This window comes from Pseudoalteromonas 'SMAR' (assembly GCF_048515945.1).
Lineage (GTDB): Bacteria > Pseudomonadota > Gammaproteobacteria > Enterobacterales > Alteromonadaceae > Pseudoalteromonas.
On the sequence record NZ_JBLWMW010000024.1, the window covers coordinates 1 to 57671 of the forward strand.

At 44.8% G+C, this 57671-nt stretch carries 46 protein-coding genes (1 of these 46 running past the window's edge); 28 read left to right on the plus strand and 18 right to left on the minus strand.

Annotation, left to right across the window (positions count from 1 at the left end; genetic code table 11):
• Positions 1-329 precede the first annotated feature (329 nt).
• Positions 330-1586: a hypothetical protein gene (locus ACNKW2_RS11295; protein ID WP_419148705.1), complete on the minus strand. Its 1257-nt coding sequence runs from the start codon at positions 1584-1586 to the stop codon at positions 330-332.
• A 137-nt stretch (positions 1587-1723) separates the two neighbouring features.
• Positions 1724-2077 carry a hypothetical protein gene (locus tag ACNKW2_RS11300; protein ID WP_419148653.1) on the minus strand — a complete coding sequence of 118 codons (354 nt, stop codon included), beginning with the start codon at positions 2075-2077 and terminating at the stop codon, positions 1724-1726.
• 54 nt (positions 2078-2131) lie between these two features.
• On the opposite strand from ACNKW2_RS11300, the gene ACNKW2_RS11305 reads away from it, so the two are divergent.
• A complete protein-coding gene (locus tag ACNKW2_RS11305; protein ID WP_419148654.1) occupies positions 2132-2734 on the plus strand; it encodes a class I SAM-dependent methyltransferase in 603 nt (200 codons plus the stop codon).
• A 91-nt stretch (positions 2735-2825) separates the two neighbouring features.
• Entirely contained in the window at positions 2826-3191 is a 366-nt protein-coding gene (locus ACNKW2_RS11310; RefSeq protein ID WP_419148655.1) for a bleomycin resistance protein, read from the plus strand.
• A 690-nt stretch (positions 3192-3881) separates the two neighbouring features.
• Here the strand turns inward: ACNKW2_RS11310 and ACNKW2_RS11315 are convergent.
• Positions 3882-6821 (minus strand): DEAD/DEAH box helicase family protein, encoded by a 2940-nt coding sequence (locus ACNKW2_RS11315; RefSeq protein WP_419148656.1) that lies wholly within the window; start codon positions 6819-6821, stop codon positions 3882-3884.
• A gap of 9 nt (positions 6822-6830) precedes the next feature.
• Positions 6831-7421, minus strand: a complete 591-nt coding sequence (locus tag ACNKW2_RS11320; RefSeq protein ID WP_419148657.1) for a class I SAM-dependent methyltransferase — start codon at positions 7419-7421, stop codon at positions 6831-6833.
• A gap of 162 nt (positions 7422-7583) precedes the next feature.
• Between ACNKW2_RS11320 and dgt the strand changes: the two genes are divergently transcribed.
• Entirely contained in the window at positions 7584-9107 is a 1524-nt protein-coding gene (gene dgt / locus ACNKW2_RS11325; RefSeq protein WP_419148658.1) for a dGTPase, read from the plus strand.
• A gap of 531 nt (positions 9108-9638) precedes the next feature.
• On the opposite strand, the gene hepT is transcribed toward dgt, so the two are convergent.
• Both hepT and mntA read right to left on the minus strand, forming a co-directional pair.
• The gene (hepT, locus tag ACNKW2_RS11330) at positions 9639-10049 is read right to left on the minus strand and encodes a type VII toxin-antitoxin system HepT family RNase toxin (protein WP_419148659.1); all 411 of its coding nucleotides are present in this window, start codon (positions 10047-10049) and stop codon (positions 9639-9641) included.
• Entirely contained in the window at positions 10042-10437 is a 396-nt protein-coding gene (gene mntA, locus ACNKW2_RS11335; protein WP_419148660.1) for a type VII toxin-antitoxin system MntA family adenylyltransferase antitoxin, read from the minus strand. The genes hepT and mntA overlap by 8 nt, the downstream gene beginning before the upstream one ends.
• A gap of 967 nt (positions 10438-11404) precedes the next feature.
• On the opposite strand from mntA, the gene ACNKW2_RS11340 reads away from it, so the two are divergent.
• The gene (locus ACNKW2_RS11340; RefSeq protein WP_419148661.1) at positions 11405-12295 is read left to right on the plus strand and encodes a prenyltransferase; all 891 of its coding nucleotides are present in this window, start codon (positions 11405-11407) and stop codon (positions 12293-12295) included.
• A 28-nt stretch (positions 12296-12323) separates the two neighbouring features.
• On the opposite strand, the gene ACNKW2_RS11345 is transcribed toward ACNKW2_RS11340, so the two are convergent.
• The 4 genes from ACNKW2_RS11345 to tmpT form a co-directional block, all read right to left on the minus strand.
• Positions 12324-14069, minus strand: coding sequence for a methyl-accepting chemotaxis protein (locus ACNKW2_RS11345; RefSeq protein WP_419148662.1), 1746 nt, complete (start codon positions 14067-14069; stop codon positions 12324-12326).
• A gap of 101 nt (positions 14070-14170) precedes the next feature.
• Positions 14171-15547 (minus strand): glycerophosphodiester phosphodiesterase family protein, encoded by a 1377-nt coding sequence (locus ACNKW2_RS11350; RefSeq protein WP_419148663.1) that lies wholly within the window; start codon positions 15545-15547, stop codon positions 14171-14173.
• Between the two features lie 152 nt (positions 15548-15699).
• Positions 15700-17256 carry a CHRD domain-containing protein gene (locus ACNKW2_RS11355; protein ID WP_419148664.1) on the minus strand — a complete coding sequence of 519 codons (1557 nt, stop codon included), beginning with the start codon at positions 17254-17256 and terminating at the stop codon, positions 15700-15702.
• Between the two features lie 118 nt (positions 17257-17374).
• Positions 17375-18019: a thiopurine S-methyltransferase gene (gene tmpT, locus ACNKW2_RS11360; RefSeq protein WP_419148665.1), complete on the minus strand. Its 645-nt coding sequence runs from the start codon at positions 18017-18019 to the stop codon at positions 17375-17377.
• A 168-nt stretch (positions 18020-18187) separates the two neighbouring features.
• Between tmpT and ACNKW2_RS11365 the strand changes: the two genes are divergently transcribed.
• Entirely contained in the window at positions 18188-20044 is a 1857-nt protein-coding gene (locus ACNKW2_RS11365; RefSeq protein WP_419148666.1) for a choice-of-anchor I family protein, read from the plus strand.
• 76 nt (positions 20045-20120) lie between these two features.
• On the opposite strand, the gene ACNKW2_RS11370 is transcribed toward ACNKW2_RS11365, so the two are convergent.
• Positions 20121-21422 carry a methyl-accepting chemotaxis protein gene (locus ACNKW2_RS11370; RefSeq protein ID WP_419148667.1) on the minus strand — a complete coding sequence of 434 codons (1302 nt, stop codon included), beginning with the start codon at positions 21420-21422 and terminating at the stop codon, positions 20121-20123.
• 601 nt (positions 21423-22023) lie between these two features.
• Between ACNKW2_RS11370 and nudB the strand changes: the two genes are divergently transcribed.
• Together nudB and ACNKW2_RS11380 are read left to right on the plus strand one after the other, a co-directional pair.
• On the plus strand, positions 22024-22482 hold the full coding sequence (gene nudB / locus ACNKW2_RS11375) for a dihydroneopterin triphosphate diphosphatase (RefSeq protein ID WP_419148668.1): 459 nt from the start codon (positions 22024-22026) through the stop codon (positions 22480-22482).
• Positions 22483-22512: 30 nt separating this feature from the next.
• On the plus strand, positions 22513-23631 hold the full coding sequence (locus ACNKW2_RS11380) for an alanine racemase (protein ID WP_419148669.1): 1119 nt from the start codon (positions 22513-22515) through the stop codon (positions 23629-23631).
• 34 nt (positions 23632-23665) lie between these two features.
• On the opposite strand, the gene ACNKW2_RS11385 is transcribed toward ACNKW2_RS11380, so the two are convergent.
• Positions 23666-24562: a hypothetical protein gene (locus ACNKW2_RS11385; RefSeq protein ID WP_419148670.1), complete on the minus strand. Its 897-nt coding sequence runs from the start codon at positions 24560-24562 to the stop codon at positions 23666-23668.
• Positions 24563-24811: 249 nt separating this feature from the next.
• Here ACNKW2_RS11385 and ACNKW2_RS11390 point away from each other — a divergent pair, with 249 nt between their 5' ends.
• The 10 genes from ACNKW2_RS11390 (at position 24812) to ACNKW2_RS11435 (ending at position 34821) form a co-directional block, all read left to right on the plus strand.
• On the plus strand, positions 24812-25762 hold the full coding sequence (locus tag ACNKW2_RS11390) for an SPFH domain-containing protein (RefSeq protein ID WP_419148671.1): 951 nt from the start codon (positions 24812-24814) through the stop codon (positions 25760-25762).
• Between the two features lie 5 nt (positions 25763-25767).
• Positions 25768-26220: an NfeD family protein gene (locus ACNKW2_RS11395; RefSeq protein ID WP_419148672.1), complete on the plus strand. Its 453-nt coding sequence runs from the start codon at positions 25768-25770 to the stop codon at positions 26218-26220.
• A gap of 515 nt (positions 26221-26735) precedes the next feature.
• Positions 26736-27446, plus strand: a complete 711-nt coding sequence (locus tag ACNKW2_RS11400; RefSeq protein ID WP_419148673.1) for a hypothetical protein — start codon at positions 26736-26738, stop codon at positions 27444-27446.
• On the plus strand, positions 27446-28354 hold the full coding sequence (locus tag ACNKW2_RS11405; protein ID WP_419148674.1) for an LPP20 family lipoprotein: 909 nt from the start codon (positions 27446-27448) through the stop codon (positions 28352-28354). Before ACNKW2_RS11400 ends, ACNKW2_RS11405 begins: the two co-directional genes overlap by 1 nt.
• A 2-nt stretch (positions 28355-28356) precedes the next feature.
• Positions 28357-29487: a hypothetical protein gene (locus ACNKW2_RS11410; RefSeq protein ID WP_419148675.1), complete on the plus strand. Its 1131-nt coding sequence runs from the start codon at positions 28357-28359 to the stop codon at positions 29485-29487.
• On the plus strand, positions 29484-30851 hold the full coding sequence (locus ACNKW2_RS11415) for a hypothetical protein (protein WP_419148676.1): 1368 nt from the start codon (positions 29484-29486) through the stop codon (positions 30849-30851). The genes ACNKW2_RS11410 and ACNKW2_RS11415 overlap by 4 nt, the downstream gene beginning before the upstream one ends.
• A gap of 9 nt (positions 30852-30860) precedes the next feature.
• Positions 30861-32156 (plus strand): hypothetical protein, encoded by a 1296-nt coding sequence (locus tag ACNKW2_RS11420; RefSeq protein WP_419148677.1) that lies wholly within the window; start codon positions 30861-30863, stop codon positions 32154-32156.
• Positions 32156-32869 (plus strand): hypothetical protein, encoded by a 714-nt coding sequence (locus ACNKW2_RS11425; protein ID WP_419148678.1) that lies wholly within the window; start codon positions 32156-32158, stop codon positions 32867-32869. Before ACNKW2_RS11420 ends, ACNKW2_RS11425 begins: the two co-directional genes overlap by 1 nt.
• Positions 32870-33043: 174 nt before the next feature.
• The gene (locus ACNKW2_RS11430; RefSeq protein WP_419148679.1) at positions 33044-34249 is read left to right on the plus strand and encodes a murein transglycosylase domain-containing protein; all 1206 of its coding nucleotides are present in this window, start codon (positions 33044-33046) and stop codon (positions 34247-34249) included.
• A 2-nt stretch (positions 34250-34251) separates the two neighbouring features.
• Positions 34252-34821 (plus strand): hypothetical protein, encoded by a 570-nt coding sequence (locus ACNKW2_RS11435; protein ID WP_419148680.1) that lies wholly within the window; start codon positions 34252-34254, stop codon positions 34819-34821.
• 135 nt (positions 34822-34956) lie between these two features.
• Here ACNKW2_RS11435 and ahpF read toward each other — a convergent pair whose 3' ends face one another.
• Both ahpF and ahpC read right to left on the minus strand, forming a co-directional pair.
• Positions 34957-36525: an alkyl hydroperoxide reductase subunit F gene (ahpF, locus tag ACNKW2_RS11440; RefSeq protein WP_419148681.1), complete on the minus strand. Its 1569-nt coding sequence runs from the start codon at positions 36523-36525 to the stop codon at positions 34957-34959.
• 79 nt (positions 36526-36604) lie between these two features.
• Positions 36605-37174, minus strand: coding sequence for an alkyl hydroperoxide reductase subunit C (ahpC, locus tag ACNKW2_RS11445; protein ID WP_336565190.1), 570 nt, complete (start codon positions 37172-37174; stop codon positions 36605-36607).
• A gap of 239 nt (positions 37175-37413) precedes the next feature.
• Between ahpC and ACNKW2_RS11450 the strand changes: the two genes are divergently transcribed.
• From ACNKW2_RS11450 to ACNKW2_RS11470, 5 genes are all read left to right on the plus strand, one after another.
• Entirely contained in the window at positions 37414-37833 is a 420-nt protein-coding gene (locus tag ACNKW2_RS11450; protein ID WP_419148682.1) for a DUF3429 domain-containing protein, read from the plus strand.
• Between the two features lie 92 nt (positions 37834-37925).
• On the plus strand, positions 37926-38774 hold the full coding sequence (locus ACNKW2_RS11455) for a GGDEF domain-containing protein (RefSeq protein WP_419148683.1): 849 nt from the start codon (positions 37926-37928) through the stop codon (positions 38772-38774).
• 103 nt (positions 38775-38877) lie between these two features.
• On the plus strand, positions 38878-39960 hold the full coding sequence (locus ACNKW2_RS11460; protein WP_419148684.1) for a methyl-accepting chemotaxis protein: 1083 nt from the start codon (positions 38878-38880) through the stop codon (positions 39958-39960).
• Between the two features lie 207 nt (positions 39961-40167).
• Positions 40168-40962: a class I SAM-dependent methyltransferase gene (locus tag ACNKW2_RS11465; protein WP_419148685.1), complete on the plus strand. Its 795-nt coding sequence runs from the start codon at positions 40168-40170 to the stop codon at positions 40960-40962.
• A 188-nt stretch (positions 40963-41150) separates the two neighbouring features.
• Positions 41151-41999 (plus strand): EamA family transporter, encoded by an 849-nt coding sequence (locus ACNKW2_RS11470; RefSeq protein WP_419148686.1) that lies wholly within the window; start codon positions 41151-41153, stop codon positions 41997-41999.
• 49 nt (positions 42000-42048) lie between these two features.
• Here the strand turns inward: ACNKW2_RS11470 and ACNKW2_RS11475 are convergent, their stop codons facing one another.
• Positions 42049-44532, minus strand: a complete 2484-nt coding sequence (locus ACNKW2_RS11475; protein ID WP_419148687.1) for a S9 family peptidase — start codon at positions 44530-44532, stop codon at positions 42049-42051.
• A 136-nt stretch (positions 44533-44668) separates the two neighbouring features.
• Here ACNKW2_RS11475 and ACNKW2_RS11480 point away from each other — a divergent pair, with 136 nt between their 5' ends.
• The 4 genes from ACNKW2_RS11480 to ACNKW2_RS11495 all read left to right on the plus strand — a co-directional run bounded on the left by ACNKW2_RS11480 (position 44669) and on the right by ACNKW2_RS11495 (position 52004).
• Positions 44669-45673: a LacI family DNA-binding transcriptional regulator gene (locus ACNKW2_RS11480; protein ID WP_419148688.1), complete on the plus strand. Its 1005-nt coding sequence runs from the start codon at positions 44669-44671 to the stop codon at positions 45671-45673.
• Between the two features lie 310 nt (positions 45674-45983).
• Positions 45984-47210 (plus strand): threonine/serine exporter family protein, encoded by a 1227-nt coding sequence (locus tag ACNKW2_RS11485; protein ID WP_336565198.1) that lies wholly within the window; start codon positions 45984-45986, stop codon positions 47208-47210.
• A 177-nt stretch (positions 47211-47387) separates the two neighbouring features.
• On the plus strand, positions 47388-49442 hold the full coding sequence (locus ACNKW2_RS11490; RefSeq protein WP_419148689.1) for a S9 family peptidase: 2055 nt from the start codon (positions 47388-47390) through the stop codon (positions 49440-49442).
• Between the two features lie 390 nt (positions 49443-49832).
• Positions 49833-52004, plus strand: a complete 2172-nt coding sequence (locus ACNKW2_RS11495; protein ID WP_419148690.1) for a S9 family peptidase — start codon at positions 49833-49835, stop codon at positions 52002-52004.
• 187 nt (positions 52005-52191) lie between these two features.
• On the opposite strand, the gene ACNKW2_RS11500 is transcribed toward ACNKW2_RS11495, so the two are convergent.
• Positions 52192-52443: a TIGR03643 family protein gene (locus ACNKW2_RS11500; RefSeq protein ID WP_419148691.1), complete on the minus strand. Its 252-nt coding sequence runs from the start codon at positions 52441-52443 to the stop codon at positions 52192-52194.
• Between the two features lie 510 nt (positions 52444-52953).
• Here ACNKW2_RS11500 and ACNKW2_RS11505 point away from each other — a divergent pair.
• Positions 52954-53400, plus strand: coding sequence for an Hsp20 family protein (locus ACNKW2_RS11505; protein WP_336565206.1), 447 nt, complete (start codon positions 52954-52956; stop codon positions 53398-53400).
• Between the two features lie 71 nt (positions 53401-53471).
• Here the strand turns inward: ACNKW2_RS11505 and ACNKW2_RS11510 are convergent, their stop codons facing one another.
• The gene (locus ACNKW2_RS11510) at positions 53472-54419 is read right to left on the minus strand and encodes a tetratricopeptide repeat protein (RefSeq protein WP_419148692.1); all 948 of its coding nucleotides are present in this window, start codon (positions 54417-54419) and stop codon (positions 53472-53474) included.
• Positions 54420-54861: 442 nt separating this feature from the next.
• On the opposite strand from ACNKW2_RS11510, the gene ACNKW2_RS11515 reads away from it, so the two are divergent.
• Complete coding sequence (locus ACNKW2_RS11515) at positions 54862-56505, plus strand: methyl-accepting chemotaxis protein (protein WP_419148693.1); 1644 nt, start codon at positions 54862-54864, stop codon at positions 56503-56505.
• Between the two features lie 100 nt (positions 56506-56605).
• Here ACNKW2_RS11515 and feoB read toward each other — a convergent pair whose 3' ends face one another.
• Positions 56606-57671, minus strand: partial view of a ferrous iron transport protein B gene (gene feoB / locus ACNKW2_RS11520; protein ID WP_419148694.1) — the 3' portion only. The gene runs 1019 nt beyond the window's last position; 1066 of the gene's 2085 nt are visible here — the last part of the coding sequence; the start codon falls outside the window, past its right edge; it ends in the stop codon at positions 56606-56608.

Consider the following 57671-nt stretch of genomic DNA (forward strand, 5'->3'; position numbering starts at 1 on the left):
GACACGGCTTTGCCTTTGGGTCGCGGAATCAATCCGCGCCTACAGGATTGGTAGTGTTATTCAACTGGGAGCTTCAAAACATCCCCCTTTTGTAGGCGCGATTTTATATCGCGCTTATTTTACGACGACACGGCTTTATCTTTTGGGTCGCGGAATAAATCCGCGCCTACAGAATTTGTGTTATTTGAATCTGTGACTCCAAAAAAACACGCCATTTTCGTAGCAACGACTTTATATCGCGATGTTTTTAATACGGTACGATTTCGTATCTTCTGTAGGCACGATTTTACATCACGATGGTGTTATTTCTTATCGAGGCTGGCTGGTAACTACCCCTTTTTACGCAACCAGAACAAACTGCCCTCAACACTGAGCCAGGCTTTTTTTCCGCCGTTAGTAATATACATAATCACTTCTTCTTTAGAGCCTCGAGAATACATGTACACGGGCCCTTCTTTGTATTTTTCTTGGCCTGTCAGTACTCTAATAAAATGCTTGTTACTTTGCTTTAATTCACTTTTGAGCGCTTTTAACTCTTCACTGGATCTTTGCTGGGCATAAAACATCAAGGCTTTTGCACCAAGCATAGACAAACTCGGCTCATCAAACTCTTCTAATAACGCTTCTAGTTTTTGCCACTGCTGCAAAATAACCAAACAGTTCGCATACATATAACGGCAACCCTGGTTATCGCTGGGATTTAATCGCAATAATTCTTCAAGTTCCTTGCTGGCCATTTCTATTTTATCGGCGTTGAAATAAATCATGGCTTTATGATGCCGTACCAACATGTATGGCCGGGTTTCGTGCATCAACCAAAATACTCCCTCGTTCTCACTTTTAAAAGCTGGGGTGACAATATTTTGTTCTTCCTCGGCAATAAACGCATCTAACCTTGGGATTACCCCTAACCCTTCAAGCATCAGCAGTTCATCAACCAACTCTTCTCTTTGCGCTTGTTCAAACTCACTGAGACCGTCAACGTAATCGTTAACAAGTAAATCGGCATCTAGCAGCGCTTCGTCGTCCTCTTCTCCCCAGCTTAACGCGTCTTTCAAAGCAAATAGCTCCACTTTCAAAGAACGCTTTAATTGCTGCATATGCTGTTCAAAACTATAAACTGGCTCCATGCCTTGGTAGCTTTCGCGCGCAGCAACCAAGCTAGTAAAGCTATGGAATAGATCTCTGACGTTGTTCACATTATGCATGGTTAAGGTAGGAAGATCAGTGGTATCGGCTATATCAAATGCCGCCACGACCCCCTGGCAAAAGCTCGGTAAGGGTTGCTCTTTCGAGAGCACTGGCTCTATTTCTTTTTTCGGTAAAACACACGCTTTGGGTAGCTGATACTCTTCTTCTGTGACTAGGGTATAAGCCTCTTCACACATAAAAAGAAGTGTTTCTAGTTGAATTTTATGAATGGATTGATAATTACCAAACAAGGTTTGCAGGAGATAATCTGCCCGCAGTACGTTTTGAGTGGCAGCCAAGCCTACCAAAAAACCTTCGATAACATATTGATTTGGCTGTTTTTCGGTGGTTTCAGAAAAAGCAACAAGCGCCTTTTTCATTGCAGCCGGGACCATAAAACTCCTTTTACTTCAAAGTGGTTACAAGATACAAATTGACAAGGTATACCTCGAGGGTAACTCATTACTCCAGCTGTGTTAAATATTTATAAATATAGCAAGAGAAAACAGGGCAAGTTAGAGCAACTAGGCGATTACTGCACACGCCATTTATGCCAAGCCGCACACATCCCTAAACTAAAGACCCCGCTGGCATAAGTAATGTACAAAGGCACCGAGCTGCCTTCGTCTTCAGCATACATAAACACGCTCGACATAATGCCCGCCGCCACCGCGCCAATTAGCAACCACACCGCGGCGCTAAATAACTTGTAATTAGGGGCACTGACATAGCCCGCAAACACCACACAGGCCGCAGCCACCGAGCCAATCACTGGCTTTTTCCACCAGCCAATGTAGTCTGCCAACATCCCCGCCGCCGTTGCCGACACCACAAAGGCAACCACCACAATAACAGCCGAAAGCGCAAAACCAAGAACCTGCTGCATAGTAACCTCATCTAAAAAAAGCCAAACAAAGCACGACTACTTTTCTGCGCCCCTTTGTATATAAACCCATTTTTAGTTAACTTTACAAGTATTGCTTTACAAATTCATGGTGCAGCTATCCCTTTTGCAATTGAAATCACCTTTGTCGTCATCGCCTTGCTGATTGCCAGCTCTATTGTGTGGAGCACGATCCGCGTGGGGATCTCCCCTATGCCTAGCTCAAACAAAGCACGCAATGCCATCGTAAAACTCACAGAAAATACCGGAACAGGTCCTATTTACGACTTAGGCAGTGGCTGGGGAGGCTTGGCCGTGCGACTCGCCAAACAATATCCGCAGCGCCAAATAGTAGGGTACGAAGCTTCATTACTACCTTGGCTGGTATCGCTGTGTTATAAACACCTCGCAGGTCTTAACAACCTCACCTTAAAAAAACAAAACTTTCTTGAGGTTGAATTTGCCAGCGCCGATCTGCTTGTTTGCTATTTACACACCCAAGGCATGGCTGAAATTGCACAAAAACTGAGCCACCAAGGCAACTTCGCTGGTTACTTAATCAGCCATAACTTTGCCCTACCCAGCACACCACCCGAAGAAACACTCACAGTTGCAGACTTTTATCGCTCACCGGTGTATCGCTATCGGTTAACTAATTAGCTAGAGCAATTACCACGCCCAAGCAAATTACTCTGGTAATGCCACTGCGTTTAATGCAAAGTAATAAAAACCTTAAAAAGGAACAACGCAGATGCATTTAGGCAAAGCTATTCCGCAACTCCCTTCTGGCAACCTTGAAGTGACCGCTGAATTTATGGCTAAACGACTTGGCTTTAACATTGAATTAATTTTGCCAGAACATGGCCATTTGATTGTGGTAAGAGACGACGCTGAAATTCACTTTTGGCAAACCCAAAGCGAAGACCAAGCCAAAACACTTGGCAGTTGCAGTAGCTGCTATATCCGAGTTAACAACATCGAAGCCTTATACACGCAGCTACAAGCCTTAAACGCACCATTTAGATACGAGCTGACCACACAACCTTGGGGGATGAAAGAAATGCAAATCGACGACCCCTATGGCAACGCCATTCGCTTTGGCCAGCCTGCGAGGTAGCAGCATAACCATTAAAAAGTTGGCCAGAAGCTATTAAGCTTTTTAAGCTAAGTAAAAGATAAAAAAGTAGGAGCCGCTTTACGCGGCGAGTTGTTTCAACCTGCAACACCAAATTGAGCGCCTATAAACCACACCCACCTTACAGCAACCAACCAGCTTCTTTTGAAATAAAACACCTTCTTATTATAAAAGCCCTCACCCTTTATAAAAGCCGTCACCCTGAACTGGATTCAGGGTCCATGCCATCCATTCAACAGTGCACGAGCCGTTATGAAAGTAGACGCCGGCTCAAGTCCAAGCGACAAGGCGATAAACAATGGTAGGAGCCGCTTTACGCGGCGAGCTGTTTAAACCAATAACACCAAGTTGAGCGCCTCTAAACCACAGCCAACTTACAGCAATCAACTACCTTCTTTTAAAATAAGATGCCTTCTTATTATAAAAGCCGTCACCCTTTATAAAAGCCGTTACCCTGAACTGGATTCAAGGTCCATGTCGTCCATTCAACAGTGCACGAGCCGTTATGCAAGTAGACGCCGGCTCAAGTCCAGAGCGACAAGGCGATAAACAATGGTAGGAGCCGCTTTACGCGGCGAGCTGTTTGGGTTAAGCACAATTGAGTACTGCAAAGTCATATCCTTAGCCTGCCAAACCAATAGTGAAAAAGAGCTCACTAGACGCTAAATCCACTTACGGTTGACCCACAATATTTTTCAATCGTGCAAACGTCACAAACTCATCACTGGCTTCCATTACTGCATAATCAGGATTCCTTGCCACAAGCAAGTAAGTGACTTCACCTTGCTCATTAACCTGCTTTTTTACATCTCGTAATAGAAACTGTTCGTCGCCAGCTGTATCAAATTGCTCAATAGCAATAGTCGTATCAGTAATTGAGCCGGCATTATTAGCAGTGATCCGCTCTAGCAAAAGCAAATCCCCATCAAGAATTGGGTGCTTCCCACCGTTCATGGAATTGCCACTCGCATGAGCTAAGAAATGCTTTTCCGGGTCAACTTTACCGCAGCCAAATGGAGCAGGAACGTACGTCATATCGCTACTATCACCGGTTTTAAAATGACCACAGGCAACTTTTAGGTTTGGAAAGTATGGGAGCTTCTGAGTTTCTTCGTTTTCTTCGCTGTAAAGAGGAGTAACAGTGCCATTAGTTTGTTCTTCTTGTGTAATATTATGCATTTGCGCTTGCACCGATGGCCGCTGGCTGTACTTTGCCAATGCATAATCCACTAATTCCAATACCGCAGAATTTAAGCTTTCAACTTGCCCAGTTGGCACATCAAAATTCGCTTTGAAGTTGTCCCCTTCAAGTAAAAACCACTGGCTGCCATCTTTGTTTTTACTACTAAAGTGGTGAATTGGATTTCGAGACCAGTAGGCAATCCAAGCTTTTGAATCTGGCTGCAGTGACTGTTCTTTTTGCCCAAGGTCGTGCTGTTTTAAATTTGGGTAGCGCGATAGTATTTTTGCACTGAGCACTGCTAAGTCAGTAGTTTTCGGCGGCTTTATAAAACCATCCAATTGCACAAACGCTTGTAATAGAATTGCCTTGAAGCACTTGGTCATCGAAGTCGTTTGCACACCCTTATTTAAGAAGTCATAAAATGGCCTGAGCTGTTTTGCAGCTTTTTGTTTGTCGTCATCTAAGCCTGAAGTATGCGCTACTAAATCAAACCAGCCATTATGCTGTTTATTCACCTTAGTTAAATCACCGAAATGACGGTAGAACTCATTTGGTGTAGGCAAGTGCCCTAACTGCTCAGCCAGCTCAGTTAAATCTTCAAGTGCTGTAGTGCGCTGGGCTTTTGCGAGTTTTTGCCAAAAATCAGTGACCGCCAAATCGATGTTTAAGTAGCAGCCATCTGGTAAGTTTGGCTTGCGTAACTTTCTTACAACACCGGTTGCCGAGTTTTCTTGCAATAGAGCAAAAGGCTTGTTTAAAAAGCTATGGTGATTACCGATAAAATCCAATACCACTAAATGTTCTTTGCCTTCATGGCGTCGCAGGCCACGACCCAATTGTTGCAAAAAGAGAATTTTAGACTCGCTGGGGCGCAGCATTAAGATAGTGTCGATGCTGGGTAAATCCGTCCCCTCATTAAATAAGTCGACGGTAAATAATACTTCAACACTCTGATTGTCGAGCATTCTTAGTGCTTCGTTTCTTCTTACTTTTGACTGGCTGTGCACAGCCAAAGCTTTAACCCCAGCTTTTTCAAAAGCCTTGGCCATGTAGTCGGCATGTTTTGTCGACACACAAAATGCCAATGTGCGAGATTGCTTGTGTTTGCGCCACTGCGTTAGTGCATGTGTGGCGCGCTTATTAGTGGCAAAGGTGTATTCAAGTGCATGTGGATCAAAACGACCATTGCGCCACGGGATCTCTTTATAGTTTACGTTTTCGTCCCAAATCCCGTAATAATGAAACGGCACTAAAGTGTTACTATCAATGCCTTGAGTTAAGTTGCGCTCAAAAACTAAGTTATGATCACAAAGCCCTAAAATATCAGCCTGATCGGTTCGTTCTGGCGTTGCTGTCAACCCCAGTAGAAACTCGGGTTCGAAGTAATCTAGTAACAGCCGATAGCCAGGTGCACTGGCATGATGAAACTCATCCACAATAATATAATCAAAAGCATCTATGCTAAATTGCTGGATGTGCTCAGGCCGTCCAATCGTTTGAATGGACGCAAATAAACACTCGGCATCGTATTCTTTTTGATTACCGTTAAAAAACCCTGTTGAATGGTTGAGTAACGTGGCAAACGTGCGCTGCGCTTGCAATAGTATTTCTTCGCGGTGCGCGACAAACAGTACGCGCTTGGCTCTAAATTGCTTGATATCAAACGCACTTAACCAGGTTTTACCCATGCCAGTAGCCAACACTACTAAACCACGCTTAAAGCCTGCTTCTCGTGTTTTGTTCAGAGCTTCTAATGCCTGTATTTGCTCTGGCCGAGGTGACGGAGTTTCAGTTTGCTCATCCGTAAGCTCTGGTGCCATTGCAATAAACTTTTGTTGCTTGCGTCTTTTTATGTATTGGGTGATCCATTCGTGAGTAAGTGTGACTACATTGGGGTGCTTAAACACCTCATCAAACGCTATTCGAATGTTGTTGAACTCTTTTGCTGCTGAGCTCGTTTTTGGGGCGCCATAATCGTGCCTGAAGTTCCACTCAAAGCCACTGGTTAAGGCACTTTTACTGATATTGCTAGAACCGACAAATGCACACCCCGATACCAGCTCACCTTGCTTGCTATTCTTTACGAAGATATATGACTTCATATGAAAGCTTTGATTTGACTGAGTTTGATAAATGCGAATATCAGCGCCCCGATCGACCAATGCCATTAGCTCTCGCAGCGCACTTGGGTGACTAATATCTAAATAATCAGAAGTCAGTAGCTTTAATTGTGCACCATTTGCCAGCGCCTCAGAAAAAGAGTCAAACAACAATGCCAAACCACTCGGCTGAATAAATGAAACTGTTACTTCAATCTCGTCAGCATGGTTAATTGCATGCAGTAAATGAGGCAATAACGGATCTTCGCCGCCACACGTTAGCTGTTTAGCTTCTAACTGTAATTGCGTTTCTTTTTGTTTTGTCGCCATTGGTTACTCTTAACGCCTCTTTAGCAGCGCATTTAACCACAGCTCATGTTCTCTGCCGGGCCGTTGATCGCAAGTTTGCCAAACATCGAAGACCTCAAGCCATTGCTGCTTAGCCACAAGTTCGGCTAAACCATCTTCGTTTAGATCCGTAAAATGCCTGCCTTGTGCATTACGCTCGGCATCACCGTATTTAAAGCTGACATAAAGGCTACCGCCGGATTTTAATGCTGTTGCTAAGTTTTGTAAGGCGCTGGGTAGCTCCCCTTGCTTAACATGCAACAAACTGGCACAGCACCAGATCCCATCGTATTGCTGATTTTCAGACAACTCTGCAAAGGTTTTAACCTCTACTTTTTCGCCTAGTAAGTCACTGGCAAAAGCAGCCAACTCAGGGCAAGCATCAAAAGCGCTTACCGTAAAGCCCTCTTTTTTAAAATGCAGCGCGTCCCGCCCTGAGCCGCAGCCAGCATCTAAAATATGACCGCCAGCCGGAATATTCGGGAGAAAGCGCTGATATAAGGGGCTCATGTCAACATTTAAAGTCGACTCAGTAAAAGATTGACTGTTCTTACGATAGAACTCAACAGTTGCGTTTGGCATGCTTTACCTTTGTTTTTTCGGCAAATTTTAATTCCTTTCTAAGTTAATATTAAACCTGAAAATGACATGATTTCATAGTAAACATGCTCAGTTACCTTGGTTTACATCAATGAAACAATCACATACATTGGATGCTAGGCATTGACGAAGCGAGGAAGCGCCATGCATTTCAAACATAAAATCACCAATGAGCGGCCTTATAACACAGGTGGTAATGAGGCCAGTAGTTTGGAGAGTGATCGGGGTCGTATCATTAACAGTGCGGCGCTTCGGCGGTTGCAGCAAAAAACCCAGGTGTTTCCGCTGGAGCGCAATGCGGCGGTGCGCTCGCGATTAACCCACTCCCTTGAGGTGCAGCAAAATGGTCGCTTTATTGCCAAGAAAATTGTCGCTGAGCTGCAAAAGCAAGGCCGCGCGGAGATGCTGCAGTATCAAGATAAGAATGGCTGTTTGGTCAATTTAGGCGAATGTTTGGTGACGCTGTCGGAAATGGCGTGTTTGCTGCACGACATTGGCAATCCGGCCTTTGGCCATTTTGGCGAAGCGGCGATAAATGATTGGTTTAAGCGCTACCTAAGTGCTGACCCTCGTTTTGCAAAAAGCACTAAAACAGCGCTTGGTTTTGGTCAACACACACCGCAAGAGTCTGATTTAGCAGTATTAACCCCAGAAATGGAGTTGCTGCTGGATATTTGTAGTTTTGAGGGCAATGCGCAAGCCATTCGGGTTATTCATACCTTGTCTGAGCTTAATCTCACTTATGCGCAAACCGCCACTATTTTAAAATATACCCGCGCGGCGACAACACCAAAGTCTACGGTGGCCGATGCCTTTAGTACGCTGCAAAAGAAAGTAGGATATTACTACAGTGAGAGCGAGTTTATTACGGAGCTGTGCGACAAGCTGCAAATGCCGTTGGGTCATCGCCACCCTGTTGCCTACATTATGGAAGCGGCCGATGATATTGCCTATTGCCTGGCCGACATGGAAGATGCGGTAGAGAAAGGTATTTTAGGAGTCGATGAGCTCACCGCCCTGTTAATTGAGGAATATCAGGCCATTGCCAGCCGTTTTGGGATCAGTGAAGACAAGCACTTGGAGCTGATGAGTAAAAAACTCCATTACGCTAACGATAAGGCCAGTAAGCACCCAGATAACTTTGAAAACGAGTTCTTTATTTGGTTGCGGGTGGGGTTGTTGCATCCTTTGGTTGAGCATGCCAAAGACCGTTTTATAAATAATCTTGAGGCCGTGTACGATGGCAGCTTTAATGCAGCGTTGCTAGAAGACAACAGTCACCTGCACGCCATTGCTAAAGCGTTAAAGGTGGTGGCGGCCAAACGGGTGTTTTCTGATAAGGAAGTTGAGCAGCTAGAGCTACAAGGGTACAAGATCACCAGTGGTATTTTAAATGAGTACCAACGGGTGTTGGATTTGGATGAGTCTGCCTTTCAAGCTGCGCTTGCTGGTGATAATGGTTTTGCTGTGGAGTCGCGGTTATTAAATCGGATTTCGAAAAAGTATGTTGCCGTGTATCGGGCTGCGGTTGCCGAGTTGAGCGAGTCACAGCGTGAGCAGGCTGTTTATGAGTTTTATTATCGCTGTCGCTTATTGCAAGACTTTATTAGCGGAATGACTGACCAATTTGCTTACGATACCTATCGGGTGTTGACTGCGATTGATTAGATTTATATCGCCGCGTAAAGCGGCGCCTACGTTGGGCTTGGGTACTTAGCTTATATGGGTGTTTAGAGAGTTAATTCTCAAGCTGCCACCTACAGTGGGTGTCTTGATAACGCTTTGCTCTGTAAAAAAGCGCCGCGTAAAGCGGCTCCTACCCTCTTCTGTTGCCCTCGTTATTTTGGGGTGCTCTGGAGTCACTCTTTTCGCTTACGCTTATGAACCCTGAATCAAGTTCAGGGTGACGGTGGTGGTTTTTGGTTTAAAGTGGGTGTCTTGATAAAACATTGATATAACATCGCTGGCTATAAGAACTCGCCGCGTAAAGCGGCTCCTACCCTCTTCTGTGGCTTTCATTATTGTGGGTTTGCTGCGGAGTCACTCTTTCGCTTACGCTTGTGGACCCTGAATCAAGTTCAGGGTGACGGTGTTTTTTCTGGTTTTAGTTGGTTTATTTAAGGTGATGGTTGTTAATACGGAATGGTCTTGCAGGCTATAAAGATCGCCGTGTTAAGCGTCTCCTACCCTGCTTTATTATTAATTGCTTTGTGAATTGAGAATTTGCTTTATATAAAGCTCAAAATCACTCAAGTGATGTTTAACCACAGCAATAACAATGTCGATGTTGAGTGCCTGATAATTATGGACGGCAATGTTTCTTAGGCCGACCATTTTTTGTAAATTTTGGGCCACTGTAGCATCGATAAAGTTACCTGCCTCTATGAGTTCGAAGCAGTGCCTTGAAGATTGTGGAATGCCAAGCTGATGCTGCTTGATTAATACATTTGCAATATCGATTGCCGCCTCACAGGCGCGCTGCAGGTTTAGAATAACAGAGTCTTGCTTGGTAAAGTTGGTTTTAAACTCAGCCTCATCGCTAAACTCTTCGTTTATGCGTGTTAAACAGCGTTTAATGTTGGCTATTTTATTGAGGATCACATCATTCATCTTTTACACCTTGAATGTATGCATTAACCACATCGCGACGCTGCTCTTGCAAATGCGCATACATTGAATAAGCTGCGGCACTGAATGTATCGTCTTCGATTTTCTCGCCAAATAGTAGCCTTCCTGTACTTGCAACCTGCATTTTTAGCACCGTACTTGCCTGGCGTAAATCGACCAAATCAACATCGCAGTCTAGTTTAATGGCGAGCTCTTGAGCAATTGTGAACCTTTGATAGTTATCAAGGGGTTGGCTGGTTAATATTGCCACGTCGTAATCGCTTTTAATGGTGTTAGAGCCATCAGCGCGAGAGCCAAATAAATACACCAAAGTCAGTGTGGGGATCTTTTCGTGTAAGCACTGAACAATGATTTTTTCTTTTTCTATCATAGCCTTCACTTTTGCTCGTTTACTTTGGTAAGTATACCGCTTTTTGTTAAAAAGATAAGCCTTGTTAGGAGTTCGGTCGGATAGTGATTTTGTGGCTTTTAGTTTTTGAAAGCGATTTATGAAGCGATGCAGCATTGGGGCTTTTAATATTTGGTTTAAAGTGGGTGTCTTGTTAGAAACAGTGTCTTGTTAGAAACATCACTAGCTGTAAGAGAGCGCCGCGTAAAGCGGCGCCTACCAACAACTGTTGCCTTCATTATTTTGGGTTTGCTGCGGAGTCACTCTTTCGCTTTCGCTTGTGGACCCTGAATCAAGTTCAGGGTGACGGTGGTTTTTAGTTTAAAGTGGGTGTCTTGATAAAACATCGCTGGCTATAAGAGATCGCCGCGTAAAGCGGCTCCTACCATCACCTGTAGTTTTCGTTATTTTGGTCTTGCTATGAGAGCTATCTTATCGCTTTCGCTTGTGGACCCTGAATCAAGTTCAGGGTGACGGTGTTTTTTTGGTTTGAAGTGGGTGTCTTGATAAAGACATCGCTGGCTATAGAGAGCGCCGCGTAAAGCGGCGCCTACGTTGCAGTTTGGTGCTTAGCTTTTAGTGGGTGTCCTTACAATTAATTCTAAAGCCGCCCACCTCAAGTGGGTGTCTTGATAAAGACATCGCTGGCTATAGAGAGCGCCGCGTAAAGCGGCGCCTACGTTGCAGTTTGGTGCTTAGCTTTTAATGGGTGTTCTTACAATTAATTCTAAAGCCACCCACCTCAAGTGGGTGTCTTGATAACGCTTTGCTCTATAAAAGATCGCCGCATAAAGCGGCTCCTACCCTTTTGTTTTGTGTCTTATGTTTTGGTTTTTGATTTGTGTGTGTTAATTGCAAGGGGTTGTTGGTTTAACGCTAAATGTCTGTGCTAAATCAATGCAATGCTGGTGAGGTTTGCTATATTTTTGGGTAAAAAATAAGGGATTGTATGGCTTCTATTGTTGCGGCATTGCCAAGTACACGTCCGCCTTTTTTGGTTTTGGCGCCACTTTGCGTTTGTTTGGGTACGGCGGTGGCTTATCATCATGGCTTAAGTTTTAACCTGCTGCATTTTGTGTTGGCTATGGTGGGGGCTACGCTGTCGGCAGTGGCGGTGAATACGTTGAATGAATACCAAGATTTTCATAGCGGCTTAGACTTAGTGACTCAGCGCACGCCTTTTAGTGGCGGCAGTGGGCTGTTAAAAGAGCAAGGGCAGCTGTCGCAGGCGGTGCTGCGTTTATTTCAAGGCTCGTTGGTTGGTGTGATAGCCATTGGCCTCTATTTTGTCAGCCAATACGGTGTTGTTATGGCGGCCATTGGTTTGCTCGGCTTAGCGGTTGTGATCAGCTACACCCAGTACCTAAATCGCAGGCCCTGGATCTGTTATATTTCACCAGGCCTTGGTTTTGGCTTACTCATGGTGATAGGAAGTTATTTAGTGCAAGGAGGTGAGCTTAACGGCGCGGTGTTTCTGATTGCCCTGATCCCTTTTTTCACTATCAACAACTTACTGTTGGTGAACCAATTTCCCGATATTCACGCCGATAAGCAAGTTGGTCGTAATCATCTTGCAATCGCTTATGGCGTCAATACTGCGGTGATCACCTTTGTTGTCAGTGCAGTTTTGGCCATTAATGCGTTGCTTGGGGCTGTGGTGGTTAAGGTATTGCCTTTCACCGCGTTGATGGTGTTTCCGGTATTGTTGCTAAGCTTTGCGGCCATACCTAAGCTCCGCTACCTGGGCGCGAATATTGCCGAGCATCCACCGAGCATGGCAATTAATGCCGTTGTTGCCAATGTCGCGCCGCTGTTGTTAGCCATCAGCTTACTGCTTTAATACCAAACCATTTCGTCTTGCGGGCAGGTTAAACGGTAAACTCTCTGGCGTTTTCGTTTAGTCGCTCGCTGGTCTGCTCCAGTTGCTCAACAATGGCCATAAACTCGTTCATGCGTTTTACCACCTCTTTTGAAATATCACTGAGCCCGGTAATGTTGGCATTAATGTCCTCGGTCACCGAGAGTTGCTGCTGTGAGGCGGTGGCAATGCCTTGGGTGAGATCTTTAATTTTGCTCACCGCTTCAAAAATGCTGTCTAACACCTCTGCCGATACCATTACTTGCTCTTTGGTGGCTTCAACCTGTTGCTGGCTCTGTTGAATAGCAGTATTGGCATTACCAGCCTTGGTTTGCAGCAACTGGATAATGTCGCGGATTTCTTCGGTCGATTGCTGGGTTCGCTGTGCTAATGTTCTTACTTCATCGGCAACCACCGCAAAGCCACGGCCTTGCTCGCCTGCCCTGGCCGCCTCAATCGCTGCGTTTAACGCCAACAAGTTGGTTTGCTCGGCAATGGCTTGAATCACACTCACCACATTAGAGACTTGATCGCTTTGCTCGGTGAGTTCAGAAATAATAGTGGCGGTGTTATCAAAGCGCTCCGACAAGTCATTAAACTGCTCGCTGGTTTGCGCCATAACCTCCATGCCACGCTGTGCTTCTTGCTCTACCTGATTGGCATAGTCCGCCGTGCTCACGGTGTTTTCAGTCACTTCGTTGAGGGTAACGGTCATCTGCTCCGCGGCGGTGGCAATGGTATCTAAGCGGGTATTTTGCTCTTCGCTGATCTCTTTATTACTGCGAATAAAGTGCGCCACTTCTTGAGATGATTGCGACATCTGCCCACCTGCGGCACCAATGTTGGTAACGGTGTTTTTAAAGCTTCCCAGCATGCGGTTCACTATGCTGGCTACGCTTTTAATTTCAATGGCACCGCTTTCATCCACGGTTTTTCGTAAATCGTTGCTGTTGCCAATTTCTTCAAATGTGTGCCCTAGTACTTCAATGGGCTTAACAATGCGGCGGCGCACCAAATACACCCCAAATAAACTAAAACAAACAGTGGCCACCAGCATGATCACCACCCAAGTTAAGTTGCTTTCTACTGCTTTGTGAGCATTTAACACGTTTTGCTGAGTACGCTTTTCAAGCTCAGAGAAAAAAGCATCCACAGGCTTCATAATATTGGCTTTATAACGGTGGTAAGCCTCACTGTGTGTCAGCTCGATGGCTTTGTTGAGGTCGGGTTGTCCTTGCACTGTGTAGTTGCCGGCGCTGTCTTTAAATTTGCCTTTTACCGCGTTCATGGCTTCTACTTCTAGTGCCACAAGGCCATCTGAGTTGGCTTGCGCTTTGGCTAATAGCTGTAACTCTTTTTGGCTAAAACCTGCGGCTTTCATGGCCTCGAGCAGCTCAACCTTACGGCCATTGGGTTTCGGTTGGTCACCATATTCCAATACCAGATCCCAGTACACTTTGTGATAGCCCTCTGGCCGTGGCTTTTCACCATTGCGAATGGCTAATACATCCATGTACATTTTTTCGTATTTGTCTTTGCCAGTCACCGCGTAGGTTCTGCCTAAACGGGTAAGGTCGTCTGAGCTTTGTCTTAGCTCATCAGCAAGTTGATAGGCTTGATAGCGATTATCGGCCATTTTCTCTACTTGCAGCAGTGCGTTATACATATTAATAACGAGTATGGTGACAATCACCACAAACACGATAATGCCACCAAACACGGCGGTCATTAGAGCACGGATGGAGTTTAGCTTCATTGTTAACGCCTTTTTTCAGCATTTCACAATAAAGGTTAGTGCACAAATGACCATTGAGCTACCAAATATCTCGCCGCAGCCAAATGGTCATAGGGAAAGGCTTAAATACTTGCGGGCAGCCCCATACAGCTGGCGTAGTAAGTGGTGGTGGCCGGCCAATCGGAGAACACACCAATCACCCCAACATCCTGCGCGAGCACATGCAATAGCTCAAAGGCATCGCCCTCTTTGCTTATCACGTTGTCGCCATCCAGGGTGCCGTTTAGGCTTTGATAATACCAGCCACCGCCATCCACTAAATGACCTGAGCGCTCTAATGTCCAAGTAATAATATCCAGCCCAGCGGCCTTTGCCGCGGTGGCATAAGGCGATGGAATTATTTTGTTATTTTCAACAATAACCAACATCCATAAAGGGGGTGCAATAATATTAACGCCAGCCGCTTTTAACTCGGCCATGGTGGGCTTTAGGAGCTCGGGGTTATGAACAATTTGCCCCGCTGCTAAGGCGTTCTCAGTGCTGGCTGATTGGGTGCTGTATCTGTCATCGAGATAAACCGCTTGCTTTGCAAACTCTGGCGCTTGGTTTATCCAATACTTCACATCGGCCAAGTTAAACGACTGCGGCCATACCTGCGACGGCGAGACGCCCGCGGCTTTATATTCGTCTATCATTTTTTGCGCGTAGTCTTGCTGGCTAAAACCATCAAATGGCATGCTAACCGCGGGGGTTTTTAGCTCCGGCGTCATTTTTACACCGAGCTGTTTAAATAATTCGATGCTCTCGCTGTGGGTCATTAAGGTACCACGGCTGGCGTACAGATCGGTGCGCCAATCTGCGGTGCCTTGCATGTATTCAGCCACCGTCGTGGCATTAGGGTTTGCGGCATCCATTTTTCCTTGCAAAGTTTTAAACTCGGCCAGGGTAATATCGCTGGTGCAACACTGCGCCTGCGCTGCTATGCCATTTTCAGGGTCGGCCGGCACAAAGGGAGTGCTGCATTTTTCTGCTAAGTCAGTGGCCAATATGTTGGTGGTGGTATGAAGGTCGCATTGCGAATGACGACACACCAGCTCTTTGTCTTTGGTGAAGGCAACATCGCACTCCACAATGCCCGCGCCCATTTGGGCTGCCGCCACATACGACTCTTTGGTGTGTTCAGGAAATTGTAATGGCGCGCCGCGGTGACCAATGGAAAAATCGCTTTTATAAAGCTTACCGTTACTGCATTGGGCTAAGGTATTTTTTAGCTCGCTGTCTGCCATGTCGGCAATTAAGAACTGCGGTCGCGCGCCAACTTGCATGGCGCTTGCGCTGCCAGCGGGCACTTCTACAATTACAGGCACTTCAACTACTTGTGTCTTGGTTTCAGTGATCACCAGTGGTTTTTCAACGCTCACCAGTTCGACGCTATCATCATCACAGCCCATCAATAGTATGGTTGCACTTAGGGCCGTTGCAATACTTACTTTATTCATCTTGATAACCATGCTCCTTGCATTGGATGGTTAAGGTTGCTGAGTTTTCATCAGTATAGGGGTCGTGGATGATAACTTGGTGACAAAGGGGTAATTAATATTAACTCAGGAGTGAATTCAGGCCTACATTGCGCAGGCCTGAATAAGGTGTTTTATTGAATTTGCCCGCGCAGCTCACCGCTTGGGTTGGCTGGGGTGTGAACGTTAACGTAATGACCGCCACTGGCAAGTAAAGCAAAAATTTCTGCCGTTAAAGCCGCATCGGCAGGTGCCATCCAGCGGTTAACATCACTTTGGCTTTGCTCTAGTCCTATTAATACCGGGCCATTTTCCCCGGCAAAGCCGGTATGAATATGTGCCATGGTAGCGTCTTCTACTCCTGACGTGAGTACCTGTAACTCTAGGGCAAAGTCGTTACGATTAACTAATGCATAGCCACTGCCCATGGCGGTAGTGGTTACCGCAGGCACTTCTTGTTCGCCACTTAAAGGAAACGCCACCAGGGTGTAGTTGTCGGTTAAAATCTGCCCACGCAGTTCACCACCGGTGTGTGCAGGAGTATGGACATTAACATAGTGGCCACCGGATGCCAGCACCGCAAAGGTTTCAGCGTCAATGGTTAAGTTCTCTGGACTCATCCAGACATTCATGTCGTCACTGCTTTGCTCTAAACCCACCAGTACATCACCGTTCATGCCAATACGACCGGTGTGTATGTGTGCTGCCGTGGCATCTTCCACACCCGAGGTCACTACGCGGAGCTCAACACCGTAGTTGCTTGTATTCACCAAGGCATAGCCATCACCCGAACCCATGGTAGACACTGCAGGCACTTCTTGTTGGCCCGACAGCTTAAAGGTTGCTATGGCATAGTTATCGGTAACAATTTGGCCGCGTATTTCACCGTCTGGAAATTCTGGAGAATGAACGTTGACATAATGCCCTCCTGAAAGCAGCACGTTTAATGTCTCTTCATCAATCATGGTGCCTTCTGGTGTTACCCAGTCCGACATGACTTGGTCGTCTTGCTCTAACACCACCAGCACATCACCGTTGGCGCCAATACGGCCAGTGTGAATGTGCGCTGCGCTGGCATCGTCCACTCCTGAAGTGACCGCACGAAGATATAACTCGCCGTTAGTGCTGTCGTAGGCGGCATAGCCATCCCCCATGGCACTGGATTGGTTCATCGGCACTTGCTGCGCGGCGTTTAATTTAAAGGTAATGATGCTTGTGGTGTCTGGCACAATTTGTGCGCGTAGCTCACCATTTGGGAAGCTCTCGGTGTGTAGATTAATGTACCAATCACCGTCTAACATATCCGCCATTAGTGCTTCAGAAAGCTCAGTTTCAGGAATGCTCACTTGGTTCTCACTGGCCGCTTCAAAAGCGAACGCCACTTCGCCATTTTCGCCTAGGTCGCCATCGTGAATGTGTGCAGCACTAAAACCTTCCACACCATCGTAATCCAAAGTGGCGCGGAACTGCATTAAGTTCTCGTCCAGCTCAACGCTGGCAGTGGCCGTTTGCATGGAATCGTTCATGGGTACTTCTTGCTTGCCGCTTAGGGTTAGCTCGAAGGTTTTAGTCGCTGAAAACTCAGGGGCCGGTGGCGGCGTTGGAGTTGGTGGGGTTACGGTTACGTCGTCATCGCTATCACTGCATGCTACTAACAGCATCAGGCTAGCACTTACTATATACTTTTTCATTATACTCATCCTGTAGATTCGATTAAAAAGGATGACTTTTTAGACATCCTCTCAAACCCTACGGGGGGTAATGAACAAAAGTTCACCGAAATAATAATAAATTTTATTTCGGCTTTAATTAATTTGTTGTTGGGGTGAGCAGCCAAATCGTTTCATCGGCTTCTTGTAACCCTTTAAGACCTCCGGCTACCGGAGCTCGAGCTAATAAATCGAGCTGATAATGAGGGTGATAATACTCCGTCACCATGGCCGGCATAATGGCAAAAGGAGGACCCGACATGGCACTTTGCTCATATTCAAAGCAAATCAGCAGTTGCTTTGCGTTATTGCTTAACCGCATTAACTGTTTGCTGTAAGCCACTCTCATGGTGCCGGGTAATGCCACCAGCGCCGCCCTATCGTAAATCGCGTCTATGGGCTGAATTTGCTCGGGGGTTAAGGTAAAGAGATCGCCCACAAAAACACACAGGTTGCCGTATTGGTATTTTTTATGTTCTTTGCAGGTGGTGACGTGGGGATTAAGTCCTAATTCTTGAAATAATGCCACCACAGCCGACTCGTTCAGCTCGACGCCCACAACCTCATGACCACGAGATAAGAACCAGCTTATATCAAGGCTTTTACCACATAATGGCACCAATACTCTGCTATTTGCTGCTAAATTTAACTGGTCACCGAAACTAGCCAGCATTCGATTTACTTGCCCTTCGTGGAAACCTATGTCGCCTTTTTCCCACATTTGATGCCAAAACTCTGCTTCCATCTTTTTCTCCTTTACTGTTTCTGGGCCTGCACTGTAAAACCTAAAGCAAGCTTGAGGTCAAGTGGGTATTTTCAAATTCTCGCAATAATTTTGACAACTTGCTGCCATATCAAAGTCATCTCAATGTGATTAAGTACCAGCAACGATAATAATATGCAGGAAAACACAATGTTTAAACACTCAGTTATTGCCTTAGCGCTGTCTTCTTTATTAGTGGGTTGTTCACTGGACGGAGACGATGGCGCTCCTGGACCGCAAGGACCACAAGGTAGTGCCGGCGTCGATGGTAGCAATGGTCAAAATGGGCTGGATGGCCAAAATGGCAGCGATGGTGCCGACGGTCAAGATGGTCAGGACGGTGTGGATGGTAAAGATGCCAACAGCAGGCTAGAGATAAGCTTAGTTGGCCGCGCTGTATTGAACGCACAAAGCCCTGAAGGCGCTGCAGAAATTGTGGCTTATCAGGCTGCAAAACAGTGGATATATGCAATTAATAGCTCTGGCGATGCCGCGGTGGTGGATATTATCCCAGCAACAAGCTTTGATAGCACCGCCTTGGTGAAGAACAATCAAGGGGTGATCACAGCCACCAACCTCAACTCAGCCATCACCCTTGAGCTCAACGCCAACACGGCCGGAGACGCCAACAGCATCGCCATTGATGAAAATAACCAATTATTAGCAGTGGCTATGGCGGCAAAAACCACAGGAGAAAATGGCCAGATTGCGTTTTACGACATCTCTGGCGAAACGCCTAGCTTTATTAAAAACGTTACGGTTGGCGCTTTGCCAGACATGGTGACCTTTAGCCACGATGGCAACAAGGTGGTCGTGGCTAACGAGGGCGAGCCTGCAGGGGATTACAGTGTTGACCCCGAAGGCAGTATCAGTGTTATTGATATCAATAATGGTGTTATTAGCAATACTGCCACCCAAATCGATTTTACCGCTTTTAATGGCCAACAAGCTGAACTAGAAGCAAAAGGCATGGTGTTTGCCAATCCGACTGGCCGCACCATCAATGGCAAGCTTATCAATACCACAGTGGCGATGGACCTTGAACCTGAGTACGTCAGTATTTCTAAAGATAACCGCTACGCTTATGTTTCTATTCAAGAAAACAATGGCCTAGCAGTAGTTGATTTAAGTGATAACAGCCTCTCTTTAATGGGCCTTGGCTTTAAAGATTGGTCCAACTTGGTGATGGATGCGTCTGACAAAGACGGTAAAATAAACCTCAAACAATACCCTGGCCTGTACGGCATGTATCAGCCCGACACTATATCTAGTTACACCTGGAAAGGTGCAAACTTTATTGTGACGGCAAACGAAGGGGACGGTCGCGAGTACTTTTTCGACGCCACAGATGCAGCTGATTGTACAGCCAAAGGCGGCCTTGACTATGATGCAGACGATGGCTGCCTTGCTTATATTGATGAGTCACGCACTGAAGATTTAACTCTTGCCAGCAATTTCGCTTATTTGAACAATGATGACGACGACATTGGTCGCTTAAAAGTCACCACTGTAAAGGGGGATGACAATAATGATGGCCAATATGAAGAGCTATACACCTATGGCGCACGCTCATTCACCATTTGGGACAGCAACGGCTTAGTGGTATTTGACTCGGGTGATGACATGGAACGCATCACGGCATCAGTGCACGGTGCCAGCTTCAATAACGACGAAGATGAAAACGAAGGCGATACTCGCTCAGACGCGAAAGGCCCAGAGCCTGAAGCATTAGCAATTGGCGAAGTGGGCGACCGCACGTTTGCCTTTATTGGACTCGAGCGAATGGGCGGCATCATGGTGTATGACATCACTAACCCATATGACGTGCAGTTTGAAGACTATTTTTATAACCGCGGTGTGATTGAGGGCGAAGAGATCAGCGGAGACTTAGCCCCAGAAGGCATGCGCTTTATTCCCGCGACACAAAGTGCAACCGGCGAAGCCTTATTGGTGATCGGAAATGAAATTTCCGGCTCTGTTGCCGTGTGGCAAATCGCAGAAAAATAATCAGTATCGAACCCTATGTGGCGCGAAGTAATTTGCGCCACACTTTTATCAAGCCACACCTTAATCAATTGATGATTTAGCGCTCTAGTAAGGTCCGTATCGTATCTGAAAGCTGTTCAGAGCTGGCTCTGATCTCGGTCATCACATCACTTACTGCGTGAATATTTTCTAAGCCGTGCTCTGTACTTTCCGATACCAACTTCATCATGTCATTCACTTGGTTGGTAAGTGCTTCGTTGTTCTTAACGACTTCATTAATCTCATCGGTTGAAGTTGTTGTTCTAGCCGCAAGATTTCTAACCTCATCTGCTACCACCGCAAATCCGCGACCTTGCTCTCCTGCTCTTGCCGCTTCAATTGCAGCATTAAGCGCTAACAAATTGGTTTGCTCAGCGATAGCACTAATGGTAGATACGATTGCGGAGATCTCTTTTGATTGCTCATTCAGCTGCATTATCAGATTAGAGGCATCGATCACTTTTTTACTGGTGGTGCTTGCTTCATCCACAGCATCAGCTAGTTGTTTTACCGCTGCTTTTGCAGTCTCTTCTGTCTTTTCTGATGTTTCTTGAGCAATCAATGTTGCCTCTTTGATTTGCTCGGCATTTTCAACTCGTGAGGTAATATCGGTTGCAAACTTGATGACTTTTTCCACTCGCCCCTCACTGTCAAAAATGGGGTTGTAAGTGGCTTCTATCCAAGCGTCACTGCCATTTTTACATACTCTTTGAAAGCGACCAGACTTATGCTCACCACGCGCTAGTTCTTGCCAAAAGTTGGGATGTTGCTGATAAAAGGATTCTGTGCAGAATATTTTATGATGCTGCCCTTTGATTTCTTGCTCGCTGTAACCCATCAAGTTAAGAAAGTTTTGGTTTGCCGATACTATGGTACCATCTGGCATAAACTCAATAGTGGCCATGGACCTATCTAACGCTTTTGCCAGTGCTTGTTGTGCTGCCAACTGCTGCTTTTCTTTAGTAATATCAGAAGCTATCTTTACTACTTTGGTAACAATGCCATTTTCTGCTATTGGGAAATAGGTAGCGTCAAGCCATATGACCTCGCCATCCTGTTTTATACGCTCAAAATGACCAAACTTCGCAGTGCCTTTTTTCAGGTCTTGCCAAAAGGCACGATACTCTGCCGACTTGGCATAACTGGGTAGGCAAAACATACGATGATGTTGACCGACCACTTGCTCTTGACGATAGCCCACCGCAGCTAAAAATAAGTCATTCACGGCGATGATTTCACCATCTGGCGTAAACTCTATCTTCGCCACACAATTTTCAACAGCATTAATAAATGCTTTTGCATCATTTAACTCTTTCACTAGCGCCTGTGTTTCAAGGGGCTGCTTTCTAAATATGTTCACACGCTATTCCAGCATAAAATTAAGAAAAAAGTATTACATACTAACTAGCCATCAGCAACTAATTATAGATAAAACCCAGAATTAAAGCGTTATTTTTCACAAGTAGTTAGGTCAATTCCGAGCCATTTTGAATAAGTTTGATAGAAGAGATAAAAGACACCCACTTTAGCCTCAAAATATAAGACAAATAAAAGGAGACCCGTTTTAACTTTTGAAAGTTAAAAAGACACACCCACTTTAAAGGTTAAGAAGACACCCACTTTAACCGCCTAGTTATTGAATAAAAAAACTGCAATTAAGACAAATATTAAAAATAAATGTTTACAACTGATAAACATTAAATTAGCATTGTTTTTATTCCATTGAGACACCCCACCCGATTGGGTATTTAAACGTCACAATTGGACTCCCGAGAAGTAGAGCTTGCTGACTAGGATGTTGGCATTATTGGGATTTCCTTGGCACGGCTTGTTGCTATTGGAGTTTTTATGCAGGCCAGGTTGGCCTGCTTTTTTTCGTTGTTGATGACATTGGATAAGGCTTGCTCAGCACTAGCGACCTAGTTACACTTGTACCTGCGTTTCTTAAACTTAAGTGAATAATGTCTGTACTAAGAAAACCTTTTTCAGTCCTTGTTGTTATTTATAATGACGCAGGACAATTTCTATTGCTGCAGCGGGCCGATGATCCAAACTTTTGGCAATCGGTAACAGGAGGAATAGACGAAGGAGAAACACCGTTACAAACCGCTTATCGAGAGCTCAAGGAAGAAACAGGTATTGATTGTCATGCTCAGAACCTATCGCTCACGGATCATCAAAGAACGCACCAATATGAAATTCGTCCCCAATGGCGACATCGTTATCAACCAGGGAGTTTGATAAACACCGAACATGTTTTTAGCGTTAAGGTGCCCAATTCAATCACCATCACGCTAGCAGCTGATGAACACCTCCAATTTGAATGGCTAAGTGCCGCTGAAGCTCATCAACGCGCATGGTCTGACAGTAATAAAAAGGAAATTATGCAGTTATCTTCTGGCTTATGTTTGGCTAAGTAGATATCAATTTATCATGATAGGAGAACAACAATGCTCCCCACGATTCAAACACTTGAGACGCCCTGTTTACTGGTAGATAAAGTCGCTTTTTTACATAACATATCAATGCTGGAGTCACACTTAAGCCACTTTGAGGTTGCCTTTCGCCCACACCTTAAAACCGTCAAATCCATCGATGCCGCCAGCTTCATCACCCAGCCTTACGGTGGCTGTACCGTCTCTACCTTAAAAGAAGCAGAAGTATTTGCCGCAGCTGGATATAAGGATTTCACTTATGCAGTTGGTATTACTGAAGATAAATTACCTCGAGTTCTCGACCTCATTAATCAAGGTAGCAAAGTAACCGTTTTGCTCGATAGCCTTGCACAAGCTCAATTTGTTCATCACTTTTGTGAGAAGCAAGACTGTAAAATCCCTTGCTTAATAGAAATAGACTGTGATGGTCAACGTGCAGGACTTACTGCTAATGATAAAAGCCTAATCACTATCGCCACAATACTTGCGAATAAAGGGTTATACCAAGGGTTACTAACGCACGCAGGTGGCGCTTATAGTTGCACCAGCAAAGAACAAGTAGCGCAGTTTGCAGAGCGCGAACGCAGTGCTGTGGTGTCTGCGGCAAAACTGCTGAAAGATGCCGGTATAGCGACCACAGTTACTAGTATCGGCTCCACCCCAACCGCCCTTTGCACACAAAATCTCAATGGTATCTCTGAGGTTCGAGCGGGTGTCTATCCGTTTTTTGATTTGGTGATGGCTGGAGTGGGTGTCTGCGATATTGAAGACATTGCACTATCAGTGTTAACTCGTGTAACTGGGGTGCATAGCCAAGATAAGCGTGTGTTTATCGATGCCGGTTGGATGGCTCTTTCTCGTGACCGTGGCACGGCGTCACAACAATACGACTGTGGTTATGGCTTGGTATGTAACGCGCAAGGCACGCTTATTCCAGGTTTAAAGGTAATTAGTGCGAGTCAAGAGCATGGCATTATAGAGTGCGAGCCTGGTTTTCCATTACCCGATATTCAACACGGAGAGCTGCTGCGGATATTGCCAAACCACGCCTGTGCAACCGCTGCTCAGCACCAAGGTTACCATGTTTTCAGTCATGATGAGGTGGCTTATTGGCCACGCTTTACCGGTTGGTAATAGGCCGTTTGGCTGAAAAAACTTTTTGCTGGAATTAAGGTCTCTGGGACAGCCGTGAGCTAAACGAGTTAATCTCAGTTACCTGCTGGATTAACTCGTTAATTTCTTCATGATCTTGCTTAGGTAAAAAGTGTAGATGAGCCTTATAAAACGCCTCTTCAGTGTATAAGGATTTCAGTGCCTGATCTATTTTAGCTAATAGTGCCTTACTTGCTTTATGCTGGTTACACATCACGAAACCGATATTTGCTTTGGGCGAATTAGCCACTACATATGGCCGATATAAGCTTTGATCCTTACTGCCGTATTGCAACACCTCAACGGGAAAGCCAAGCAAAAAGTCGACACGTCGCGATTCAAAAAGTCGATGAACCGTCTGATAGTAGCTTCTACCTGCTAGGTAAGTTTTGTGCTGTGCAGGCAGCTGGGCAAGCTCATGGTCGAAGAAACTTCCATATGAGATAGTATCTGAGAGAAGCAGCGGCTTATCTGGGTATACTTCAAACAATTTTTTTAATGAAATTATTTCTCCAGCTGAGTTCAAAACTTCAGCCGCTAACGGAGCTGCATCACTATGGTGATAGAGTCGCCTACTTATATAAATGTTCACCGGCAAGCTAAAAGAAAACTCAGCGAGCCGTTGCCTGTTTTTTACCTTGTTTAGCGCACATACCGCGTTAGATTGGCTGCGCATGGTGTGCAAAGCTTTTTTGTGACTGGCACCAACAAACTCTACTTTGGCATTTTTAATTTTTGCAAACAGTAACTGATTGGTGGCGGCAGCAATATTATGCGGCTGACTATTGCTGATCAGTGCGTTTAGCTCTTTTTCGTCTTCAACAAAAACACGCACCACTTCGGTTTCAGTAGCCACCGCACAGTTTTTAATAAGTAGCCACAACAAGTAGCCAAATAAGACAATACACTTCATAGTAAAACTCAATCGGGCCGACCAAGAACAGCCAAGCATTACTTAAACTTAGTTGAGCATAACGCCGTTGTAAAAGGTTTTGCTACCCATGTCGAACGGTGGGTGTCTGTTTATGAAGCCTAAATTAAATTGGAGAGGTCTACTGTTTGGCGGTGCCACTTAGAGCGTTATCGCAATAGCTATTTTGATTTGATTATTCTATATTAGGAACGGGCAAAAATTATGCCTTGTATTTTTAGGAGTTTTAACATGGATCCAGTCACACTCATTTTTCAATACTTGCTCACTATTGAAGCCTTCTTGTTGGTTTTGGTTATTGTCACATTAAAAGGCAGTATCAAGTTTGTGCCGCAAAACCGCGCATGGCTAATAGAGCGCTTTGGCAAATATCAATCGACCAAAGAAGCAGGTTTAAACTTTATTGTTCCTTTTATCGATCGCGTAGCAGCTGATCGCAGCCTTAAAGAGCAGGCGGTAGATGTGCCATCGCAATCGGCCATCACCAAAGATAACATTTCCCTGATAGTCGATGGCGTATTGTATTTTCGTGTTATGGACCCGTACAAGGCCACTTATGGCGTCGACGATTACATCTTTGCCGTAACACAGTTGGCGCAAACCACCATGCGTAGTGAACTTGGCAAGATGGAGCTCGACAAGACCTTTGAAGAGCGTGACTTGCTTAACACCAACATTGTGACGGCCATTAATGCCGCTTCTGATCCCTGGGGGATCCAGGTACTGCGTTATGAGATCAAAGACATAGTGCCTCCTAATTCTGTAATGGAAGCCATGGAAGCGCAAATGAAAGCCGAGCGGGTAAAACGTGCACAAATTCTTGAGTCTGAAGGTGATCGCCAGGCCGCAATTAATGTTGCCGAAGGTAAAAAGCAAGCGCAAGTGCTTGCCGCTGAAGCAGAGAAAGCAGAACAAATCTTAAGCGCTGAAGGGGAAGCGAAAGCCATTTTAGCGGTTGCAGAGGCTCAAGCAGATGCCTTACGAAAAGTCGGTGAAGCGGCCAATACCGAAGAAGGTCAAAAAGCCATTCAGTTAGACTTGGCCACCAAAGCAATCACAGCCAAAGAAGCCATCGCCAAAGAGTCTTCGGTAGTATTATTACCAGAAAATGGTACCGACCCAAGCTCCATCGTAGCCCAAGGTATGTCGATTATTAATTCACTAAATAAAAAACAAGGCTAGTGACCATGGAACTGCTACTAGAGTACTTACCCCAAACCTTAGTGGTGCTGGGTATTGCCTGCTTAATTGTCGAGGTGGTGGTTCTAGGCTTTGCCACCTTTGTGTTATTTTTCTTAGGAATGTCTCTGGTGATCAGTGGCGGACTGATGTACGCAGATGTGCTCGAGGCCTCATGGCTAACCGCTCTATGGTTTAATGCGCTGGTCACCACTTTATTGGCCGTATTTCTTTGGAAGCCCTTAAAACGCATGCAAGAAACCTCCGATAACAAAGAAGTGCACAGTGACTTTGCCGAACTGACGTTTACCCTTGAAAAAGACCTCAATGCTGATAGCCGCACCTTTCATAGTTACTCTGGTGTTGCTTGGCAACTAAAAAGTAAACAGCCAATTGCCGCAGGAACAGAGGTCAAAGTAGTAAAAAAAGAAGTCGGAGCCTTTTGGGTAGAGCCTGTATGAGGTAATAACACTGTTGCAGGGATTAGTTAACGACTTCCTAAAAAAGGTGCCATACCTTCCCACTAGTTGCTAAGAACTAATACCAATCCGCATTAATACTTGCTCAATTTGAGGGAGCAAATTCGACGCTAACTGCGTTAAAAATTTCTCATTTAGAACAACTAAATAGCAAAATTTTCGCCTGGTTATCGCCAGAATTCTCTCGCCTCAAATAGACCACTTAATTAAGCGAATTGGTATAACCCCTTGTGCACTTGTCGTTTATGTGAATACCAGTCGTTTTAAGTTAGCTCTAACGGTCAACCAAGATGTCAGTTAGACAAAAGTATTAATTCGGTTTTAGGCTATGCTATCCCTTAACTCGCCGTGAGTTTATGGATTGTAATTATTTTTTTCTATTTTATTTATTGCAATTCAGTTTAAATTCAGTAACTCTATTAACATATTCAAGGAAGAATAAGTCAGTTTGTACACTTTTACTTTCTTGCCTTATTTTATTTACATGGAGTTACCTTATGAAAAAATCACTAATCTCTGCTCTTGTTTTTGCCCCACTTTTTGCCGGTTGTGTATCAACCAGTGACACAAACACATCTGCTAACCTAGATCGAAATGCCGCTGTTGCAGAACTTACTACCCGTATGGATACTCTTGGTTATCAACACCCCGTGGATGTTGTACCTGGTATTAATGAGTTTTTAAATGCAGCAGCTATTGTGCTTGAACGCCAATACAAGGTGATTGGCCAATACCGTACCCAAACTGATCATTACCGTGATGTACAAGCTTTTTTATATAGCCATCAAAACTCAACACCTGAACAGTTAGAGGCGGCTATTATTGAGTTTGATAAGGGTGCACAAAGTAAAGAACAAGAGATTGGTTACAAAATTGCCGCATACAATCTGGCAAATGAAAGCATTTATGAGCAAAACGTTGAACTGGCAACGGATCTTGCAATTGAAGTTGCTAAATCAGCGTATATTTTGTCTCAGTACAAAAATGAAGTAGCCACTGCAGTAACAATGAGTGCAGGAAGCAGCTTAATGTCGATGTTTTCTGAAAAAGAAGAGCAAGCTGAAGATCCACAAGACATTGGTACAGCTTTACTTAAAGCAAAAGATCAACTGTCCTTAGCCCTAGAGGCCAACGAACTCATAGAGCTAGAGCAAGCCACCATTACAGCGATTAACGAATTGCAGTTAGAGCAAGAAGCGAAAGGCTAATGAAATTTAGCATTTTTGCTATTTTACTGGTACTTGCTTTTAACTGCTCTGCTCAAAATTGGCCTAATTGGGTGACACAACCGCAACTAAGTAATGATTATATTACGGCTGTTGGTATTGGCGAAAGCCGCTTAGCTGCAAAGCAAGCGGCTATAACCGAGATTACAAATCAATTAAGTATCAATGTCTCTTCTACACAAGTCCAAAAACTTGTAAAAGAGAATAACCGAGTAGAAAGTTACTTTGAGCAAGAAACAGCATTAACTAGCTTACCTTTTACATTGACGGGCTTGGTGGAACTTAAGTCGATGGAACTTAATGACCTTTTTGCTTTGCAAGTTGGTGTTAAGAAAGTGGCTTTAGTGAAAACCCTCCAAGATGACTTGGCCGCGCTTTCTCGACTGTCAGCACCACAAAGTGATGCTGAGCAGCGCTTTCTTTGGGCTCTGCAGAATAGTGGCCGGCTTGAGGTTGCAGCTAAAAAGTTGGCAGTTTTAGAACACCTTTCTAACGCAGACTCACCGTTTAGACCAAGGTTAAATAATTTACTAGATGAGCGGTCTCGGGCTTTTCAAGCGATAAGCTGTAAAGTCGTTGGGGCAAATAACATAAGCACAATTAAATCGGCATTACACTCTGCTCTTCCTCAAAGTGGCAGCATTGAGTTATGGATGCGTCCACAAGTTCAGTGGCATTATGCTCAGTCTAATCAAAACCACTTTGTTAGAGCAAAGCTAACCCTCGCCCTCACTCGCAGCCAAAGTCCTTTTAAAGTGTTATTGCAACATGACTTATTGGCGGAGGAGAGTGATAGCTCACAACACAAAGCAAAACAAAAAGTAATTAATAATTTAGTACAACAGCTAAAAGCGCCAGCTAGTGATTGGTTGTTTGATATTAAGGACTAAAAATGAAACTAATCAAAAATACAGTATTATCAGCACTAACCTTCTCCATGTTGGTAGGTTGTAACACTTCCCCGCAAAAAGGGAGCTCCACACAATTAGGTAAAGTCAGTAATAAAGCGTCAAATGCCGTTATAGCAAAAAGTGCCTATGCGTTTAGTGATGCTGATATAACCATGCCAGCTTACTTTGACACCCAAGGCTTAGAGCGTTGTACTTTTGATGTCAATAATGAATCACAAAGTTGTCCTCTAAAGAAACCCATAGTCCGGATGTATTTTGATTTAGCAAGTGTCAGCGGTAATGGTATTGGTGTTGATGCAATGCGTGAGTTTGATAACAAAAACTTGTTACTTATGCTGGAAAATCAGTTCGCAGGTATTAACCGCTTTAGAATCATCACCCGAGATGACAATACTATCTCCGAAGAGCAACAAATTTTTCTAGAACAACAAGGGGCTAAAGCAGCAGCTAAACGAGCTGAAGTGAAAGCCTTAATGCCTGATTTTATCGTTAAAATAGATTCATTGAGAACCTTAAAAACAGAAGGTGCTATTACAGATTGGGCTGACTACACCCTCGAGCTGACGACAGGTGTTATTAACCCACAGACTCGAGAAAAGCTATCTTACCCTAACCTTGGTAAAATTAGAGTTAAATCAGAGGATGTTCGCGACCGTTCTGAGCTTAAGTTTACCACGGTCAGTGGCCGATATGCTGCAGGGTTTCGTTATGATCAAAGTGCCCACGTAAATGCCGTTCTAAGTGATATGGGCTCCCGCGGCATTGATATTTTGCTTACCCGTATGTTGACTGAAATGCCAGCTACTGCACAGGTGTTAGGTATTAAAGGAAATAAAATAAGCCTTGATAGAGGGCAAAATGCTGGCATTTTACCTAATGAAACCATGATTATTTTTAGTTATGAAGCCGGATTCGTAGAGCCATTAGGTGTCGCCAATGTCAACCCTTCTCGCAGTAGTGCCAATGGTGAAATTATTCGCTGGAAAGACTCCAGTAGCGCCGCTGCTGTTAAAAGTAAAGCTATAAATAGCATTTACAGACCAGCCAACGGAGTAAAGATATTTGCGGTTTCGGTTGGCACTCCTGCGGACTTTTTGGAGAATCGTACATGATAAGCAGGCTTGCCTTATTGGCACTTTGTTCATTGAGCGCGCAAGCGCAAGTGGATGTGCTTGCTGACGGAACATTGCAAACTCAGGCCTGTGCATATGGCCGTGGAAGTAACGCAGTATCCTATGCAAAGACAAAAGCCAGTGCTGCTCTTATCAAATTTATTAAAGGTAACAAAAGCCTGACCTTGCAAACTGCACAGCAACATGTATCAACTAGTTTAAATGATGAGGCAGCCTCTTTATATGAGCAGCAACGCACTTCTATGATAGAGGGCTTAGATGCGGGAGCAGTACCATTGAGTCATTCATCCCCTATTATCAGTGGTAATGACACTTGCGTAACCGTCAGCCTTAATCCCCAGAACCTTGGAGAGTCACAACCGCAAGATTGGCAACAAGCAGTCCAAGATATTAGCGTTACGGTTATTGGTCAAGGCTGGGATAAAGCAGGTAAGACTGCCTTAGCTGTTGCCGAGCAAGACGCTCTTCAACGTGCAGTCTCACAAGTTGTTGGTGTATGGCTTACTCAACAGCATACACAATCATCAAGCTCAAGTATGAATATTACCGATGGCTTAGAATCAACCAATATGCAAGAGCTTATCAGCGAGCATTTATCCAGCCACAGCGAAGGTTTAGTCAAAGAATGGCAAACGCTGCAAAGCAAAGCATTAGATAACGGTGGTGTAGAAGTAACCATAATGGCAGTCGTCGAAAAGACGCCTTTGATTCAAAAAGCATCGAAATTACTTAGCATGATTGGCTCCCCAAGGGTAAAAGTTATTGCCCCTACTCCCTTACAAGCAGAGCTCAAGCTTTGGTTAAATCAGCAAGGAATTGAAGTAGGCAAAGCAGCCAGTTTAGTGATCAATGCAAAGTCTGATTTAATTAAGCGTGACGACAATATGCAGCTTTCTTTGAGTGTCAATGTTCGCGATTTAGCTGGAAACGTTTATGGTCAATGGCGTAACGACCCTTCACTACTCTCTCTGCCCATTGCCAATAACGTAGAGAAAGATTTAATGTCAGTGCATTTAGCCAGTGAGTCACAGTCAAAAGCACTGCACTCAAACCTCAGAAATGCATTTGCGCAAGTTGTTTCTATGGGAGGACTTGCACGTCAAGTGCTTATACCTAGCAATGTGCTTACCCAACCAGAAAAGCTGCATGACCTGATAAGTACTTTGGCAGGTGTGAGTGATGTGTCTATACATAAACAGCAAAACAATGTCGTCGCAAGCTTACGGTTTAAGGGGAACGTCGGTGAGCTCGCACACATTCTTGATCAGGCTTTAGTAACAGTAACGGCTGACAACCTTTCAAAAATTACAATAGAAGATGAGTTTACACTCAGCTACAAATAAGGATAGATGATGAAATTTAACGTATTAACATTAGCAATGGTTTTAACTATGCCTGCCATTGCAGCTGAAGAATTTAGCTTAACAGATATGATCCCAGCGCGACCGGGTTCCAGCGTAGCTAATGCAGAACAAGCTAAATTAACAGGAGATGTGGTTGTTGCTAAAGATAGTAATGTTGGCGTTGCGGTTGCTCACCAAGCACTGATCGATGATGATGAAGATGGTATTAAAATGATTCAGGTGGGCAGTGGTACTGGTATCTTATCAATTGGTAGCGCCAGCTATAACACCTACAACAATATCAATGCGACATTACTATCAAAGCGCGGAGCATATAACCAAGCCTACTTAATTGCTAAAAAGCAACTGATAGAAAATATGAAAGGCGTAGATCATACCTGTGACAATTTGGTCAATGCATCAATGGATGTCATTGATACTGGCGCCGAGGGAGTTGCCAATGAAAAGACCAGTATGATGGAGGCATGTAAAGAGTCTGTCTCAGGCTCACTAGCAGGCTTTGTCACATATGATGTTTATGACAATAACGATGAAAAATCAGTTCGTGTTAGCTTAATTTCTACTCCTAAAACTCGCTCGCAAATTCAAGTCAACCGCGGTGCTGTGGCAGTCACTAGCGAACCCAATGCCATTTTTCAACAAGTAATCAGTGATGTGAAGTCTGGTGTACTGCCTCCTGTTGGCGCAAAAGTACTAACCCATGCTGATAGCGGAGAAATCATCGTCTTGGGGTATGGCTCAGCAATCATTCGCAACAATAAAAATAGTAAAGTAGCACGTAAATTAAAAAGTGTGGCTAAATCTCAGTCTCAAACACGTGCACGTTCAGCACTGTTAGCAACAATGCAAGGCGAAAAGGTTTATTGGCAAGGTAGCTTTGACGAAAAGCAAATGGAAGGCTCGCAACAGTTTGAATACGATGATCCTAACTTAAATGATCCACAACAAGTAAAAGTACTCGAAGAAGATCGCAATATATTTTTAAACCAATTAAAAACTTCCGATGAGTACAGCACTCTTACTAAAGGCAAATTACCACAAGGTGTAAGTGTTAAGAGCTTTGCCAGTGATGATGGTTTATGGCAGTACAGTGTCGCAGTTTATGCACCAAGCTTAGAGGCCGCGGCTCGACAAGCTGCAAATGAAATGTCAGGTGTTCAAAGTAGTACCATCAATGGCATGAACCGCTTTGGAAGAAAGATACGAGCAGTGGGTGGCCTAAATGAAAAAGCGGCTAACCCAAAAGGGGCATCGGGTAAAGTAGCAAGCGAAGAGGAGCTTTAATGCTAGCACCCATTGTAAGCCTTGCATTGGTGGCTATGGCCACCTTTGATTCAGAGCAAACTCTTAAGGAGCAGAGTGGCTTTTTTATAAGTCAGGTCAATGGCGAATATGCAAGGGTGATGGCAACAAAACCTAATGCCAAACATGCACTTGAAAAAGCATGCCGACATGCGCTGACATTACCATATCGAAATCAAGTTAGAGAAGATTTAGCCAAACAACTGAGTATTAAACTACCTGAAAAGGTTAGTTTTATTCAGGCAACCATCTCTGATTACCAGCAAGAAAAGCAAGATCAATGGTTAACCTGTACCGGCAAAGTTGTAACTGCTGATGACGACACAAACCTAGCAGGGTTAGCACTTAGGGCTGCTTGGAAAGTAAGTAGCGAAGAAAGTAAGCTAAGTTTAAGACCTTTGCTTAGAGTAGCAATGAACCACCATTCCTCAACATCTGATGCGGTAGCCCTGATTGCACAGCAGTCACCAAAAAACGAGCGCTTACCTTACCTTGATAAATACTTAATTGCCAGTGAGCTACAATTAGACCAAGCAAAGGCTGCTGTGGCTCAAATATGGTTTAACAACCAACGTTTTCAACAAACAATGGAACTCGCGCAAAGGTGCGAAAGCATTGCTTGCAGAAAGTTGTTTTTAGCTGCTCAGACTGAGTATGAGCAACGAACCGCAGATGATTTAAGTAGTTACTTTTAATTCTTGTTTCGCTGTCAGCGATACTTGATTTTTAAACTGTACCAAAGAGCTTAACACACACTTGGTGAGCAGCAGGTTATAAAACCCGCCATTCGATTTTTATCACGCCTGCTAAGTGTAAGATAACTTTCAATCTGCGGTGGTCAAAAGAACGAAATTAAATGGAAATTAACGATGCATATAAACGCAAAGTATTTGGGCATAATTTGTTGTATCTACTTAAATGTAGTAAACGCCGCCACAGAAAATGACAAGGATGAATTTGCCGCATTTTTAAAACAACAACAAAGTGAATTCAATCAATTCGAACAACAACAAAACCAAGAGTTTGATGCCTTTGTAAACGCATGGCGTGAGGCGCAGAGCAACTTTCTTAAAAAAGTGAATAAAAAATGGCAAGACCCGAGTTTACCAAGCTCCAAAGTATGGGTGGAATATAGTGAAGATTTAAATGCGCGCACCAGTGTAAACTTTGAACAAGGTGAGGTTATTATTGAGCTCTTAAACAGCAATAATAATGAGCAAGCAGTGAAGTATGCCAATCAGCAATTAACGGCATTATCGCAAACTTCGGTAGCACAAACGTTGGCAAAGGATCCAATATACACAGCGGCAAGTGACATTATAAACCGTAACTCCAAATTATCCTCAAATGCATCTCAAGGTGAGCCCTCTCCTTTACATACAAGTAAGCCAAGCAAAGCTGAAGCAACGACTGAGGAAGCGGTTTTATCGGTTGATACAGTTCAAGAAACGCTCGCTTCAACTACTCCAGTTATAACTAAACAAAAAGATCGAGTAAAAGTGAGCTATAAGCTTCCTGCTAATAATTTATCAAAGCGAGCCAAAAAATATCTACCTGAAGTATATACTCAGGCGGCTCGTTACAAGCTAGATCCAGCGCTCTTGCTTGCTATTATTCATACAGAATCTAGTTTTAATCCATTAGCTCGTTCCCCAATCCCTGCTTTTGGTTTAATGCAAATAGTGCCGACATCAGCAGGTAAAGATGTGAGTAACTATTTACAAGGAAAGCCATTGTTATTGAGCCCAGAATATCTTTTTCAGGCTGCGAATAATGTTGAAGCAGGAAGCACATATATTCACCTACTGACGAGTCGCTATTTTAAAAATATTCGCAACCCTCAGTCTCGGCTATTTTTAAGTATTGCCGCTTATAACACAGGCCCTGGCAATGTTGCCAAAACGCTCAGTGGCTCTAAGTCTCTCAACCAGGCAAGTATTGCAGCTAATAGTATATCAGCAGAGGGAATATATCAGTTAATGCTCAATAAATTACCCGCACAAGAAACCCGTAGTTATGTAAAAAAAGTGGTAAAACGCACCGCTTACTACCAAGAACAATTGCAAGGACTTTAATAATGAAAAAATTATTACCTATTATCGCCGCGCTGACATTAAGTGCATGCTCAAGCACTGAAAAAAGTCAATCAGAGCCATTAGCAAAAGATGACTCAGTACCAAGCTGGGTGTTACTACCAGTTTCAGACAACGGGTTGGCCTCTTCATCATGTGTACCATGGTCTGGAAATATGTCTATTGATAGAGCGCAAGCACTTGCGGCTGCAAGAGCAGACTTAGCACAACAAATTCAGATAAAAGCTAGCGTAATGGATAAACTGTACCTGCGAAAAACGCAAAGTAATACTGAGTTCAACTCCGGTGGTACATTTGAACAAGTCAGCAAGCAAGTTGCTCAACAAAGCTTAGTCGGTGCGATCCCGCAAGAGGTTGCTTTTGCAAAGTTAGATGGTGCAAAACAACTATGTACCTTTGTTGTTATGACCAACACCAAGGAAACCTTCAGTAACCTTATCGAACAGTCAGGAAAACGTTTAGACCCAAGTTCACGCGCTGCACTCTATGAAGAGTTTAAGACGCAAAAAGCAGTTAAAGAGCTTGAACAAGAGTTAGAAAAGCTGAGTAATTAACATTGTTGCTAATTTCAACTTAACGCTAAACATAAGAAATAAAAAAAGCCACGCGATTGCGTGGCTTTGGAGCATTGCATGGGTGTATTATCAAATGGCTCGCATTTGATGTTGCAATGATTCTTTCCGTTTTAGTTAAGCAGCTTGCTCGTCTTCTTGTCCTGAGCGGATCAAGTGGTCAAAAGCACCTAGGCTTGCCGTTGCACCTGCCCCCATGGCAATAATAATTTGCTTAAATGGTGTGGTGGTGGCATCTCCGGCGGCAAACACGCCTGGAACATTGGTGGCGCCTTTGTCATCAATTTCTATTTCACCAAAGCGGTTTAATGCCACAGCGCTTTCTTTTAACCACTCTGTGTTTGGTACTAAGCCAATTTGAACAAAAATGCCAGCAAGCGTTAGTGACTTTGCCTCACCTGTCACACGGTCAGTGTAATTAAGGCCGGTGACTTTATTGCCATCCCCTACCACTTCTGTGGTTTGGGCATTTTTGATGATCGTCACATTAGCAAGGCTCTTGGCCTTTTTGATTAACACCTCATCGGCTCTTAAGCTATCAGCGAACTCTAATACCGTAACGTGCTCAACAATATTCGCTAAGTCTATGGCAGCTTCAATTCCTGAGTTACCACCGCCAATCACGGCAACTGGCTTGCCTTTAAATAACGGGCCATCGCAATGCGGGCAATAAGCAACGCCACGACCTTTGTATTCGGCCTCGCCAGGCACATTCATGCTTCTCCAGCGAGCACCGGTAGCTAACACCACTGATTTGGCTTTGAGTACCGCACCATTTTCGAGCGTAATGTCTAGGGTGTCCCCTTTAGTAATGCCGGCGGCACGCTGGTTTTTCATCACATCGACTTGGTATTCGTTAACATGCTCTTCAAGCTGAGCAACAAGCTTTGGCCCTTCGGTTTTCTGCACTGAAATAAAGTTTTCAATTCCCAGTGTATCGGCTACTTGGCCACCAAAACGCTCAGCAACTACTCCAGTATTTAAGCCCTTACGAGCGGAATAGATTGCCGCCGAAGCACCTGCTGGGCCACCACCTACAACCAGAACATCAAAGATGTCTTTGTCATTAAGTTTGGCCGCTTGCTTTTCTCCTGCCTTGCTGTCGAGCTTTAATAAGATGTCCGCCAATGTTACTGCGCCTTGACTGAACTGCTCGCCATTAAGATAAACCGTAGGCACAGCCATGATATTGCGCTCATCCACTTCTTGCTGGAACAAAGCACCATCAATCATAGTGGCTTTGACATTGGGGTTAAGCGCCGCCATGAGGTTTAGCGCCTGCACCACTTGCGGGCAAGTTTGGCAACTTAATGATATATAAACCTCGAAATTAAGCGGCCTATCAATAGTGGCAATTTGCTCAAGCTCATCGGCACTGGCCTTGGTTTCATGACCGCCTGAGTGCAATAGTGCCAACACTAGACTGGTGAACTCATGCCCCATAGGCACACCGGCAAAGGTGATCTCACTTCCAGACTGCACACCTTTTACCACCATTTGTGGAATGCGTTCAGCCCCCTCGGCTTTAGTTACGGTAATTTTTTCACTTAGCGTTGCTAAGTCTTCAGCCAAGCTTTTTAGCTCTTGCGATTTTTTACTGTCATCAACAGCTATGCTCAGTTCAATCGGGTGTTGTAGAGAGCTAAAATGGCTTTGTAATTGAGTTTTAATTTGATTGTCTAACATGTCGGGAAACCCTCTAAGTAAAAATTCGCAAAAACTAAGTAAAGAAATGTGGAGCGCGCGAGGCGCTCCGTTTGGCTATTTAGATTTTGCCAACTAGGTCTAATGAAGGTGCTAATGTTTCTTCACCAGGCTGCCAAGATGCTGGGCAAACTTCGCCATCGTGCTGAGCGATGTATTGTGCCGCCTGCACTTTACGAACCAGCTCTTTGGCGCTACGACCGATGCCTAAGTCGTGGGTTTCAACTACTTTGATTTCACCTTCTGGGTTAATTACAAAAGTACCACGTAATGCTAGGCCTTCTTCTTCAATCATCACACCAAAGTTGCGAGTGATTTTGCCAGTTGGGTCGCCAATCATTGGGAACTGGATTTTCTTAATGGTTTCAGAGGCATCGTGCCATGCTTTGTGCGTGAAGTGGGTGTCTGTTGAAACTGAGTACACTTCAACGCCCATTTCTTGAAGCTGTGCATAGTAGTCTGCAAGGTCACCTAGCTCAGTTGGGCAAACAAACGTGAAGTCTGCTGGATAAAAGAATACGATTGACCATTTACCAAGTAGGCTTTTTTCTGATACATCAATAAAATCACCATTGTGATACGCGGTTGCATTGAATGGTTTGATTGTTGTGTTAATTAATGAATTGCTCATTGTTTTCCTCACTATGGTTTAGTTTGAATTAAGTTAGCGAGTCATCTCGCCTTGGCTTGATTATTAAGATAAGGAATACTGAGCTTTAAATAAAACAGATTGTTTGGATTGTAGTAATCGAAAAAACTGATTACCTAACTTTGTCATGGGAAATAAGTGATCACAGAAGTCCCCTTTGCGGTATAAATGCCTAACAGATAAGGTATGATCACCTTGCAATTTAACTGCTGAGAGAATTTATGCACCCCTACTTCAATCATATTCAATTGGGATACCTAGGTTTTTTACCTTTTTTAGCCTGTATCGCTGGCACCCTGATGCTCGGTGCCACCAGTGAAATCCTCAATGCTTTTGTGTTTTACAGTTTAGGCATTTTAGCCTTTATGGCTGGCAGTTTGTGGCGCGCAGGCGAGCAAAGTCAAAGCCATGCCATCTTAGCCGTATTAGTGGTTATCCCCTACCCATTGATCAGCGCGCTGGCGCCACAGTGGCTCTTAGCTTACTTAGCAGTGACTTACTGGGTTGTGTATGGCATCGAGCGCGCCATGCCGCGCTGGCAAGACTACCATAAAGATTATTGTAAAATGCGCACAGTATTAACCTCGCTGGTGTTTGTAAGTCACCTATTTATGATTTCGCAAGCATTAGAATTAACATAATAAGTGCTTACTACTAGTGAAACGTTTACTGAATGCCTTGGCTTAGCTATACCTAAGGGTACCTAGCCACGATTTTCGTCGACCTCGATGCCATGAAATATTACTTTCCGCTGTTGCTTATTTGGCTTATTGTTGCCGCCCTGCTATGGCTGCAGTGGTCCATTGGGGTCGGACATTTTGAAAGTTATGAAGAAGTCATCTGGCTAGGTTTAGCACTTACTCTGCTTCGGATCATGCTCTACACCATAAGTAACCGCTTGATAAAAATCGCCATTGCCATCTACGCAGCGGGGCTCGCCTTGGATGTTGCGGAAGATTTCTATGCAGGCCAAACCATCGCTTTATTATTGTTAGATACTTCTCTGAAAAACATTGGTTTTCTGCTGCTCAGTTACTGTCTTTTTGGGCTCTTTAAAAAACAAAAGCAAATTAACCAAGAGTTACAACAAGAGATTGTCAAACGCGAAAAACTTGAAGCAAAGATGCACTATGAAGCCAACCATGATGCCATGACCGGTGTTGGCAGTCGTAAGTCTTGCTTTGAACATTTGCGCGACCACAGCTTCGACAATCAGTGGTTGCTGTATTTGGATCTCGATAACTTTAAACAAGTGAACGACACTCATGGCCACCACGTAGGCGATCGGGTATTAGTGCAATTTTGCGACAATATGCGGGCATTTTTTGGTGATAAGCAAGGCTTTCGGATTGGCGGTGATGAATTTATCGCTTTTGCCGATGGCGCTCGCCCCGAATTAGATGATGTAAGAGCGGCACTGATAAAGGGATTAGAAGATTACGACATCAATGTCAGTGTGGGTATTGTCAAAGTGGAGCCCGGCCAGCCGCCTGATTTAATCATCCATGCGGCAGATGAAAAAATGTACCGTGACAAAAGCGCTAAAAATGTCCGCTCCAGCATTCGCAACCCTTCTGACTGAAATAAAAAACATCTGGTTCAACTAAAAAGTAATACGTTGGTATGGTAGAGATAATCAAACATTGCTAAGATTCAGTTAATATCCAGTTAGTAGGAACAATCCGGTGTTTGCAAAACTCTTCTCAAATAATGAATCAGAACAAGCGCTTGTCGCAGCACAACAAGAAATCCTCCAGCTTCGTCAAGACAATGAACAGTTGGCAGCAGAAAACGAAAGCTTAAAGCAACAAGTTATCGAAGCCCAAAGTGAGCTCAACGACAACACCGACAACCAACTCTTGCAGTGTGCCTTAACAGGGCTCAGTCAAATTCAAGGGATCAGAGAAACCGTACTTGCCAGTTTTATGCACATCGAGCAAGAGAGTCAATCCATAGAGCAAGTTAACCAAGCTTTTGATAAATCAGAAAAAGCCCTAAAGAATATTTTAACCGGCATGGATGGGCTCACCAGCAATATGGATAGAATGACAGAGAACATTTCTGGGTTGTCGGAAATGGCAGACAACATCAACACCTTTGTTACTACCATCTCAAAAATTTCTGACCAAACTAACTTGCTGGCTCTAAACGCCGCTATTGAAGCTGCACGAGCTGGTGAAGCCGGACGTGGCTTCTCTGTAGTAGCAGATGAAGTCAGGGCCTTGGCCAATAACACCAACGAATCGGCCAATGAAGTCTCCGATTTGGTGAAAAAAATCATTGATACCACTCACACCACCGTCGGTGCGGTTGAGGAAATTCAAGCTGCAAACATTAATTTGTCAGACAGCATTGGTCATTTAAATGATGAATATGAAGGGATCACCCGCTCTTGCGATTCGATGAAAAACACCATTTCCAGCTCGACCACGCAAACCTTTTTGCAAACGGTGAAGCTTGATCATGTGGTATGGAAAGGCGATGTCTATAACGTCATTATAGGTAATAGCCACAAAAGCATTGATGACTTTGCCGACCACACGATGTGCCGCTTGGGGCAGTGGTACGGTCAACAAGGTGCACAGCAGTTTGGTAACCATAGCGCCTATAAGCGCCTTGAGTCTCCACATAGAGAAGTACACCGCGCGGGGGTTGAAGCCATGAAACGCTTTCAGGCTGGTGACACCCAAGCTGCAATCAAATTACTGAACCAAATGGAACACGCCAGTTTGGAAGTAATGGAGCTTCTGGACCAACTTGCACATTAAGCTTTTACCATGCTGCTCCCTGTCTACTCGTGTGGGTAAGGCAGCATCATTGCTGTTTCCCACCATCAAAGATGCGCGTTGGTTCATTGCCGGCGCTGTATGTTTAATAGACCATCGCTGTACGCTTAAAGCAAGTCATTAATATCCAGTGCTACCCTGATCTGTACAGGTTTGCTAAAGTAGCCCTTTTTTAGATTGACGAGCATTATGATTGTAGAAAAACAATGGCGTATTCTTACGGTGGGGGATGGCGACTTAAGCTTTTCACTGTCTTTGGCTAAGCACCTTAAACCCACTTATTTATGTGCCAGTGTCTACGACAGTGAAACCACTCTAAAACAAAAATATCGTCACAACGCTTTCGATGCGCTGCGCGCGCTGAATATTAAGGTACTCACAGGTTTTGATGTCACACAACCGAGTAGCTGGCAACAATTAGGCACACAGCGTTTTGATGCCGTTATTTTTCAATTTCCATTACTGCCAGGGTTTGCTTCACACGCAGAATTTCAACAGCAAGCGTTAACCATTAACACCCTAAACCGTCGCTTATTGCGACTGTTTTTACTGAACTCGACTCGCTATGCCCTTGACCCCGATGGCCAGCAGCTGAGCATCATCACTTCTAAAGACGTTAAGCCTTATTTAGAATGGAATATTGAGGGCAGCTTAGCGCAAGACACAACACAACATTACCTGGGCCAATCTGCTTTTGATATTCACCAATTTCCAGAGTACAAAATCCGCAATGTTGACCGTGATAAACACGTTAAAGACACCAGTGGAATTAGCTATTATTGGTCGCCGCTGGCTTTGCATCCGCTGCGCCAACAATTACATCAGCCGCCTTACCTAGAAGAGGGCTTTTGTACTATTTGCCGTGCCGGGCCATTTCTCACGGATAAAGACCGAGAGGCACATTTTGGCGCTAAAAAACATCGCACAATGGCGGCACACGAACAGGCTTGGCAAGACTATTTGCAAGACAAGTCGTCTTTGTGATCACACATCTCACAAGATAACAAGCTGGAAAGTTAGCAAACAAAAAGTAAGCAAATTACTAAATAAAGATTAGCTGCAAAAATAAAAGCATAAAATATACAAAATTCATTGAGCCATGTAATGCTCCCTATTAGACTACGGCCATTGATGCTTTTTGTTACCAGTGATTTGGTTTATTTGGGGTGCTGATGCCATTACTTAATCGCGATTTTATCATCGCAATACTTTGCTTATTGTGTGCCATGGTGACGATCCAATCTGGTGCTTCCATTGCAAAACAGCTCTTTCCTTTTGTCGGGCCAGAGGGCACCACGGCCTATCGACTGGGGTTTTCTGCCTTAATACTCTGCTTAGTATTTAAGCCTTGGCGCAAACTACCGAAAAACTGGCGGCCTTTTATTGTCTACGGTTTGTGTTTAGGTGGCATGAATATCACCTTTTATTACGCCATTGCCCGCATTCCCATCGGCATTGGTGTGGCGTTAGAATTCACCGGTCCTCTGGCTGTGGCGCTCTTTTCATCTAAGCGCAAACGCGACTATTTATGGGTTGCCTTTGCCCTAGCCGGAATTTTGTTACTACTGCCCGACTTAGGTGATGTCAATGGCCTTGATCCGGTGGGTGTCCTGCTAGCGCTCGTCGCTGGGGCATGCTGGGCTGGCTATATTTTATATGGTAAACGTTCTGGTACCGAGGGCTCTGGTGGCACTACGGTGGCCATTGGCATGACGGTGGCAGCCTTGGCGGTAGTGCCCTTTGGTGTCGTTTCACAAGGCAGTGCGTTACTGGATTGGTCACTCATTCCTCTGGGCATCGCCATTGGTTTACTTTCCAGTGCCCTGCCCTACAGTTTAGAAATGGTGGCGCTGCGCAAAATGCCGGCTCAAGGTTTTAGTATTTTAATGAGTGTGGAGCCTGCCATAGCGGCGTTGGCGGGTTTTCTTATTTTGGGCGAACTACTTACGCTGTGGCAGTGGCTGGCCATTTTAATGGTTATTACCGCCTCAGTGGGCAGCTCAGTGTCTAATAAGGCTTAATAATATAAGGCTATAAAGGTTGCCCCAGTGGGCAACCTCTCATGTTACCTTAATTCACCGTTGCCGCTGACTGCTGGCTTTGCTCAAGCGTTGGAGCCACCTCTGGTAACGGTGGCTCTTCAGCTGGTGGAAATAAAAACCGCTCTAACCACTGCTCTTGCTCCCAAAGCACATGCAAAATGCTCTCTCTGGCTTTATAGCTGTGCCCCTCTTGGGGCAGCATAACCAATCTTGCTTCACCGCCCAAACCATTGATGGCTGCAAACATCCGCTTTGACTGCATTGGAAAAGTGCCGGAGTTGGGATCTTCATCACCGTGGATCATCAACATGGGTTCGTTGATTTTCTCGGCATGGAAAAACGGCGACATCTTGGCATAGACATCTTGAGCCTGCCAAAAGTTACGTGACTCCCCTTGAAAACCAAACGGTGTTAAAGAGCGATTATAAGCACCACTACGGGCAATTCCGGTGGCGAACAAGTCACTGTGGGCTAACAAGTTGGCCACCATAAAGGCGCCATACGAATGGCCTGCAATAGCAATTCGCTGCGGATCGGCAATGCCTTTTTCTACCAAGGTATCGACCGCCGCTTTAGCACTGGCCACTAATTGCGCTCTAAAGTTATCGTTAGGCTCTTCATTGCCCTCACCGACAATGGGCATGGTTGGGTTGTCAAAAATAGCAATGCCTTTGGCCAAGTATGGCATTGGCCCCCAGTAACCAATGTATGGAAATTGATAAGGCGATTCACGCACTTGCGAAGCCACAGCTTTGTCTTTGTACTCTAAAGGGTAGGCCCACATCAGCACCGGTATGCGCCCTTTAGTGGGGTCATAATCAGTGGGCAAATAGAGGTTGCCGCTGAGCTCAACTCCATCTTCTCTTTGGTATTTGATCTGCTCTTTCACCACGCCTTTAAAAGCCGGGTAAGGATGGGCAAAGCGCGTTAACTGTTCTATGGTGTTAAACTGCTGATCACGAACAAAAAAGTTTGGTTGCTCTTGTCGCGACTCGCGCACCGTAATAAAGCGCATGCCTTCGTCGTCAAGCATCGCGCGAACACGCTCGTAATAAGGCGCTTCAGACTGCCACAGGCGCGTGGTGGTATTGGTTTTTATGTCGTAGCGGGACAAAAATGGCACATTGCCATTCTCTGACGCGCCATCGCCTGTCAAAAATAAATAGCGCCCGCCAACTAACTTTAACACTCTTGTGCCTAGGTCACTGTTTTCAAATACAAAGCGCCCAGGATCTTGGTAGGCGTCATTGTAACTGCGCTGTGAAAACACCACCCGATTGCGCTGCGGACTTAACGGTGAAAACACCGATGTCCGTACACTGCGGTCGCTAAAACGCCACTCGTTAAGCAGTGCAACGCTGTTATTAGCCCAATAAATACTGGAAAAGCGATGTTCAACTTTGGCAAAAAGCTCCGGCGCTTTTTTAAAGGGCGCACTAATACTATAGAGGTAATCATGATGCTCTACTGCAGCTGACATATCACCGCCGTCTTGGGCTTCGGCCCAGATCAGAGTAGCGCCTTCATCAGCACGCCAGTGAATTTTGCGCGGCCCTGTGATCACACTGTCAAATCCTGCTGGTAATGAGTCGGCGAGCGGCTGTCTGGCCACTTCATACAATGGGAAGCCGCGCATGCCCCACACTTGCCAAACCGCAGGGAAGCGGCTGTAAGGCACCTGATAAGAAAACGGCTCGTCCATCATGCTTACCAGCAAGTTGGTGGAATCCGGTGAAACCGAAAAATGTTTTAGGTAAGTGGGGTTACCAATTTGCTGAGCATTGGCATTGAGGTTGAGCTTTATCAGCTGCCCTTGGGCATAAAACTTAAATAGTTTGATATCGAATGGGTCTTGCAGCAAGTTTTGATACGTTCGAGTCGCGCCTTTTTTCCCCGCAGTGGTTTGGATCACCGGAGTCAATGCCGCCTTGGTTTTGGCTTCTGGCTGCTTGCCATGATTAAAGGCAATATTCACAATCAACGCGCTGCTATCAGGTAACCACTGATAAGGCGTACTGGTTACCACGCCATTAAGCGTTGACTGCGTCAGCTGAGTTAATTTGCGATTTTCAATGTCGTAAGCCCACAAGGTGGATTGCGTTGACTGCTCTAGAATAAACGCCAAGTAGCGACTGTCAGGGCTCCAATGTGGGGCGCGGATTTTTCCCTGGGGTAAACCCGATACCTTAATCAAGGCGCCAGTGTCCACGTGCTTAAACTCTATGCCACTGTATTGTTGGCCGTTGCTACGCATAAAGGTATTGGGGTTAAACTTAATGCCAGCCAGAGCCTGCTCAGGTTGATCAAGCTCAGCCAAGCTGACAACTCTTTTGCGCTCTAACAATGCCAACCATTTACCGTTAGCGCTTAAGCGGCTCGCCGGGATCAGTGGCGCATCGACCAATTTAGCCAACTCAGCGGAGGGCGTTTGATACCCCTGAGTTTGTGCCAATACTGAGCTCATTGTTGACGTTATCAGAACGAGAAAAGCGAATAATTTTATGACGTTCACAGTGCTTACCTTAGTTCGACATTCAATCTGTGATGATATCTTGATTTTTACTCTATGTGCAGGGGTTTACGATTTATTGCCAAGAAAAGTTGCGGTACACTGAGCAATCCCATAAGCCATATCAGTCTTTATCACGATGAACAGCGATAAAAAGCCCGCTAAAGTAACTATTTTTGATGTTGCCGCCGAAGCGCAAGTGTCAAAGTCCACCGTGTCGTTAGTGCTCACCAACAGCGACAAAGTGAGCGACGTTCGTAAACAGCGGGTATTAGCTGCTATGGATAAACTTGGGTATGTCTACAATCGTGGGGCTGCGGCTTTACGGAGTAAGCGCTCAAATCTAGTGGCTGTGGTGATCAATGACCTTACCAACCCTTACTCAGCCCAATTGGCCGTGGGACTAGAAAAACACATTTACAGCCTGGGGTTGGTGCCCATGTTAGTGAACAGTGGCGAGTGCGTTCAACGCCAACAAGACTTAATTAAGACGCTGAAAGAATACAATGTCCGCGCTTATATTATGGTGCCAGCGCCCAACACCACTCGCGAGAGCCTAGATCAATTAATCGCTGAGGGCACTCCGGTTATTACTATGATGCGCGAAGTCGCCTTTGCCAGCGCGCCATGTGTGTTACCCGACAATCAAAGAGGCTGCCACCTGGCAACCAACTACTTAATTGAGCAAGGCCACACGCAATTGGCTTTTATTGGTGGCAATGATGGTATTTCTGATTTTGCCGAGCGCCTTAACGGCTTTAACACCGCACTGGCGGCACACCAGCTCAGCGAAGCCCCAGTGATACCATGCCCCACCACTCGAGCCGGCGGCCGAGACGCTTTCCACGCTTTGCACGGCAGCCATCAAATCAGCGCCATTGTTTGCTTTAACGACGTGGTAGCTTATGGTGTGATTGAAGCCATAACCAGCGTCGGGATCATACCCGGTAAAGACATCAAGGTGGTGGGCTTTGATGACCTCGATGATTCACAAATGATGCAGCCGGCACTGACAACGGTTCGCGTTGCGGCCGAGGACATTGGCAAACGGGTGTGTGATGCCTTGGCTGATATGCTCAATGGCACTCCACCTGCAGCCAGAACGCTGGTGGGTGTCTCGTTAAAAATCAGAGACTCAGCCTAGTTTAGCGCGCTTTTTATCGCTTACTTGCCTTGCCATTTAATCTAGCGCAAAAAAAGCCCCAATTGCTGACAAAAGTAATAGACATCGGCAGCAAACTGGATAGAATTCGCGTCAGTGCTGAGGCTGCTTTATTTTCCAACAACTCCACCTCAGCAAAACACTTCTACGCTTGATAATTTACCACTTTCCTTAGTAAAAACATTTATATGTTCCATACTGGGGAGGTGTTATGGTGAGTGTGTAATTGCAAATTAATATTGAGTCATAGGGTGCTTTGGCTCAGTGCAAACAAAATTAAGGCTTAGGTTCGTTGAATAACGCCACTTTTACAGAAAAACGTCGCTTCTTAGTGAAGCTTGGCAAAATGTTGCATAAATACGGTACTCCAGCATACCGCTTAGAGGCGCACTTAATGGAAGTCGCCACTCGGCTCGGGTTGAAGTCGTCTTTTGTCATGTCACCTACGTCCGTGACTTTTGTTATATGGACAGAAGGCCATGAAGACGAATACACCCATGTTGCTCGAGTCGACCCTGGCGATCATGACTTAGGTTCACTCTCAGATACGGACGATGTCGCCACCAAAGTGCTTTCTGGTGAAATGTCGTTGTTTGATGCCGAGCAGCGTTTGGACGAGATCCTCAATGCCAAAGCGCCCTACAATCGAGTATTAACAGGCGTTGCCTTTGCCACCTCAGGCGGTGCTTTTGCCATGCTTATGGGCACCAGCTGGAACGATGTGCTTTGGTCAGGTTTGTTGTCGTTGATGGTTTATCTGTTTGTGCTTTGGGCGGGTTACTCTAAGCGTGTCACGCACATGTTAGAGCCTTTAGTTGCCATTGTGTCTGCCGTTGCAGCTTGTGCCATATCGGCTTACATTGACCCACAGATAAATATTCGTCTAGTGGTGCTTTCAGCGATTATTGTGTTTATTCCAGGTCTTGCTTTAGCGCTGGGCTTTGCTGAGCTTTCAGCTCGGCATTTAGTGTCTGGCACCGCTCGGGTGATGGACTCAATCATGCTACTGTTTAAGCTGTATTTTGGTGCATTTTTAGGGATCAGTTTAGGTTTTGGCTTATTTGGTCAGGTCGACTTTGTTCAGCCTTTGCCACTCCCCCGCTGGACCGCGTGGCTTGCCGTGCTGCTGTTATGTACCAGCCTAGTGGTGATGTTTCGCACCAAGCTTAAACATGCCAGCTGGTCGATAGCCTCTGGGTTTATTGCTTACGCTGCTAGCATCAGTGCTGCGGTGTACTTTGATTATGCCCTAGGCACCTTCGTTGGCGCTTTTGCTGTAGGGGTATTTAGCAATATTTTTAACCGTGTGGTGAATGCACCGGCCTCCATCGTGGCGATGCAGGGCTTAATCGTCTTGGTTCCCGGGTCAAAAACTTACATTGGTCTTAACTCGCTTATTGAAGGGCAAAGCTTTGTTTATGCCGATCATATCGGCCAGCAAACCTTTTTGATTTTTATGTCGCTTATCGCAGGACTTATCTTTGCCAATGTGGTGCTACCACCGAAAAAGAGCTTATAGTCTCTACACCTCAGGCGGGCCCAGTGCCGCCTGAGGCGAGTTCTCGCCTGCCATTGACCCCACTAAACGCTCGCTTAATCGCAAACATTGGTTTTTACAGCGTTGCCAAGTAGAATACCAAAAAGCTTCATCTTGAAGTTCCCTATAACAACAAGTGAATGAAATTTAGGACAAATAATGAAACTACTTAAGTCTGCATTGGCACTGGCGATGGGCCTAAGCTGCACGGCATACGCCAGCAGTGATACCATCACAGTTGAAGATATTCCAAAAATTCAATCGGTTAGTTCAGCCGCGATCAGCCCAGATGGGGAAATGGTGGCATTCACCCGAGCAGTCCCTCGTGAGCTGTATGTGGATAAAAATGGCTCTCATTACCGTGAACTCTATGTGGTTGATGACGATGGCGTTGAACGCCCGTTTATTACCGGTAAAGTTAGCATTTCAAGTATTTCTTGGTCTGCTGATGGTCAGTTTATTTACTTCCTAACTAAGAAAAAAGACGACAAACAGCGCGCTTTATATCGCATCGCCGTCAATGGTGGTGAGGCGCAAAAAGTCATGTCGCTAAAAGGCACCAATATTTCATCATACCGCTTGAGCCCAGATGGTAAAAAAGTGGCCATTTTAGCCATGCCAGCGGCGGACAAGTCTGAAAAAGAGCTAAAAGAGCTTGGCTTTATGGCTGAAGTGTATGAAATGGGTCTGAAAAACAAGCAACTTCACATTGTTGATTTAGCCCAAGCTGACAAGCCACTGTTGCCTAAAGCGCTTAACATTGAAGGTTACGTCAGCGACATTAACTGGGCCGATGACGCTTCTAAGTTATTAGTGAAAACGCAACCTACTGCACTTATCGACGATAAGTACATGAAATCGCAATGGCATGTACTTGATGCAAACAGCCAAAAAGTTACTATGTCGTTCAAAACCGAAGGTAAACTCGGTGCGGCTGAGTTTTCTCATGATGGCAAATACATCGCTATCTTAGGTGCTGAAGACAAACACGACCCGGCAACGGGCCGCTTATATCTAGCAGATGCACAAAGTGGCGAAATCAAAGAGTGGATCCCCAACTTTATGGGCCACATTGGCGACTTTGAGTGGTCTAACCGCAAAAACCAGCTTACCTTTGTTGCCAATGTTGGTGTGGAAAGCTTTGTTGGCCAAATCAAGGTTGGCTCGAACGACTACAAGAAGTTGATCAAAGAAGGCAAGTTTATTGCGTCAAACCTGTCTATTTCGGATTCTGACAAAACCATTGCTCTGCGCGCCAACACCGCTAAGCACCCTAACGAAGTGTTTATGGTTCGTGGTAAAAAGGCCACTCGGCTATCAAACTCTAACCCTTGGCTAGATGGCAAACGTTTTGCTAAACAAGAGTCAATTACTCTAAAAGCCCGCGATGGCGTTGAAATTGGTGGCGTACTTATCTACCCATTGGATTACCAAGAAGGTCAACGTTACCCATTGATCATGGCGGTACACGGCGGCCCAGAAAGCCACGATAAAAACGGCTGGTTAACTAGCTACTCAGATCCAGGTCAAATGGGTGCAGCTCGAGGCTATGCAGTATTTTATCCTAACTACCGTGGTTCAACAGGTAAGGGCGTTGATTACTCTAAGCTTGGCCAAGGTGACTATGCCGGCAAAGAGTTTGACGACCTAGTGGATATGAAAACACACCTAGTTGAGATGGGACTGGTTGATAGCAAGCGCGTTGGTATCACAGGTGGCTCGTATGGTGGTTATGCTTCCGCTTGGGGTGCAACTAAACTAACGGAACATTTTGCTGCCAGCGTAATGTTTGTTGGTATTGCTAACCAGCTATCTAAATTTGGTACCACAGACATCTCTAACGAAATGCACTTAGTGCATGCGCGTTCATACCCTTGGGATAAGTGGCAATGGTACCTAGAACGCAGCCCAATTTACTGGGCAGGTCAATCTGAAACGCCGCTGCTTATTATGCATGGTAAAGAAGATCCCCGTGTACACCCTGCACAATCTATGGAGCTTTACCGCTATATGAAGGTGCAAGGCAAAGATGTACGTTTGGTCTACTACCCTGGCGAAGGTCATGGTAACCGCAAAGTAGCGGCTCAGTATGACTACAGCTTACGTCTAATGCGTTGGATGGATAACTACCTAATTGATGGCAACCAAGAGATGCCGGATTATAAAATCGATCACGCTGCAAAACTCAAAGCCGTGAAAGAAGCCAATAAGTAAACAATAACGTTTTGCTATTGCCAATTTAGCAAAGGTTATTTATATTCCCCATAATAGGTAGGCCGAGCAGCTGCTCGGCCTTTCTTTTGCCTATTACTTTTTAGTGCGATGCAAGTGTTGCCATTAATTCATGCAATTACGTTTTATTAATTGCTGGAAAAATAATTTTCGCTAACGAAACAAGCTTGCTACTTGGTTAGATGAAAAGCCTTTAATGCTGTTGGCGTCTTGTTACTCTTTTAACTGGCTAACGTATTAACTCAAAATGGGACGATTTTATTTTGCTTAGGTTGCCGCTTCGTAACACAGAGCAATAACCTAAGTGAAACTATCTATGCACTTAGCGCTGGACTAGTCAAAACACAATAATTAAACAGAAAAGGACAAGCTATGAAACGGCTCTTCACGTACACCGCCGCTGCCATTGCTATATCATCACTAGCTGCATGTAATAGTAGTGATAATACAGACCGCCAATTACAGACAACTCAGCAGGAAAATAACATCTCAGCTCCAATTGCCAAGAAAGTCCCGCATAAAATGACTATTCATGGCCATACTCGTATAGACAATTATTATTGGATGCGAGATGACCAACGCAAAGACCCTGAAATAATAGCGCACTTGGAAGCTGAAAACGCTTATACCGAAGCCAATTTAAGTCATACTGAAGCGTTACAAGAAAAACTTTATCAAGAACTAAAATCGCGGATAAAAAAAGACGATAATTCAGTACCGGTAAAAATTGGCCAATTTTATTATTCGTCTGAGATGCGCGGTAACAATGAGTACCCAATCTTTGTGCGCAGTAGTGATTTTTCAGGGACGGATAAAACAGTTATTTTAAACGTTAATGAATTAGCAAAAGGCCACAGTTACTTCAGTGCAGCAGGCTTAGCTGCCAGTCCTAATAATAAGCTACTTGCTTACGGTGAAGACACGGTAAGCCGTAGAGTGTATACCATTAAAGTCAAGGACCTAAGTACAGGTAAGTGGCTTAAAGATGAGATTGAAGGCGCGCAACCCAAAGTTGTTTGGGCTGCAGACAATAAGCATTTTTATTATATAAAAAAACACCCTAAAACTTTATTAGGTTATCAAGTATATCGTCATAAACTCGGCACTGAACAAGCAAAAGATGAGCTGGTTTATGAAGAAAAAGATAACACTTACTACACTCATATCAGTAAGTCTAAAGACGGCGCAGTCATTTTTATTCATCACTCAAGTACTGAGTCTTCAGGTATGAGCTTGATAGATGCACATAATAGTAGTGCTCAAGCACAACGATTTATTCCTCGCGAGGAAGGCTTAGAATACCGTGTCGCAAAACACAAAGAAGATTACTATATTCTCACCAATTTAAATGCAATTAACTTCAGACTCATGAAAGTCAGCGCAAACGACTTAGGTGATAAAAGTAAATGGCAAGAAGTCATTGCCCATCGCCCTGAAGTAAAATTAGAAGATATTGAGCTTTTCAACGAGCACTTGGTATATCAAGAGCGTGAAATGGGCCAAGTCCGTTTAACTATTCGTTCTTTAAAAGACGGTACCGAGCAAGCCTTGAAATTTAATGACGAGGTATTTCTGGCAAATATGTACGGCAACAACGAGCTAGACAATGAAGCCGTTCGCATTTTCTACACCAGCTTGACCACTCCGGTAACTCACTATGATTTCGATTTAGCAACTGCCCAGCCAAAACTACTCAAGCAAAACGAAGTGTTAGGCGACTTCGATGTCGATAATTATGCTTCCAAGAGAATTTTTATTCCGGCCCGCGACGGTGCTCAAGTGCCGGTAAGTTTAGTCTATCGCAAAGACATGTTTGCTAAAGACGGTAGCAATCCTCTTTACTTGTGGGGCTATGGATCTTATGGAGCAACCATAGATCCGAACTTTTCCAGCGCTCGATTAAGCCTGCTCGATCGTGGCTTTGTTGTAGCTTTTGCTCATATTCGAGGTTCACAAATGCTGGGCAGGCCGTGGTATGAAGACGGCAAAAAGCTGTCAAAGAAAAATACCTTTAATGATTTCATAGACGTTACAAAGTCTTTAGTCGATTTGGGTTATGCAGATAAAGAACGTGTTTATGCTGTCGGTGGAAGTGCCGGAGGGCTATTAATGGGCGCCATCGTTAACCAAGCACCACATTTATACCATGGTGTTGCAGCCCATGTTCCTTTTGTAGATGTTGTTACTACCATGCTCGATGAAAGCATTCCACTGACTACAGGGGAATACGATGAGTGGGGTAACCCTAATGAAGAGCAGTATTATCGCTATATGCTCAGCTATTCACCCTATGATCAAATCAAGCAGCAGGACTACCCTAATATGTTGGTAACAACAGGACTTCATGATTCTCAGGTACAGTATTTTGAGCCTGCGAAATGGGTTGCCAAATTGCGTGAGTTGAAAACTGATGACAATAAGTTGTTGTTTAAAATAGATATGACAGCAGGCCACGGTGGTGCGTCTGGACGTTTTAAACGTCTTCACGATAAAGCTTTGGAGTATGCATTTTTCCTTGATTTAGCAGGAAAAAACAAACTCTAAATGAAATATTTTGCTTACTGAGCAAAGTGATAAAGATGGGGAACACATTGATAACGAGTGTAACTGGGCTTGATGTTTAGAAACGCCTGTTTTCGCTATCAATACCTATATTGTTCCTCATCTTTCACAATACCAAGCTGAAGTTGACTACATGAGCGCTAGTAGATAACGTCTTTACAATCCAACATTACCTATGCTTGTACTGAGTCGGGCAATATCCACGCTCGACGCCTTTAGGCCTGAGTTTTTTGTGTTTTGTGTTTCGTCCACTCACCCGCTCTCGCCATAGTCTAAAGCTGCTGGGTTTTAACGACTTGCGCATAAATTTAATGACTTCGGGTTCAGCTAAATCAAATTGCTGCTTGATGGCCTCAAATGGCGTTCTGTCTTCCCAAGCCATTTCAATAATGCGAGATGCTTCTTCCTCACTGAATTTCATATCACTTAACCACTTATGTAAATTCGATTTGTACGAGTATTTAAGCGCTTTGGTTTAAAAACCAAAACCAAAAGTAGCCTCCAAGAGTCAGTAACATCGAGTTCATTCGAGCCATTGCGATATTGTCATCACTTAACTGTATTTTCAGCACTGTGTAATTACGCCTTTTAACGTGAGAAAAAAACACTGACCTCATTAACACTGTATGGCTTTTAAAAACCACCACCCTAGTTAGTCATTTAACAAAAATACGCAGAGATCTCTGCCTCACCATGTCTGGCAAAAAAACCTTAAAAAATGTAGAAAAAATAGTTCAATAAAATCAATACCATATGAATTTTTTGCCTTTTTTATAAAAAAAATTGTTGAAAAAATTTAGCCCGACCCTATCTAGTATTGTGAGGACGCCGCAAGGGTCCCAAACAATATAACTTAATGTTTTGAAAGCTATTTATTGGGTTCGATAGAAGCAATGAATAGTTCAATTATCGCTTTATGAGGATACAAATTATGCGTACAGTAGATTTATCACCACTATATCGTTCTTTCATCGGTTTTGACCACCTTGCTCAACTAATGGATGCGGCATCACGCAATGAAAAGCAACCAAGCTTTCCGCCCTACAACATTGAGGCAACCGGTGACGATACCTACCAAATTACCATGGCTGTTGCCGGATTCACTGAGCAAGAGCTAAGCCTTGAGTCAGAAAATAATACCTTGACTGTGAAGGGCGAAAAACAAAATAAAGAAGACAAGCCCGAACGTAAGTTTATTCACCAAGGCATTGCTGAGCGTAATTTTGAGCGCAAGTTCCAACTTGGTGATCACGTAAAAGTTATCGGTGCTGAGCTTGAAAATGGCTTGCTAATTATTGACTTAGAACGCGAAATTCCTGAAGCGTTAAAGCCAAGAAAAATTGAAATTGGTAAAGGCAACTTAATCGAAAATAAGTAGCTAACCCTTCTCCCTAATTTTTGATGTTATGTTTTGGTCGCCCTTTTTGGGCGACTTTTTGTTTTTCTGGCCTAGGTCATGGCAAAACATCGTGCTAATTCATTAAACCAAGGTGCCTGTGGCTGTGTAACCGGCATTGATTGCGTCGGTACCTGAAGCTCAATGTTCAACTTTGGGGCTAGATAGCGGGCCACTAGTTGTTTTAGCTTTACACTATCGAGTTGATGATAGACCTCAACCAGTTCGGAACGTTTGCTGTTACTGATGAATTTACCTTGGTTATGCCAATCAGTCGCGATTAACCATTGCATTAGGGCTTTTTTTGCCTGATCAGGGTGATGTCTGACATAAGTTTCAATCGGCCCCAGTAAGCGCTGAAAGTTAACCAAATCGCCGTTAATGGCAAAAATCAGCAGCAGATTAGTACCTGAGGTAATATTACCAGAGCGCTTATCCGTCTGTTGAAAGCCGCCCAGCGCCTGACGGTAAAACTGCTCAGCGCCCTTCAAATCACCTAAATCCAGTTGCAAGCTACCTAAATTGTTATAAATGGCGGCCAATGCCTGTTGATTATCATAGTACTTGGCTATTCGCTCTGCTTCTTTATAGAAAGCCCGGGCTTGCGGGTATTGCCCTTGATGTCTTGCCAACACCGCGCGATTAATCAATAATCCCACTCGCTCACTTTCTTTTGCGGTAAAATTCAACGCACATTGATAACTTTGCTGTGCCTGCTGCCAGTATCCCATTTTTCTCAATAAAATACCGCTGAGTCTAAACGCTTCACGCACTTCTTGCTTAAACACAGAACGCTCACGCAGGGCAAACAATTGTGTAATAAGTTTTAGGCCCTGATGGTAATTATTGGTGGCGATAGCGGCGCGCATTTTAGCGATGTGCCATTGCAGCTGCAACGATGGTTCAAGAGCTGAAATATCATGAGGCTGAAACAACAACTGATAAGAATGGTCTGGCTTAACAATAAGGTAATCTTGCGCTTCTTTTAAGAGCTTAGCCATAGAGGTTGTTTCGCCGGCCAATGCCTTAGCCGGTATTAACAATACAATCCACAACAGACAAACGACCCTTTTGATGGCAGTCAAAATGCATACTCCCACTCAATCACAGCACTGAGTTTTATTGCAAGAATAAGGCAAGTATAGCGTATCTTATCGTTATTATTGCTTCAGTTTGCTGCTTATTGAGCTAAAGTGATACGTAGGAAAACCACGCCGATAACCTTATTAGCTCAATAAACGGTACAAGCTAGCTAGAACTGTTTCAGGTTTAGTTAAAAAATATTAGCAACGCGATAAAGCAACAAATTGCCGCGACAAAAATGCCCATATGTTGTCAGTGAAGTGCGCCAAACTTGTCAATACTGCGTATAATTCTCATTCTACAACAATTCATTGCAGCTATTAACAAAGTGTTGCACTCAACAACCTAAGAGGCCAAGGCATGCTACAGCCACTTGCGCGACTCACCATCAGAAGTCGACTTTTCATCGGTTTTGGAACCATCTTAGCACTGCTGGTGTTATTGACTATTCAGGGCATTATTAAAGTTAACTTTATCGACCGTACGCTCTCTGAGATCACCGATATAAACTCGGTAAAACAGCGCTATGCCATTAACTTTCGCGGCAGTGTGCACGATAGAGCCATTGCCATTCGAGACATCGCCATTGCCAGAACCAATACCGAAATAGCAGAGTTCGAGCGCGAAATACGCCGACTTGAGTCTTTTTACGAAAAATCAGAAAAGAACATGCAGGCCATGTTAGACGATGGCGTACAGTTTAGCCGTGAGGAACGGGCCATTCTCGCTGAAATAGCCAACATACAGCGTAAAACCTTACCGCTTATCGACACCATCATCGCCGCTAAAAAAGCTCAGCAACCAGTGACCGATACCGTGCTAGAGCATGCCCGCCCGGCCTTTATTGCTTGGCTGAATACCATTAATGAGTTTATCGATTACCAAGAGAATCAAAATCAGCTGGCCACTCCAGAGGCCAGAGAAGTTGCCGGTGGCTTTCAAAACTTTATGTTGATTTTATCGGCTTTTGCTTTGGCGATATCGGTGTTTATTGGGGTTTTAATTGAGCGCAGTTTGAGAGCGACTTTGGGGGCTGAGCCGCTGGAGACTCAAAAGATTATTCAAACCATGGCAGATGGCGATCTAACCCAACCTATTCAATCGTCCTTTGCTAACAGCATTCTCAGCGCACTATCGGACATGAGTGAAAAGGTCACGGCCATTGTGCGCAATATTATCGGCGCCTCTAATAATGTCTCGGTGCAGGTCAACGAAGTAAAAGAAGGTTCGTCTGCGGTGCTAAGTGCTGCCCTTGAGCAAGCCAACTTAACCTCTGAAACCGCATCTAAGCTTGGAACCATGCGCTCAAGCATCGATCAGGTATCACAAATCGCCGCGGCAACAGAAGAGAACTCCACCTTGACCGTTGAGTACGCTGAGCAAGGCCGCCATGTGGTGAATACCGCAGCTGAGGAAATGGAAAAAATTGCCGAGACGGTAAACGTAACCGTTGAGCAGATAAAACTATTGGCCGAAAAAACCAAGCAAATTGGTGGTATTGCTAATGTCATCAGTGGCATTTCGGAACAAACCAATTTACTTGCGCTAAACGCAGCCATTGAAGCCGCTCGCGCTGGTGAATCAGGCCGTGGATTTGCTGTGGTTGCCGATGAAGTAAGGCAGCTGGCACAACGCACTGGTGAGGCCACGTCTGAAATTGAGGCCATGATCAATGAAGTGCAAACCCAAACGCAAGCGTCAGTCAGAGCCATGGAAACCACACAGCCGCAAGTAGAAAACGGTAAAGCGCAAACCTTGAACGCCACCGAGCTGCTGCAAAACATTGAACGCCAAGCAATGGACTCACTCAGCCGGGTAAAAGAAGTGGCACAGGCTGCGTCTGAGCAGGTTGAGTTTGTTAGTGATATTAACCTCGCTATGGAGCAAATTGCTACGATGTCGGATGAGGCCATTAGCTCAATGAAAAATAACAATACCGCTACTGAAAAACTCAGCCAGCTTTCCCAAGACTTAAAGCAAGAGGTTGAATTTTTCCGAGTGTGATCACACTATTAACCATACAAAACAACCACAAAAAACGGCGCCAATGCGCCGTTTTTTCATTTGCTATGGTTAACGTCGGTTTGACTACCCGATACAATGCTTAACCTAGGTTAATTTGGTACGTTGGCGGCTGATTCAGGCGATTGCCTAACCGTGATAGCCCCAGCCACCAAGCAAAGCCAAACAGCACCATGACTATGATCCACAATGACGCGCTAAGCGGTGCCACGCTCAATTGGCTCAGTTGATACACTAGAGTCGCCATGATATAAGCAATTGAGGTCGTCCATCCTACCACCAGCCACATCCACTTTGCCCCAGATTCACGTTTAACCGCGCCCAACACAGCAACACATGGGGTGTAGAGCAGAATGAACACCAAATAACTAAAGGCGCCAATCTGGCCATTGAATTGTGCGGCCATCGCCGTTAATAATTCCGTGCCATTTTGCGAGCCTGACTCCAACTCATTCAAACCCAACGGGTCGCCTAAATTAGCAAGCAAGTCTTTGCTGTTGTCAACGATACTTATTAACGCTTGTTGCAGCGCAGCCCACAGCGAAAACTCTGCGTTGTCTTGCTCTTCCCCGGTGTACAAGGCATCTAGCGTGCCAACGATAGCCTCTTTAGCGAATAATCCCGTCACCACGCCTACGGTTGCAGGCCAGTTCTCCTCTTTTAACCCCAAGGGCTGCAGTAGCGGAGTCACCACTTGCGCCGTCTTCGCTAGCAAAGAATGCTCAGTATTTTCATTGCCCAGCGAGCCATCGGTGCCAATTGAATTTAAGGCACTAAGCAGTACAACAACCAGAATAATGGTCTTACCTGCACGTTTAATAAAACCACTTAAGCGCTGCCACGTGGTAATGACAATATTACGCCAGATAGGCATATGATAAGCGGGCATTTCGGTAAAAGAGGGGAGCTTTTCAGTTTTAAATACTTGTTTACGAAATAAAAACCCAGACCCCACGGCCACTAAAATCCCCAGTAAATAGAGTCCAAACACCACATTGGCGCCGTTGCTGGGGAAAAATGCCGCGGCAAACAAGGCATATACCGTTAGCCGTGCACCACAAGACATAAAGGGTGCCATAATAATCGTCAGCAAGCGGTCAGACTCGCGACCCATGGTTCTTGCCGCCATTACCGCTGGGACATTACAG

Coding starts and splice junctions, on each gene's coding strand:
- ACNKW2_RS11295 (WP_419148705.1), bottom strand. CDS start 1,586: ATGGTCCCGGCTGCAATGAAAAAGGCGCTTGTTGCTTTTTCTGAAACC.
- ACNKW2_RS11300 (WP_419148653.1), bottom strand. CDS start 2,077: ATGCAGCAGGTTCTTGGTTTTGCGCTTTCGGCTGTTATTGTGGTGGTT.
- ACNKW2_RS11310 (WP_419148655.1), top strand. CDS start 2,826: ATGCATTTAGGCAAAGCTATTCCGCAACTCCCTTCTGGCAACCTTGAA.
- ACNKW2_RS11315 (WP_419148656.1), bottom strand. CDS start 6,821: ATGGCGACAAAACAAAAAGAAACGCAATTACAGTTAGAAGCTAAACAG.
- ACNKW2_RS11320 (WP_419148657.1), bottom strand. CDS start 7,421: ATGCCAAACGCAACTGTTGAGTTCTATCGTAAGAACAGTCAATCTTTT.
- dgt (WP_419148658.1), top strand. CDS start 7,584: ATGCATTTCAAACATAAAATCACCAATGAGCGGCCTTATAACACAGGT.
- hepT (WP_419148659.1), bottom strand. CDS start 10,049: ATGAATGATGTGATCCTCAATAAAATAGCCAACATTAAACGCTGTTTA.
- mntA (WP_419148660.1), bottom strand. CDS start 10,437: ATGATAGAAAAAGAAAAAATCATTGTTCAGTGCTTACACGAAAAGATC.
- ACNKW2_RS11340 (WP_419148661.1), top strand. CDS start 11,405: ATGGCTTCTATTGTTGCGGCATTGCCAAGTACACGTCCGCCTTTTTTG.
- ACNKW2_RS11345 (WP_419148662.1), bottom strand. CDS start 14,069: ATGAAGCTAAACTCCATCCGTGCTCTAATGACCGCCGTGTTTGGTGGC.
- ACNKW2_RS11350 (WP_419148663.1), bottom strand. CDS start 15,547: ATGAATAAAGTAAGTATTGCAACGGCCCTAAGTGCAACCATACTATTG.
- ACNKW2_RS11355 (WP_419148664.1), bottom strand. CDS start 17,256: ATGAAAAAGTATATAGTAAGTGCTAGCCTGATGCTGTTAGTAGCATGC.
- tmpT (WP_419148665.1), bottom strand. CDS start 18,019: ATGGAAGCAGAGTTTTGGCATCAAATGTGGGAAAAAGGCGACATAGGT.
- ACNKW2_RS11365 (WP_419148666.1), top strand. CDS start 18,188: ATGTTTAAACACTCAGTTATTGCCTTAGCGCTGTCTTCTTTATTAGTG.
- nudB (WP_419148668.1), top strand. CDS start 22,024: ATGTCTGTACTAAGAAAACCTTTTTCAGTCCTTGTTGTTATTTATAAT.
- ACNKW2_RS11380 (WP_419148669.1), top strand. CDS start 22,513: ATGCTCCCCACGATTCAAACACTTGAGACGCCCTGTTTACTGGTAGAT.
- ACNKW2_RS11385 (WP_419148670.1), bottom strand. CDS start 24,562: ATGAAGTGTATTGTCTTATTTGGCTACTTGTTGTGGCTACTTATTAAA.
- ACNKW2_RS11390 (WP_419148671.1), top strand. CDS start 24,812: ATGGATCCAGTCACACTCATTTTTCAATACTTGCTCACTATTGAAGCC.
- ACNKW2_RS11395 (WP_419148672.1), top strand. CDS start 25,768: ATGGAACTGCTACTAGAGTACTTACCCCAAACCTTAGTGGTGCTGGGT.
- ACNKW2_RS11400 (WP_419148673.1), top strand. CDS start 26,736: ATGAAAAAATCACTAATCTCTGCTCTTGTTTTTGCCCCACTTTTTGCC.
- ACNKW2_RS11405 (WP_419148674.1), top strand. CDS start 27,446: ATGAAATTTAGCATTTTTGCTATTTTACTGGTACTTGCTTTTAACTGC.
- ACNKW2_RS11410 (WP_419148675.1), top strand. CDS start 28,357: ATGAAACTAATCAAAAATACAGTATTATCAGCACTAACCTTCTCCATG.
- ACNKW2_RS11415 (WP_419148676.1), top strand. CDS start 29,484: ATGATAAGCAGGCTTGCCTTATTGGCACTTTGTTCATTGAGCGCGCAA.
- ACNKW2_RS11420 (WP_419148677.1), top strand. CDS start 30,861: ATGAAATTTAACGTATTAACATTAGCAATGGTTTTAACTATGCCTGCC.
- ACNKW2_RS11425 (WP_419148678.1), top strand. CDS start 32,156: ATGCTAGCACCCATTGTAAGCCTTGCATTGGTGGCTATGGCCACCTTT.
- ACNKW2_RS11430 (WP_419148679.1), top strand. CDS start 33,044: ATGCATATAAACGCAAAGTATTTGGGCATAATTTGTTGTATCTACTTA.
- ACNKW2_RS11435 (WP_419148680.1), top strand. CDS start 34,252: ATGAAAAAATTATTACCTATTATCGCCGCGCTGACATTAAGTGCATGC.
- ahpF (WP_419148681.1), bottom strand. CDS start 36,525: ATGTTAGACAATCAAATTAAAACTCAATTACAAAGCCATTTTAGCTCT.
- ahpC (WP_336565190.1), bottom strand. CDS start 37,174: ATGAGCAATTCATTAATTAACACAACAATCAAACCATTCAATGCAACC.
- ACNKW2_RS11450 (WP_419148682.1), top strand. CDS start 37,414: ATGCACCCCTACTTCAATCATATTCAATTGGGATACCTAGGTTTTTTA.
- ACNKW2_RS11455 (WP_419148683.1), top strand. CDS start 37,926: ATGAAATATTACTTTCCGCTGTTGCTTATTTGGCTTATTGTTGCCGCC.
- ACNKW2_RS11465 (WP_419148685.1), top strand. CDS start 40,168: ATGATTGTAGAAAAACAATGGCGTATTCTTACGGTGGGGGATGGCGAC.
- ACNKW2_RS11470 (WP_419148686.1), top strand. CDS start 41,151: ATGCCATTACTTAATCGCGATTTTATCATCGCAATACTTTGCTTATTG.
- ACNKW2_RS11480 (WP_419148688.1), top strand. CDS start 44,669: ATGAACAGCGATAAAAAGCCCGCTAAAGTAACTATTTTTGATGTTGCC.
- ACNKW2_RS11490 (WP_419148689.1), top strand. CDS start 47,388: ATGAAACTACTTAAGTCTGCATTGGCACTGGCGATGGGCCTAAGCTGC.
- ACNKW2_RS11495 (WP_419148690.1), top strand. CDS start 49,833: ATGAAACGGCTCTTCACGTACACCGCCGCTGCCATTGCTATATCATCA.
- ACNKW2_RS11500 (WP_419148691.1), bottom strand. CDS start 52,443: ATGAAATTCAGTGAGGAAGAAGCATCTCGCATTATTGAAATGGCTTGG.
- ACNKW2_RS11505 (WP_336565206.1), top strand. CDS start 52,954: ATGCGTACAGTAGATTTATCACCACTATATCGTTCTTTCATCGGTTTT.
- ACNKW2_RS11510 (WP_419148692.1), bottom strand. CDS start 54,419: ATGGCTAAGCTCTTAAAAGAAGCGCAAGATTACCTTATTGTTAAGCCA.
- ACNKW2_RS11515 (WP_419148693.1), top strand. CDS start 54,862: ATGCTACAGCCACTTGCGCGACTCACCATCAGAAGTCGACTTTTCATC.